The sequence below is a fragment of the Burkholderia sp. Bp9015 genome (assembly GCF_003853505.1).
Lineage (GTDB): Bacteria > Pseudomonadota > Gammaproteobacteria > Burkholderiales > Burkholderiaceae > Burkholderia.
In genome coordinates, this window is record NZ_QTPZ01000016.1 from 112787 (window position 1) to 163829 (window position 51043).

54 protein-coding genes and 1 tRNA gene (1 of these 55 only partly in view) are annotated in these 51043 nt (G+C 68.0%); 30 read left to right on the top strand and 25 right to left on the bottom strand.

The window, feature by feature from the left end:
• Positions 1–442: the 3' portion of an SAM-dependent methyltransferase gene (locus tag DIE12_RS18865; RefSeq protein ID WP_124487460.1), read on the top strand. Its footprint begins 281 nt before the window's first position; 442 of the gene's 723 nt are visible here — the last part of the coding sequence; the start codon falls outside the window, past its left edge; its stop codon occupies positions 440–442.
• Between the two features lie 63 nt (positions 443–505).
• On the opposite strand, the gene DIE12_RS18870 is transcribed toward DIE12_RS18865, so the two are convergent.
• Genes DIE12_RS18870 through DIE12_RS18885 form a run of 4 tightly spaced genes read right to left on the bottom strand, consistent with a single transcriptional unit; the run spans position 506 to position 3587 of the window.
• Positions 506–1498 (bottom strand): S49 family peptidase, encoded by a 993-nt coding sequence (locus DIE12_RS18870; protein WP_124487461.1) that lies wholly within the window; start codon positions 1496–1498, stop codon positions 506–508.
• Between the two features lie 12 nt (positions 1499–1510).
• Positions 1511–1921 carry a Rieske 2Fe-2S domain-containing protein gene (locus DIE12_RS18875; protein WP_124487462.1) on the bottom strand — a complete coding sequence of 137 codons (411 nt, stop codon included), beginning with the start codon at positions 1919–1921 and terminating at the stop codon, positions 1511–1513.
• Complete coding sequence (locus DIE12_RS18880; RefSeq protein WP_044844782.1) at positions 1918–2577, bottom strand: HAD-IA family hydrolase; 660 nt, start codon at positions 2575–2577, stop codon at positions 1918–1920. The genes DIE12_RS18875 and DIE12_RS18880 overlap by 4 nt, the downstream gene beginning before the upstream one ends.
• A 5-nt stretch (positions 2578–2582) precedes the next feature.
• The gene (locus tag DIE12_RS18885; RefSeq protein ID WP_124487463.1) at positions 2583–3587 is read right to left on the bottom strand and encodes an RluA family pseudouridine synthase; all 1005 of its coding nucleotides are present in this window, start codon (positions 3585–3587) and stop codon (positions 2583–2585) included.
• Positions 3588–4311: 724 nt separating this feature from the next.
• Between DIE12_RS18885 and DIE12_RS18895 the strand changes: the two genes are divergently transcribed.
• From DIE12_RS18895 to DIE12_RS18920, 6 genes are all read left to right on the top strand, one after another.
• A complete protein-coding gene (locus tag DIE12_RS18895) occupies positions 4312–7491 on the top strand; it encodes an Rne/Rng family ribonuclease (RefSeq protein ID WP_124521376.1) in 3180 nt (1059 codons plus the stop codon).
• Between the two features lie 131 nt (positions 7492–7622).
• Positions 7623–8735, top strand: coding sequence for a GTP 3',8-cyclase MoaA (gene moaA, locus DIE12_RS18900; protein WP_124521377.1), 1113 nt, complete (start codon positions 7623–7625; stop codon positions 8733–8735).
• A gap of 28 nt (positions 8736–8763) precedes the next feature.
• Positions 8764–9381: a molybdenum cofactor guanylyltransferase MobA gene (gene mobA, locus DIE12_RS18905; RefSeq protein WP_124487466.1), complete on the top strand. Its 618-nt coding sequence runs from the start codon at positions 8764–8766 to the stop codon at positions 9379–9381.
• Positions 9382–9486: 105 nt separating this feature from the next.
• Positions 9487–10776 (top strand): gephyrin-like molybdotransferase Glp, encoded by a 1290-nt coding sequence (glp, locus tag DIE12_RS18910; RefSeq protein ID WP_124521379.1) that lies wholly within the window; start codon positions 9487–9489, stop codon positions 10774–10776.
• Between the two features lie 37 nt (positions 10777–10813).
• Complete coding sequence (locus tag DIE12_RS18915; RefSeq protein ID WP_006476519.1) at positions 10814–11089, top strand: hypothetical protein; 276 nt, start codon at positions 10814–10816, stop codon at positions 11087–11089.
• Positions 11086–11571: a GNAT family N-acetyltransferase gene (locus DIE12_RS18920; RefSeq protein ID WP_124487468.1), complete on the top strand. Its 486-nt coding sequence runs from the start codon at positions 11086–11088 to the stop codon at positions 11569–11571. The genes DIE12_RS18915 and DIE12_RS18920 overlap by 4 nt, the downstream gene beginning before the upstream one ends.
• 102 nt (positions 11572–11673) lie before the next feature.
• Here DIE12_RS18920 and DIE12_RS18925 read toward each other — a convergent pair whose 3' ends face one another.
• From DIE12_RS18925 to pncB, 5 genes are all read right to left on the bottom strand, one after another.
• On the bottom strand, positions 11674–13152 hold the full coding sequence (locus DIE12_RS18925; protein WP_124487469.1) for a DNA recombination protein RmuC: 1479 nt from the start codon (positions 13150–13152) through the stop codon (positions 11674–11676).
• A complete protein-coding gene (locus DIE12_RS18930) occupies positions 13149–14138 on the bottom strand; it encodes a D-glycerate dehydrogenase (RefSeq protein WP_124487470.1) in 990 nt (329 codons plus the stop codon). Before DIE12_RS18930 ends, DIE12_RS18925 begins: the two co-directional genes overlap by 4 nt.
• Positions 14139–14219: 81 nt before the next feature.
• Complete coding sequence (locus DIE12_RS18935; RefSeq protein ID WP_124487471.1) at positions 14220–15650, bottom strand: sodium:proton antiporter; 1431 nt, start codon at positions 15648–15650, stop codon at positions 14220–14222.
• A 52-nt stretch (positions 15651–15702) separates the two neighbouring features.
• On the bottom strand, positions 15703–16365 hold the full coding sequence (locus DIE12_RS18940) for a lactate utilization protein C (RefSeq protein WP_059523763.1): 663 nt from the start codon (positions 16363–16365) through the stop codon (positions 15703–15705).
• An 89-nt stretch (positions 16366–16454) separates the two neighbouring features.
• Complete coding sequence (pncB, locus tag DIE12_RS18945) at positions 16455–17651, bottom strand: nicotinate phosphoribosyltransferase (protein WP_124521381.1); 1197 nt, start codon at positions 17649–17651, stop codon at positions 16455–16457.
• Between the two features lie 283 nt (positions 17652–17934).
• On the opposite strand from pncB, the gene fdxA reads away from it, so the two are divergent.
• The 7 genes from fdxA (at position 17935) to DIE12_RS18985 (ending at position 22161) form a co-directional block, all read left to right on the top strand.
• Complete coding sequence (gene fdxA, locus DIE12_RS18955; RefSeq protein ID WP_011351384.1) at positions 17935–18258, top strand: ferredoxin FdxA; 324 nt, start codon at positions 17935–17937, stop codon at positions 18256–18258.
• 105 nt (positions 18259–18363) lie between these two features.
• Positions 18364–18439, top strand: a tRNA-Asn gene (locus DIE12_RS18960).
• A 107-nt stretch (positions 18440–18546) separates the two neighbouring features.
• A complete protein-coding gene (locus tag DIE12_RS18965; protein WP_044844793.1) occupies positions 18547–19032 on the top strand; it encodes a CreA family protein in 486 nt (161 codons plus the stop codon).
• 61 nt (positions 19033–19093) lie between these two features.
• Positions 19094–19999 carry an AraC family transcriptional regulator gene (locus tag DIE12_RS18970; RefSeq protein ID WP_124521383.1) on the top strand — a complete coding sequence of 302 codons (906 nt, stop codon included), beginning with the start codon at positions 19094–19096 and terminating at the stop codon, positions 19997–19999.
• Between the two features lie 117 nt (positions 20000–20116).
• The gene (locus tag DIE12_RS18975; RefSeq protein ID WP_124521385.1) at positions 20117–20890 is read left to right on the top strand and encodes an AzlC family ABC transporter permease; all 774 of its coding nucleotides are present in this window, start codon (positions 20117–20119) and stop codon (positions 20888–20890) included.
• Positions 20887–21225 (top strand): AzlD domain-containing protein, encoded by a 339-nt coding sequence (locus DIE12_RS18980; RefSeq protein ID WP_044844796.1) that lies wholly within the window; start codon positions 20887–20889, stop codon positions 21223–21225. Before DIE12_RS18975 ends, DIE12_RS18980 begins: the two co-directional genes overlap by 4 nt.
• A 159-nt stretch (positions 21226–21384) precedes the next feature.
• On the top strand, positions 21385–22161 hold the full coding sequence (locus DIE12_RS18985; RefSeq protein ID WP_044844797.1) for a DUF4088 family protein: 777 nt from the start codon (positions 21385–21387) through the stop codon (positions 22159–22161).
• Positions 22162–22278: 117 nt separating this feature from the next.
• Here the strand turns inward: DIE12_RS18985 and DIE12_RS18990 are convergent, their stop codons facing one another.
• Entirely contained in the window at positions 22279–22689 is a 411-nt protein-coding gene (locus tag DIE12_RS18990) for a hypothetical protein (RefSeq protein ID WP_124487477.1), read from the bottom strand.
• A gap of 280 nt (positions 22690–22969) precedes the next feature.
• Between DIE12_RS18990 and DIE12_RS18995 the strand changes: the two genes are divergently transcribed.
• The 3 genes from DIE12_RS18995 (at position 22970) to fumC (ending at position 26245) form a co-directional block, all read left to right on the top strand.
• Positions 22970–23188 carry an RNA-binding S4 domain-containing protein gene (locus tag DIE12_RS18995; protein ID WP_006753074.1) on the top strand — a complete coding sequence of 73 codons (219 nt, stop codon included), beginning with the start codon at positions 22970–22972 and terminating at the stop codon, positions 23186–23188.
• A gap of 129 nt (positions 23189–23317) precedes the next feature.
• Positions 23318–24706: a multidrug efflux MATE transporter NorM gene (gene norM / locus DIE12_RS19000; protein WP_124487478.1), complete on the top strand. Its 1389-nt coding sequence runs from the start codon at positions 23318–23320 to the stop codon at positions 24704–24706.
• 144 nt (positions 24707–24850) lie between these two features.
• Entirely contained in the window at positions 24851–26245 is a 1395-nt protein-coding gene (fumC, locus tag DIE12_RS19005) for a class II fumarate hydratase (protein WP_044844800.1), read from the top strand.
• Positions 26246–26302: 57 nt separating this feature from the next.
• Here fumC and DIE12_RS19010 read toward each other — a convergent pair whose 3' ends face one another.
• Complete coding sequence (locus DIE12_RS19010; RefSeq protein ID WP_014897688.1) at positions 26303–26815, bottom strand: acyl-CoA thioesterase; 513 nt, start codon at positions 26813–26815, stop codon at positions 26303–26305.
• Positions 26816–26951: 136 nt separating this feature from the next.
• Positions 26952–27092: a hypothetical protein gene (locus DIE12_RS38105; protein WP_185500387.1), complete on the bottom strand. Its 141-nt coding sequence runs from the start codon at positions 27090–27092 to the stop codon at positions 26952–26954.
• 178 nt (positions 27093–27270) lie between these two features.
• On the opposite strand from DIE12_RS38105, the gene DIE12_RS19015 reads away from it, so the two are divergent.
• Complete coding sequence (locus DIE12_RS19015; protein WP_124487479.1) at positions 27271–27978, top strand: helix-turn-helix transcriptional regulator; 708 nt, start codon at positions 27271–27273, stop codon at positions 27976–27978.
• A gap of 162 nt (positions 27979–28140) precedes the next feature.
• Complete coding sequence (locus DIE12_RS19020) at positions 28141–30687, top strand: DUF6600 domain-containing protein (RefSeq protein WP_124487480.1); 2547 nt, start codon at positions 28141–28143, stop codon at positions 30685–30687.
• Between the two features lie 103 nt (positions 30688–30790).
• Here the strand turns inward: DIE12_RS19020 and DIE12_RS19025 are convergent, their stop codons facing one another.
• Both DIE12_RS19025 and DIE12_RS19030 read right to left on the bottom strand, forming a co-directional pair.
• Entirely contained in the window at positions 30791–31762 is a 972-nt protein-coding gene (locus DIE12_RS19025; protein ID WP_044844804.1) for a thymidylate synthase, read from the bottom strand.
• 42 nt (positions 31763–31804) lie between these two features.
• Positions 31805–33202, bottom strand: coding sequence for a sigma-54 dependent transcriptional regulator (locus DIE12_RS19030; protein WP_124487481.1), 1398 nt, complete (start codon positions 33200–33202; stop codon positions 31805–31807).
• On the opposite strand from DIE12_RS19030, the gene DIE12_RS38110 reads away from it, so the two are divergent.
• The 3 genes from DIE12_RS38110 (at position 33182) to DIE12_RS19040 (ending at position 34786) form a co-directional block, all read left to right on the top strand.
• A complete protein-coding gene (locus tag DIE12_RS38110; protein ID WP_185500389.1) occupies positions 33182–33580 on the top strand; it encodes a hypothetical protein in 399 nt (132 codons plus the stop codon). The genes DIE12_RS19030 and DIE12_RS38110 overlap by 21 nt on opposite strands.
• A 123-nt stretch (positions 33581–33703) precedes the next feature.
• Positions 33704–34030, top strand: a complete 327-nt coding sequence (locus DIE12_RS19035) for a hypothetical protein (RefSeq protein ID WP_124487482.1) — start codon at positions 33704–33706, stop codon at positions 34028–34030.
• 255 nt (positions 34031–34285) lie between these two features.
• A complete protein-coding gene (locus DIE12_RS19040) occupies positions 34286–34786 on the top strand; it encodes a dihydrofolate reductase (protein ID WP_044844807.1) in 501 nt (166 codons plus the stop codon).
• 90 nt (positions 34787–34876) lie between these two features.
• Here the strand turns inward: DIE12_RS19040 and pmbA are convergent, their stop codons facing one another.
• The gene (gene pmbA, locus DIE12_RS19045) at positions 34877–36247 is read right to left on the bottom strand and encodes a metalloprotease PmbA (protein ID WP_044844808.1); all 1371 of its coding nucleotides are present in this window, start codon (positions 36245–36247) and stop codon (positions 34877–34879) included.
• Between the two features lie 128 nt (positions 36248–36375).
• Between pmbA and yjgA the strand changes: the two genes are divergently transcribed.
• Together yjgA and mog are read left to right on the top strand one after the other, a co-directional pair.
• On the top strand, positions 36376–36981 hold the full coding sequence (gene yjgA / locus DIE12_RS19050; protein ID WP_311768014.1) for a ribosome biogenesis factor YjgA: 606 nt from the start codon (positions 36376–36378) through the stop codon (positions 36979–36981).
• The gene (mog, locus tag DIE12_RS19055; protein WP_124487483.1) at positions 36965–37582 is read left to right on the top strand and encodes a molybdopterin adenylyltransferase; all 618 of its coding nucleotides are present in this window, start codon (positions 36965–36967) and stop codon (positions 37580–37582) included. Before yjgA ends, mog begins: the two co-directional genes overlap by 17 nt.
• Positions 37583–37598: 16 nt before the next feature.
• Here the strand turns inward: mog and orn are convergent, their stop codons facing one another.
• On the bottom strand, positions 37599–38219 hold the full coding sequence (orn, locus tag DIE12_RS19060) for an oligoribonuclease (RefSeq protein WP_124487484.1): 621 nt from the start codon (positions 38217–38219) through the stop codon (positions 37599–37601).
• 117 nt (positions 38220–38336) lie between these two features.
• On the opposite strand from orn, the gene DIE12_RS19065 reads away from it, so the two are divergent.
• From DIE12_RS19065 to DIE12_RS19075, 3 genes are read left to right on the top strand one after another with little or no spacing between them, the layout of a single operon-like run.
• Entirely contained in the window at positions 38337–39596 is a 1260-nt protein-coding gene (locus tag DIE12_RS19065; RefSeq protein WP_124487485.1) for a M48 family metallopeptidase, read from the top strand.
• On the top strand, positions 39593–40534 hold the full coding sequence (gene rsgA / locus DIE12_RS19070; protein WP_040143718.1) for a ribosome small subunit-dependent GTPase A: 942 nt from the start codon (positions 39593–39595) through the stop codon (positions 40532–40534). Before DIE12_RS19065 ends, rsgA begins: the two co-directional genes overlap by 4 nt.
• Before the next feature lie 57 nt (positions 40535–40591).
• Entirely contained in the window at positions 40592–40909 is a 318-nt protein-coding gene (locus DIE12_RS19075) for a putative signal transducing protein (RefSeq protein ID WP_044844812.1), read from the top strand.
• 75 nt (positions 40910–40984) lie between these two features.
• Here DIE12_RS19075 and DIE12_RS19080 read toward each other — a convergent pair whose 3' ends face one another.
• The 6 genes from DIE12_RS19080 to rpsP form a co-directional block, all read right to left on the bottom strand.
• On the bottom strand, positions 40985–41923 hold the full coding sequence (locus DIE12_RS19080) for a CobD/CbiB family protein (protein ID WP_044844813.1): 939 nt from the start codon (positions 41921–41923) through the stop codon (positions 40985–40987).
• 119 nt (positions 41924–42042) lie between these two features.
• Entirely contained in the window at positions 42043–42729 is a 687-nt protein-coding gene (locus tag DIE12_RS19085) for a CoA pyrophosphatase (RefSeq protein ID WP_124487487.1), read from the bottom strand.
• An 87-nt stretch (positions 42730–42816) separates the two neighbouring features.
• On the bottom strand, positions 42817–43209 hold the full coding sequence (gene rplS / locus DIE12_RS19090) for a 50S ribosomal protein L19 (RefSeq protein ID WP_006486838.1): 393 nt from the start codon (positions 43207–43209) through the stop codon (positions 42817–42819).
• A 133-nt stretch (positions 43210–43342) separates the two neighbouring features.
• A complete protein-coding gene (trmD, locus tag DIE12_RS19095) occupies positions 43343–44137 on the bottom strand; it encodes a tRNA (guanosine(37)-N1)-methyltransferase TrmD (protein ID WP_124487488.1) in 795 nt (264 codons plus the stop codon).
• Entirely contained in the window at positions 44137–44814 is a 678-nt protein-coding gene (rimM, locus tag DIE12_RS19100) for a ribosome maturation factor RimM (protein WP_124487489.1), read from the bottom strand. Before rimM ends, trmD begins: the two co-directional genes overlap by 1 nt.
• 42 nt (positions 44815–44856) lie before the next feature.
• Positions 44857–45111 (bottom strand): 30S ribosomal protein S16, encoded by a 255-nt coding sequence (gene rpsP / locus DIE12_RS19105; protein WP_006476550.1) that lies wholly within the window; start codon positions 45109–45111, stop codon positions 44857–44859.
• 153 nt (positions 45112–45264) lie between these two features.
• Here rpsP and DIE12_RS19110 point away from each other — a divergent pair, with 153 nt between their 5' ends.
• Both DIE12_RS19110 and DIE12_RS19115 read left to right on the top strand, forming a co-directional pair.
• A complete protein-coding gene (locus tag DIE12_RS19110) occupies positions 45265–46404 on the top strand; it encodes a sorbosone dehydrogenase family protein (protein ID WP_124487490.1) in 1140 nt (379 codons plus the stop codon).
• Positions 46405–46515: 111 nt separating this feature from the next.
• Positions 46516–46983 (top strand): NINE protein, encoded by a 468-nt coding sequence (locus tag DIE12_RS19115; RefSeq protein ID WP_044844818.1) that lies wholly within the window; start codon positions 46516–46518, stop codon positions 46981–46983.
• A gap of 18 nt (positions 46984–47001) precedes the next feature.
• On the opposite strand, the gene DIE12_RS19120 is transcribed toward DIE12_RS19115, so the two are convergent.
• Together DIE12_RS19120 and DIE12_RS19125 are read right to left on the bottom strand one after the other, a co-directional pair.
• Positions 47002–48180 carry a PA0069 family radical SAM protein gene (locus DIE12_RS19120; RefSeq protein ID WP_124487491.1) on the bottom strand — a complete coding sequence of 393 codons (1179 nt, stop codon included), beginning with the start codon at positions 48178–48180 and terminating at the stop codon, positions 47002–47004.
• 91 nt (positions 48181–48271) lie between these two features.
• Positions 48272–48760, bottom strand: a complete 489-nt coding sequence (locus DIE12_RS19125; RefSeq protein ID WP_044844820.1) for an Lrp/AsnC ligand binding domain-containing protein — start codon at positions 48758–48760, stop codon at positions 48272–48274.
• Between the two features lie 145 nt (positions 48761–48905).
• Here DIE12_RS19125 and DIE12_RS19130 point away from each other — a divergent pair, with 145 nt between their 5' ends.
• Positions 48906–50192, top strand: coding sequence for a D-amino acid dehydrogenase (locus DIE12_RS19130; RefSeq protein ID WP_124487492.1), 1287 nt, complete (start codon positions 48906–48908; stop codon positions 50190–50192).
• Positions 50193–50516: 324 nt separating this feature from the next.
• On the opposite strand, the gene DIE12_RS19135 is transcribed toward DIE12_RS19130, so the two are convergent.
• Positions 50517–51043 (bottom strand): electron transfer flavoprotein subunit alpha/FixB family protein (locus tag DIE12_RS19135; protein WP_221624280.1); only part of this gene is annotated, 527 nt, incomplete at its 5' end.

A 51043-nucleotide genomic window follows, 5' to 3' on the forward strand; every position in this document is an offset into this window, starting at 1 on the left:
GGAGGCCGGCTGCCCGGCCGTCGCCGATCCGGGCGCGCTGCTGGTGCGCCGCGCGCACGAGCGCGGCGTGAAGGTCGTGCCGCTCGTCGGGCCGAGTTCGATCCTGCTCGCGTTGATGGCGTCGGGCCTGAACGGCCAGAGTTTCGCGTTCAACGGCTACCTGCCGGTCGATGCGGCCGCACGTGCGAAGCGCTTGCGCGAACTTGAGCAACTGTCACGCAAGGCGCGCCAGACGCAGATCTTCATCGAGACGCCGTACCGGAACCAGGCGATGCTGGATACGCTGGTCGCGACCTGCGCGCCGTCGACGCAAATCTGCGTCGCGGCCGACCTGACCCTCGAGACCGAGACGATCGCCAGCCGCTCCGTGGCAGACTGGAAAAAGACGCCTGCGCCGAATCTGCAGAAGCGCCCCGCCATCTTCCTGCTGCTCGCGAACTGAAGCCGGCGGCCGCGCGACACGGGGCGCCCTGCCCCGTTCGCCGCGGCGCCGGCCGGCCGCCGCTCAGCGCAGGCTGAACGACGTGCCGCCCGCGGTGAGCGCCTTCATCGCGGCACCGCCGACCGCCGCGCCGAACTTGCGCGCGACGCGGTTCGTCAGGCTTTCCTTCACCGTATAGTCGACGAGATCCGGCGCCTTCAGCACGTCGCGCGCGACCGTGTCGGTCGTGCCGTAGCCGTCGGCGAGCCCGAGCTCGACGCTCTTTTCGCCGGTCCAGAACAGCCCCGAGAACATGTCGGGCGTTTCGTGCAGCCGCTTGCCGCGGCCGTCCTTCACGGCCTTGATGAACTGCGCATGGACCTGGTCGAGCAGCGCCTGCGCGTGGGCATCCATCTTCGGCGTCTCGGGCGAGAACGGGTCGTAGAAGCCCTTGTTTTCGCCCGACGTATGCAGGCGGCGATCGACGCCGAGCTTGCCCATCAGGCCCGTGAAGCCGAACCCGTCCATCAGCACGCCGATCGAGCCGACGATGCTCGCCTTGTCGACGAAGATCTTGTCGGCGGCGGACGCAATGTAATAACCGCCCGATGCGCACATGTCGGTCACGACGACGTACAACGGCTTGTCCGGATACTTCTTGCGCAGGCGGCGGATCTCGTCGTAGACCATCCCGGCCTGCACCGGGCTGCCGCCCGGGCTGTTGATCCGCAGCACGACGCCGGCCGTGCCGCTGTCGTCGAAAGCAGTATCCAGCGCCGTGTTGATGTCGTCGGCGTTCGCGTTGGTGCCCGCCGCGATCTCGCCGTCGATCGTCACGAGCGCCGTGTGGCGCCCGCTCGCCGAGAATTTCGAGTCGCTCGAGAAATCGATCAGCGCGAACGCGAGCAGCACGAACACGCCGAGGAACGCGAAACGGAAGAAGATCTTCCACCGCCGCGCGGCGCGCTGTTCCTTGACGGCCGCGAGCGCGATCCGCTCGAGCGCCGCGCGCTCCCAGTTCGGTTCGCGGCTGTCGGAACGGGACGAGGAATCAGGAAGGTTCGGTTGGTCGGCCATGCAGTGGTGTCGTCAGTCGGTCGTGGCGGGAGGGGGCGAAGCGGCGGGACCCAGGTCGGCATCCGGTAGCCAGAATACCGCACGCCCGTCCGGCGTGTCGCGCTCGTCGACCTCGACCGGCCGCAGGCGGCCGCCGCGGCACGGGCCGCCGACGCACTTGCCGGTATCCGGCGCGTAGATCGCGCCGTGCGTCGCGCACATCAGGTACAGGCCCGACGACTCGAAGAACTGCCCTTCGGCCCAGTCGAGCTCCATCGGCACGTGCGCGCAGCGGTTCAGGTAGCCGTATGCACGGCCTTCGTAGCGCACGAAGAACACGACCGCCTGCTCGCCGCGCAGCGTCGCATCGACGCGCACGCCGGCACCGCCGTCGGCCAGCGCGTCCGATGCGCACACGCGCACGGCATCCGGCGCCGCGCTCACGCGTGCTCCCGCAGCCACGCGGCCAGCGCGCCGACGTCCGGCGCGACGAAGCGCGGTGTCAGCGCGGCCAGCGCATCGGCCGTGTGCGCGCCGTACGCGACGCCGATGCCGGCCGCCCCCGCACTCGCGGCCATCTGCAGGTCGTGCGTGGTGTCGCCGATCATCACGGTACGCGCGAGATCCTGCCCCAATTCACGGGTCAATTCGTGCAGCATTGCCGGATGCGGCTTCGAGAACGTTTCGTCGGCGCAGCGCGTCGCATCGAACAGGCTCGTGAGCTTCGATTGGTCGAGCACGCGGTTCAGCCCGACCCTGCCCTTGCCGGTCGCGACCGCGAGCAGGTAGCCGGTATCGCGCAATTCCGCGAGCAGTTCGCGCACGCCGGCGAACAGCTCGATGCGCTGATCGTCCAGCAGGTAGTGATAGCGGTAGCGTTCGGCCAGCCGCGGATAGTCGGACGGATCGAGGGTCGGAGCAGTAATCTGCAGTGCATCGCGCAGGCCGAGGCCGATGACGTAGCGGGACGCCTCGTCCGACGGCGTGGGCAGGCCGAGATCGCGGCAGGCGGCCTGGATGCTGTGCGCGATGTGCGCAGTCGAATCCATCAGCGTGCCGTCCCAGTCGAAGACGATCAGATCAAATTGCTGTCGGGCCATGCGAGTCAGGCGGTATCGCGCAGAGCGCGGAGTTGATCGAGGAAGCGCCGGCATTCGTCCGGCAGCGGCGCATCGAACTGCAGCGCCTCGCCGGTCAGCGGATGCGCGAGCTTGAGCCGGTGCGCATGCAGGAACATCCGCTTGAGCGACGGTTGCGCGTTCGCGCGCGCCAGCGCCTTGTTCAGTGCGAAATCGCCATACTTGGCGTCGCCGGCGATCGGCAGGCCGAGATGCGCGAGGTGCACCCGGATCTGATGGGTCCGACCCGTCTTGAGTTCCGCCTCGACCAGCGCGTAGTCCGGCCAGCGCTCGATCAGGTTGAACACCGTGTGCGACGGCAGGCCATCGTCCTGTACGCGCACGCGCCGCTCCCCTTCCGGGGTCGAATACTTGAACAGCGGAGCCTTCACCACGCGACGGTGGCCCCAGTCGGGCTGCCATTCGCCGTATCCGCACGCGAAGTAGCGCTTGTCCATCCGGTTCTCGCGGATCTGCTCGTGCAGGCCGACGAGCGCCGTGCGCTTCTTCGCGAGCATCAGGATCCCGGAGGTCTCGCGGTCGAGCCGGTGCACGAGTTCGAGGAATTTCGCGCGCGGGCGGGCCTGGCGCATCTGCTCGATCACGCCGAACGCGACGCCGCTGCCGCCGTGCACGGCGACGCCGGCCGGCTTGTTGATGACGAGCAGCGCGTCGTCTTCGTACAGCACCTCGAACTGCGCGGGCGGCACGATCGGCGTGTCGGCGCGCGCGAGGTCGGCCGCCGCCACCCGCACGGGCGGCACGCGGACGAGGTCGCCGAACGCGAGACGGTACTGGGCGTCGACCCGCCCCTTGTTCACGCGGACTTCGCCGCTGCGCAGGATCCGGTAAATATGGCTTTTGGGCACGCCTTTACAGACGCGCAACAGGAAGTTGTCGATCCGCTGACCGGCCGAGTTTTCGTCGATCTGGATCATCGATACCTGGCCGCTTGCGACTGAATTCTGGGATATTTTGCCTAACTCATTCATACTGAATATAATTTTGCCCAGCCTGACGTTGAGGGTGGCCTGACAGGCCGGTCCCGACGGAATCGGGCAAGGCGCAAGCGCAAACCGTTATTTTACTTGCGCCGGGGGTCTGCTGCTCGCCCCTAATCAAAGAGATGCAGCAAGTTGCACGCACGGCGCCGGCCGTCGGCAAGGATCGCGCCCACAGGCGGATTCGGTCGACCAGGCGCCGCGGTAACGGAAAGTTGGTTGAAAAGAATTTGATCGGCAGCCCGACGGCGCGAGGTGCGTCCGCAGGCTGCCGGTTGCGAAAATTACGGCGTTGCGCCCGATTTGGCCCCGCGAAGCGTGCGGGGCTTGGCGACGTCAAACCAGGGAAGTACACCCCAGGCGGGAAAGTCGGGCTGGATTCGATACTCCCCGCTGCGGCCCAAGCCGCAGCATCTGCCGCCCGTCGGCGCGCGCGACGCATTGCGCGCGCCCCGTGGCAGTGCCCCGGTCTCAGGCTTAGCGCGCTTTCGCAGCGTGCGGTGTGTGGACGCCGTGCTTTGAAGCCGTGTTCGCAGGTGCCCTATGGCCGCCGGCCCCGTCTTTCGGGCCCAAGCGCCTCTTCAGGCAATTCTCCCCGCCATCCTTCCCGCTCCAGCGTGCTTGTGACAACACAACAAGGTGCGGCCTGCCGTCGTTCCCGCCCTCGCGACTGACAACCGCGAGGCGCCGGCAGCAGAGCCGCCTGGAGTCGTTCATGAAACGCATGCTGTTCAATGCGACGCAGCAGGAGGAGCTGCGCGTCGCCATCGTCGATGGGCAAAAGCTCATCGACATCGACATCGAGACAGCCGGGCGCGAACAGCGCAAAGGCAATATCTACAAAGGTGTCATCACGCGCATCGAGCCGTCGCTCGAAGCGTGCTTCGTCAACTACGGCGAAGACCGCCACGGCTTCCTGCCGTTCAAGGAAGTCGCCCGCCAGTACTTCAAGGAAGGCATCGACATGCGCTCCGCGCGCATCCAGGATGCCCTGCGCGAAGGCCAGGAGTTGATCGTCCAGGTCGAGAAGGAAGAGCGCGGCAACAAGGGCGCCGCCCTCACGACCTTCATCTCGCTCGCCGGCCGCTACCTCGTGCTGATGCCGAACAATCCGCGCGGCGGCGGCGTGTCGCGCCGGATCGAAGGCGACGAGCGTCAGGAACTGCGCGAAACCATGGCGCAGCTGCAGATTCCGGACGGCATGAGCATGATCGCCCGCACCGCGGGCATCGGCCGCAGCGCCGAGGAACTGCAGTGGGACCTGAACTACCTGCTGCAGCTGTGGCGCGCGATCGAAGCGGCGTCGCAAAGCGGCAATGCCGGCCAGCCGATGCTGATCTATCTGGAATCGAGCCTCGTGATCCGCGCGATCCGGGACTATTTCCAGCCCGACATCGGCGAAATCCTGATCGACACGACCGAGATCTACGATCAGGCCCGTGCGTTCATGGACATCGTGATGCCGGACAACGTGTCGAAGGTGAAGCGCTACCACGACGACGTGCCGCTCTTCTCCCGCTTCCAGATCGAGCACCAGATCGAGACCGCGTACTCGCGCACGGTGCCGCTGCCGTCGGGCGGCGCGATCGTGATCGACCACACCGAGGCGCTCGTCGCGATCGACGTGAACTCGGCGCGTGCGACCAAGGGCGCGGACATCGAGGAAACGGCGACCCGCACGAACCTCGAGGCGGCCGACGAAGTGGCCCGCCAGCTGCGCCTGCGCGACCTCGGCGGCCTGATCGTCATCGACTTCATCGACATGGAGTCGGCGAAGAGCCAGCGCGAGGTCGAGCAACGCCTGAAGGACGCGCTCAAGCACGACCGTGCGCGCGTGCAGATGGGCAAGATCTCCCGCTTCGGCCTGATGGAACTGTCGCGCCAGCGCCTGCGCCCGGCCCTGTCGGAAGGCAGCCACGTGACGTGCCCGCGCTGTAACGGCACGGGCCACATCCGCGATACCGAATCGTCCGCGCTGCAGGTCCTGCGGATCATTCAGGAAGAAGCGATGAAGGAAAACACCGCGGCGATCCATTGCCAGGTGCCGGTCGAGGTGACCGCCTTCCTGCTCAACGAAAAGCGTCAGGAAATCAACAAGATCGAGTCGCGCTTCAAGGTCGGCATCGTGCTGATCCCGAACAAGCACCTCGATACGCCGCATTACAAGCTCGAGCGCCTGCGCCATGACGACGCGCGCCTCGACGATCCGCGCGCGTCCTGGAAGATGGCCGAGGAAGCCGCCCGCGAACTGGAGTCGGAAACCGGCTACAGCAAGCGCGCGGCCGACGTGAAGCCGAAGCAGGAAGCGGCGGTCAAGGGCATCACGCCCGAGCGTCCGGCGCCGAGCCCGGCACCGCAGCGCCCGGTCGAGCCGGTTGCGGCACCCGCACCGGTCGCCGCGGCGAGCGGCGGCTTCATCGGCTGGCTGAAGGGTCTGTTCGGCATGTCGCCGGCCCCGGCGCCCGCGCCGGTTGCACCGGCACCGGCAAAGGAACAGGCTGCCCGTCCGGCCCGCGAGCGGACCGAGAAGACCGAGCAGCGCGGCGGCGATCGCAACCGCAATCGTCGTGGCGGCGCCCAGCAGGCTCAGGGTGGTCGCGACCAGGCAGCGGCAGGCCGTGGCCAGTCGCAACGCCAGGAACGCGAAGGCAAGGAAGCGCGCGAGTCGCGTGAACCGCGCGAGGGTCGCGAACCGCGTGAAGGCCGCGAGCCGCGCGAAAGCCGTGAAGGTCGTGAGGGCCGCGAAGGTCGCGAGGGCCGTGGCCCGCGCGAAGGCCGCGAACCGCGCGAGCCGCGTGAAAGCCGTGAGCCGCGCGAACCGCGCGAGAACCGCGAACCGCGCGAGCGCACCGAGCAGCCGGAAGCCGTCGAGGCAGCCGGCCGCGGCGAGCGCCAGGAACGCGGCGAACGTCGCGAGCGCGGTGAGCGCCGCAAGCCGACGCAACACGCTGCTACGCTCGAAACCGTCACCCGTGGCGAGAACCATCCGGAAGCGGAAGCCGACCAGGCCGCAGCCGTCGCCCTGCCGGGCGCCGATGTCGCAGCCGACGCGGAAGCCGGCGCACGTGACGGCGAGGAACGTCGTCGCCGCCGCCGCGGTCGCCGCGGCGGTCGTCGCGAGCGCGAGGACGAAGGCGCAGTCGTCGACCACGCCGAGCAAGGCGCGGACGGCGAAGCCGTGCAAGCTGTGACGACGGAAGCCCCGAGCGCGTTCGAGCCGGCCCATACGGCCGCACCGGTCGCCGTGGCAGCGGTCGCCGCAGCGGGCGCCGTGGTAGCCGAGGCCGCAGCCGAGGCCGCAGCCGAACAGCGTGCCGAAGCGGTCGAGCCGGCCGTGGTCGAGCCGCAACCGGCACCGGTTCGCGTCGAAGCGACGCCGGTCGCGCCGATCGAGCCCGCCCCGGTCGCACCGGTCGCCGAATCGGTACCGGTCGCGCCGGCCGCTGCTCCGGAAGCCGGCCCGGCACCGGTCGCGGTGTCGCCGACCGATGCGTTCGAAGTGCCGGCTGCCGTCGAAGCGCCGCAGTTCGCGCCCGTCGAGCAAGCCGCACCGGCACCGGTCGCCGCGGTTGAAGTCGCTCCGGCACCGGTCGCCCCAGCACCGGTCGCGCCGGCAGCCGTCGAACCGGCTCAGGTCCAACCGGCTCCGGTCGAAGCCGTTGCCGCGCCCGCGCCGGCGCCGGTTCAACCGGCCGCTGCGCCCGCTTCGGCGAGCCTCGACGTCGTGCTGGAACAAGCCGGCCTCGTGTGGGTGAACACGGATGCCGACAAGTTCCGCGCTGCCCAGGAAGCCGCGTCGCGCCTGCCGCGTCCGGCCCGCGTGCCGCGCGAGCGCAAGGCGCTGCCGCCGGTCGATACGACCCCGATGCAGCAGGTCGAGACGTCGCACCATTAAGCGGCGCATCGCCCGACCAGGAAAAGCCCGCCTCCGGCGGGCTTTTTCATGTCCGCGCTGCGGGTTTCCGCCCACCGGCCCGGCCGGCCGCTTGCGGCTAAAATAGAAGACTGGCTCGCACTTCTTTCAACATGTCCCGACGCATCATTCCCCTCGCCGACGTCAGCGGGATGCCGGATATCTCCGGCGTCGCGCATACCCCTGACGGCGCCCTGGCCGACACGTTCGCCAGGCCGCTCCGCGACCTGCGCATCTCGGTGACGGATCGCTGCAACTTCCGTTGCGTGTACTGCATGCCGCGGGACGTGTTCGACAAGGACTACCCGTTCCTGCCGCACAGCGCCCTGCTCACGCACGAAGAGATCGAGCGCGTGGCACGGCTGTTCGTCGCACACGGCGTCGAAAAGATCCGGATCACCGGCGGCGAGCCGCTGCTGCGCAAGAACCTCGAGTTCCTGATCGAGCGCCTCGCGCGCCTGACGACCCACGACGGCCGCCCGCTCGACCTGACGCTGACCACCAACGGCTCACTGCTCGCGCGCAAGGCGCGCACGCTGAAGGATGCCGGCCTCACACGCGTGACGGTCAGCCTCGACGCGCTCGACGACACGCTGTTCAAGCGCATGAACGATGCCGACTTCGCGAGCGCCGACGTGCTCGACGGCATCTTCGCCGCGCAGGCCGCGGGCCTCGCGCCGGTCAAGGTCAACATGGTCGTGAAGCGCGGCACCAACGACGGCGAGATCCTGCCGATGGCCGAGCGCTTCCGCGGCACCGGCGTGATCCTGCGCTTCATCGAATACATGGACGTCGGCACGTCGAACGGCTGGAACATGACCGAAGTGCTGCCGTCCGCGGACGTCGTCGCGCGGATCGCCGAGCAGTTCCCGCTCGTTCCGCTCGAGCCGCACACGGCGGCGGAAACCGCGCAGCGCTGGGGCTATGCGGACGGCAGCGGCGAAATCGGCGTGATCTCGAGCGTCACGCAGGCATTCTGCGGCGACTGCACGCGCGCGCGGCTGTCGACCGAAGGCAAGCTGTACCTGTGCCTGTTCGCGTCGACCGGCCATGATCTGCGCGCACTGGTGCGCGGCGGCGCGAGCGACGCCGAGATCGCGACCGCGATCGCCCGGATCTGGCAGGCCCGCACCGACCGCTACTCGCAGCTGCGCGGCAGCGCGGCCGCCGACGCCGCGCCCGACGGCGCCGGCAAGCGCGTCGAAATGTCGTACATCGGCGGCTGACCCGCGCCGCCCGCCCCGCTTTCCCGCGATGTCCGCTTCCGCCTCGCCTTCCATCACCGGCCTGCTGCTCGCGGGCGGGCGCGCGACGCGCATGGACGGCGCAGACAAGGGCCTGCAGCTGCTCGACGGTACGCCGCTCGCGCTGCACGTGCTGCGCCGGCTCGCGCCGCAGGTCGACGAGACGCTGATCAGCGCGAATCGCAACGCCGCGCGCTACGCCGAACTCGGTGCGCCGTTCGATGCGCGCATCGTACCGGACGAAACCCCCGATTTCCCCGGCCCGCTCGCGGGCCTGCTCGCCGGCATGCGCGCGGCGCGCGCACCGCTCGTCGTGTGCTCGCCGTGCGATACGCCCTATTTGCCGGCCGACCTCGTCGCGCGGCTGCACGCGGCGCTCGACGCGCAGCAGGCCGACATCGCGATGGCGGTGACCGTCGACGCGCACCACGCGCGTTCGCCGCAGCCGACCTTCGCGCTGCTGCGCGCGTCGCTCGCCGACGATCTCGCGGCCAGGCTCGCGGCCGGCGAGCGCAAGGTGCGTGCGTGGTACGCACGCCACAAGACGGTCGAAGTCGAGTTTCGCGACGAGCGTGCGTTTTACAATGCCAATTCCTGGCAGGAACTTGCCGCGCTTGCCCGCCGCTGACGGCACCGGCATCCCTTCCCGCCCGCCGCATGCGCCTTCGCGCTTCGGCGCCCTCCGCGCGCCACCGGCCACGAACCCGATACGCCTCGCGGCGCAGTCCGACTGATGATCACGCAATCCTCGCCCGCCTCCCGAACCGCACCCGATTCCGCGGCCCCGCTGTCGCTCGCCGATGCGCAGGCGCTCGCGTGTCGGTTCGCGGTGCCGGTCGACGCGTGCGAAACGGTACCGCTGCATGACGCCCTCGACCGCGTGCTCGCGGCCGACGTGAATGCGCCGTTCGACATTCCCGCATACGACAACTCGGCGATGGACGGCTACGCATTCGACGGCAGCGCAGTCGCGCTGGCAGCGGCCGCCGACATCGCGCTGACGGTCGCCGGCACGGCACTCGCCGGCCATCCGTTCGATGGGGCCGTGGTGCCCGGCACGTGCATCCGCATCATGACCGGCGCGGCGATGCCGGCCGGATGCGACACGGTCATTCTGCAGGAACGCGTGCGCGTCGACGGCGACGTCATCCGCTTCGCCGCACACGAGGTCGCGCGCGGCGCGAACTGCCGCCGGGCCGGGGAGGATCTCGCGCGCGGCGCCTGCGCGCTTGCCGCCGGCCGCATCCTGCGCCCGTCCGATCTCGGCCTGCTCGCATCGTTCGGATTGCGCGAAGTCACGGTGCGCCGCCGCGTGCGCGTCGCCGTGTTCTCGACCGGCGACGAACTGCGCGAACCCGGCGAGCCGCTCGGCCGCGGCACGCTGTACGACAGCAATCGCGGGATGCTGGTCGCGATGCTCGAAAGGCTGCACATCGACGCACTCGATCTCGGGATCGTCCGCGACGATCCGGCCGCGCTCGAACGCGCATTGCACGATGCGATCGCCGCACAGGCCGACGCGGTGATCACGTCCGGCGGCGTATCGGTCGGCGAAGCCGATTTCACGCGCGACGTGATGGCGCGGCTCGGCGACGTGACCTTCGCGAGCCTCGCGCTGAGGCCCGGCCGGCCGCTCGCGTGCGGCACGCTCGCGCGTGCGGGCGACGGCCGCGTGCTGTTCTTCGGGCTGCCCGGCAATCCGGTCGCCTCCGCCGTGACGTTCTACGCGATCGTGCGCCCCGCACTGCTGACGCTGGCCGGCGCGCACACGCCGCCGCCGACGATGTACACGGCACGCAGCACGCAGGCGCTGAAAAAGCGTCCGGGCCGTACCGAATACCTGCGTGCGATCGCGACGCGCGCCGCCGACGGCCAGTGGCACGTCGCGCCGGCCGGTTCGCAGAGTTCCGCATCGCTGAGCGGCCTTGCGGCCGCCAACTGTTTCATCGTCCTGGGCCACGATTCCGCGGCAGTCGACGCGGGCGCCCCGGTCGACATCCTGCCGCTCGACGGCCTGATCTGAATTCCAATCGGTATATTTCTACGGGGGCAATCCGCACATGAAGAAACAAATCTCGTCGATCGCCGCGGGGCAGACCGCGAAGGCACTGATCCTCGTCTACCTGACGTTCAGCGTGCCGATCGTGCTGCTCGGCATCCTGGTCGCGTACATCCGTTACGGGATGGTCGAACTGAGCACGATCCTGAGCGCGCTGCTGCTGAACGCGATCCTCGGTTTCGTGCTGCTGTGGATCGCCTGCCACGCGTACAACTGGGTCGCGTCGCGCTTCGGCGGCATCGAGATCGTGCTGTCCGATCCGCCGGAGGAAGCGTGAGCGGCACACCGCTGATCCGCGCGGCCGAAACGCGCGACGTTGGCGCGATCCTCGCGCTGATGCGCGAGCTGGCCGAGTTCGAAAAGCTCACGCACCTGTTCGTCGCGAGCGACGCCGACCTGGCCGACGCGCTGTTCGGCGAACGCCCCGCCGCCGAAGCGCTGGTGGCCGAGCGCGACGGCGCGATCGTCGCGTATGCGCTGTTCTTCCACAACTATTCGACGTTCCTCGGCCGGCGCGGGCTGTATCTCGAGGATCTGTACGTGCAGCCGTCGCAGCGAGGCACCGGCCTCGGCACCGCGATGCTGCAGCACCTCGCGGCACTCGCCGTCGAGCGCCGCTGCGCTCGCTTCGAATGGTCGGTGCTCGACTGGAACCAGCCGGCGATCGACTTCTACGAGAAGATGGGCGCGACCGTGCTGCCGGAGTGGCGCATCGTGCGCGTCACCGGCGACGCACTGGACGCGCTCGCCGCACGCTGAACGCGCGCCGGCTACGCCGGTCGCCGTGTCAAAGGAAAACGGGCGCCGCGGCGCCCGTCTTCGTTCCAGCCGGTTTCGGCTGCGTGCATCATGCGGGATGCGTCATGCGTCGTCCGCATCGGCGCCGTCGGCGGCTTCCGCGCCGAGCAGCCCGGCCGCCGTCTCGCCCGGCAACGCCTCGACCTGTTTCAGCTTGCGGTTCATCACACGGGTGCGCTGCTCGGCGGCCTCGATCGAACGCGTGACCGTCTCGAGCTGCGCCTTCGTGCGTGCGAGCACGTCGCCAAACTTGCCGAATTCGGTCTTCACCGCACCGAGCACCTGCCATACCTCGCTCGAGCGCTGCTCGATCGCGAGCGTGCGGAAGCCCATCTGCAGGCTGTTCAGCAACGCGGTCAGTGTGGTCGGCCCGGCCACCGTCACGCGATAGTCGCGCTGCAGCAGGTCGGTCAGCCCCGGGCGGCGCAGGATCTCCGCATAAAGCCCCTCGGTCGGCAGGAACAGCAGCGCGAAATCGGTCGTATGCGGGGGCGCGACGTACTTCTCGGCGATCGTGCGCGCCTCCATCCGCACGCGCGCCTCGAGCGCACGGGCCGCCTCCTCGACCGCCACCGAATCGGCACGCTCCTGCGCATCGATCAGGCGCTCGTAGTCCTCACGCGGAAACTTCGCGTCGATCGGCAGCCACACCGGCGGCGCGTCGCGCGTGCCCGCGTCGCGTCCCGGCAGCCGGATCGCGAACTCGACGCGTTCGCTGCTCTTCGGCACCGTCGCGACGTTCTTCGCATACTGGTCGGGCGTGAGCATCTGCTCGAGCAACGCCTCGAGCTGCACCTCGCCCCAGGTGCCGCGCGTCTTCACGTTGGTCAGCACCTTCTTCAGGTCGCCGACGCCGGCCGCGAGCGTCTGCATCTCGCCGAGCCCGCGGTGCACCTGCTCGAGCCGGTCCGAAACGAGCTTGAACGATTCGCCGAGCCGCTGCTCCAGCGTCGCATGCAGCTTCTCGTCGACGGTGCGGCGCATCTCCTCGAGCTTCGCCGCGTTGTTCGTCTCGATTTCCTTCAATCGCTGTTCGAGCGTCGCACGCACTTCGCCGATCCGGCGATCGTTGGCCTCGGTCAGCTGTGTGAGCTGCCGGTTCAGCGTGTCGCCGAACAGACGCAGCGCGACCGTCTGCTCTTCGCGCGCCTGCTGCGCCTGGCGCTGCACGCTCTCGCGCATCGCGTCGAACTGCTGCGCGTTGCCCGCGACCAGCTTGCCGAGCTGTTGCGCGAAACCGTCGATCTGGTTGTTCTGCACGGTCGCGATGCTCGTCAGCTGCGTCGCGAGCGTCTGCTGAAGCTGCGAGAAACTGCCGGCCAATTCGGTGCGCGAACCACGCGCGTTCTCGACGATCTCGCCGCGCAGCTCGCGTTCGAGCCGCTCGACCGCAAGCGCCTGCGCGTGCGCGGCGTCCTCGATCTGGTCGCCGAGCACGGCCGCGTCGTCGTGGCGGCCGCCGCCGCGCACGATCGCGACGATCGCCACCGCCAGCGCGACGGCCAGCACGACGACCGCCGCCAGCAACAACATCGTCGTCATGCGCGCGGCTTCCCGATCACGTCAGGGTTGATCGGATTCGGCGGCTGCCCCGCGCGCGGCCCTTCGCCCAGCGCGGCGATCAGGTTGTCGGCCGCGAGGTTCGCCATCGCGCGGCGCGTCTTTTCGGTCGCGCTCGCGATATGCGGCGTCAGCACGACGTTCGGCACCTCGAGCAGCGCCGGGTGCACGCTCGGCTCGCCTTCAAACACGTCGAGGCCGGCCGCGGCGATCGTCCCGTCGCGCAGCGCGGCGGCCAGCGCCGCGTCATCGACGATGCCGCCGCGCGCGATGTTGGTCAGCGTCGCGGTGGGCTTCATCTTCGCGAGTTCGGCCGCGCCGATCGTATGATGGTTCTCCTTCGTGTACGGCAGCACCAGCACGACGTGATCGGCGCGCGTGAGCAGCGCATCCTTCGACACGTATTCGGCGTTCAGCTCGGCCTCGATCTCGGGCGCGACCCGCGACCGGTTGTGATAGATCACCTGCATCCCGAAGCCGCGCGCGCGGCGTGCGAGCGCCTGGCCGATGCGCCCCATGCCGATGACGCCCAGCGTCGAGCCGTAAATGTCGCCGCCGAGGAAACCGTCGTACGCCCACTTCTGCCAGTGCCCGGCGCGCAGCCAGTGCTCGGATTCGGCGATCCGGCGCGCGGCGGCCATCATCAGCGCCCAGCCGAAATCCGCGGTCGACTCGTTCAGCACGTCGGGCGTGTTGGTGCCGAGCACGTTCGCCGCGTTGAATGCGGTCATGTCGAAGTTGTTGTAGCCGACCGCCATGTTCGACACGACGCGCAGGCGCGGCGCCGCCGCGAGCGCAGCCGCCCCGACCGGGTCGCCCGCCGTCAGCGCACCGTCCTTGTCCGCGAGACGCGCGGCGAGCGCATCGGGGGCGAGCGCGTCGCCGTTGTTCCAGTCGACTTCGAAATACTGCTCGAGCCGTTCGATCACGTCCGGAAAGATCGGACGTGCGACCAGGATCTTCTGCATCGCCATCTCCGCATGCCGCGGCCGGAACGCGGCGCATCGCGCGCCGCCCGAACCGTCCGCGCTTGGTTGAAAATCGTCAGCCTACGCCGTGAAGAAGATCCACGACGTCAGCAGGAATACAGGTACCAGTATGGCGAACGCCCAGCCGAGATACGCGAAGAAGCTCGGCATCTTCACGCCGCGCGATTCCGCGATCGCCTTCACCATGAAGTTCGGCGCGTTGCCGATGTAGCTGTTCGCGCCCATGAACACCGCTCCCGCGGAGATCGCGGCGAGCGTCGTCGCGCCCGCCGTCATCAGCGCTTGCGCGTCGCCGCCCGCGAGGTTGAAGAACACGAGGTAGGTCGGCGCGTTGTCGAGGAACGACGACAACAGGCCGGTGGCCCAGAAGTACATCGCATCGATCGGCTTGCCGTCCGACCCCGTCACGAGATGGACGATCTGCGCGAACGCACCGTCCGCCCCCGCGCGCAGGATCACGATCACCGGCGCGATCGTCACGAAGATTCCCGCGAACAGCTTCGCGACCTCCTCGATCGGCGCCCAGTTGAACGCGTTGCCTTCGCGCGCGGAGCGCGGCGTCAGCGCAAGCGACGCGAGTGCCACGACAACCAGCGCGACGTCGCGCACGAGATTCTGCAGCGCGACGTGCGTGCCCCACACGTCGAACGTGATGCCCGGCTTCCAGATGCCGCTCATCAGCACGAGGCCGATCACGGCCGCGAGCAGCACGAAGTTGACCTTGCCGTCGATCGACAGCGCGCCATCGTCAGGTGTCGGGTCGAGCACGACCGGCCGCTCCTCGCCGCCCTTCCGGTAGAAGTACGTATCGAGCACGAAGAACAGCGTCAGCAGCACCGCGCAGATGAACAGCATCGGCAGCGCGAGATGCGTGGTCGTCCAGAAGAAGCTCACGCCGTTCAGGAAGCCGAGGAACAGCGGCGGATCGCCGAGCGGCGACAGCGAGCCGCCCGCGTTCGCGACGAGGAAGATGAAGAAGATCACGACGTGCACGACGTGCTTGCGATTGTCGTTCGCGCGCAGCAGCGGCCGGATCAGCAGCATCGCGGCGCCCGTCGTGCCCATCACGCTCGCGAGCAGCGTGCCGAGCGCGAGGATCGCGGTGTTCAGCTTCGGCGTGCCGTGCAGATTGCCGTTGACGCAAATGCCGCCGGCGACCGTATACAGTGCGGTCAGCAGCACGATGAACGGGATGTACTCCTCGAGCAGCGCGTGCACCAGCGTTCCGAACGCCGTGCCCGCGCCGAACGCGACCGCGAACGGGACCAGAAACGCGATCGCCCATGCCGCGGCGATCTTGCCGAAGTGGTGATGCCAGAACACCGGCGCGACGAGCGGGAACACCGCGATGGACAGCAGGATCCCGGCGAACGGGATGCCCCAGAGTGCGGACAGCGCGGCACCGTCGAGCGTGGCGGCCGATGCGAGCGCGGGAACGGCGCCAAGCGCGGCTCCCGACGCCATGCCCGCCCAGGCGGCATGTCGTTTCATGCAGAACTTCCTTGTGCGAGTGAGTCGAGTGAGGATCGAGCGGACGCGATCGTCATGCACCGCGCACGACGATCGCGTGAACGCGGTACGGGCCGTGTGCGCCCAGCACGATGGTCTGCTCGATATCGCCGGTGCGCGACGGGCCCGATACGAAATTGACCGCGCGCGGCAATTCGCCGCGCTCCGCGCGAATCAGCGCGAATGCGTCTTCATGGCCCGCGACGATCCGCGACGCCGGCACGATCGCGATGTGGGTTTCCGGCAGCAGCCCGGCCGATGCATAGGTGTCGGGGCCGGACAGCAGCACCAGCGAGCCCGTTTCGGCGGTGGCGCAAAAGCAGCCGGTGAGGCCGACGAGATCGCCGTCGCGCGGCTTGCGGCATTCGACCGACAGGCCGGCGCCGGCCCAGTCGAGCTCGGCCAGCGTGCGCCATGCGACGGCCTGCATCGGCAAGCCGTGAGCGGAAAGATAGCGGGCAGCGGCGGCGGGCGCGTCGGCCAGCGTCGCGACTTCGTCGACCGTCGTCGACAGGCGCGCCGCTTCATCGACGAATGCGGCGACGAGGTCGGCCGGCATCGGCGGCCGCGGCCCCTCGGGATGGCGGGCGAGATAGTCGGCGACGCCGTCGCGCTCCGCTGCATCGGGTTCGGGCGCGCGTCCTTGCGCCGCGCGAATGCGTGCGAGGATCTGGCGACGGGCAGCGGAAGTGTCCATGAACGGTCCTCGTGACGTTGGCGTGCGATACCGTCGGATTATACCGGCCGCCCCCGCCGCGACGCACCTCGCCGGACGGCCGACGCTTGCTACGATGCGGCGTCGTCGGCCGGCTGCGCGATGCCGAACACCTGGCGCAGGTACGCGAGATACGCCTTGTCGTCGCACATGCTCTTGCCCGGCGTATCCGACAGCTTCGCGACCGGCTGCCCATTGCAGCGGACCATCTTGATCACGATCTGCAGCGGCACGTAACCGAGATCGTTCGTGAGGTTGGTGCCGACGCCGAACGCGAGCTTGCAGCGGCCGCGGAACCGTTCGTACAGCTGCATGACCTTCGGAATGTCGAGCGCGTCGGAGAACACGAGCACCTTGGTGCGCGGATCGCAGCGGTTCGCCTCGTAGTGGCGCAGCATGCGCTCGCCCCACTCGAACGGATCGCCTGAATCGTGGCGCGCGCCGTCGAACAGCTTGCAGAAGTACATGTCGAAGTCGTTCAGGAACGCGTCCATCCCGTAGACGTCCGACAGCGCGATCCCGAGGTCGCCGCGATACTCCTTCGCCCACATCTCGAAACCGTAGGTCTGCGAATCGCGCAGCCGCGGGCCGAGCGCCTGGCAGGCCTGCAGGTATTCGTGCGCCATCGTGCCGAGCGGCGTCAGGCCGTGCTTCATCGCGTAGAACACGTTGCTCGTGCCCGCGAACTGCGGTCCGAGCCCGTCGCGCAGCGTCAGCGCGACCTCTTCGTGCCAGACCTTCGAGAAGCGCCGGCGCGTGCCGTAGTCGGCGATCTTGCAGTCGGCGAACTCGGGCTTCGCGCCGAGCAGCTTGATCTTCTCGCCCAGCCGCTCGCGGCCTTCGCGATAGTCGGGCTCGCGCTGCGTGTTGCGGAAATAGACCTCGTTGACGATCGCGAGCACCGGGATCTCGAACAGGATCGTGTGCAGCCACGGCCCTTCGATCACGATGTCGATCTCGCCGTTGCCCTTCGGCGAAGGCGTGATCGAGATGTACTTCTCGTTCAGGTGGAACAGCGCGAGGAAGTCGACGAAGTCGCTCTTGATGAAGCGCATGCGCCGCAGGTAGTCGAGTTCGTCGTCGGTGAAGCGCAGCGCACACAGGCCGCGCACCTCGTCGCGGATCTCGTCGATGTACGGCACGAGATCGACGCCGGGCGTGCGACACCGGAACCGGTACTCGACGTTTGCGGCAGGAAAGTGATGCAGGACGACCTGCATCATCGTGAACTTGTAGAGATCCGTGTCGAGCAGCGAAGTGATGATCATGTTTACGGCACCGCCAATATCGTGACAGGGCCCCGGCGCACCGCGCGCCGCCCGGTCTGTCGGCCATGTTACCCGAATGCGGGCCCGACCATCGTGAAACCGCCCTGCCCGACGCGCCGGGCGCGCGGCCGCACGCGCCGCGCCCGCCGCCAGCCCCATAAACTAATCACGAAACGATATAAGCCGGAAAGCCGACCACGCCATGCGGGTTTTGCGCTTCAGTTACAATGCCGCTTTTGGCGCACACGCCACCCCATATATACCGCCAAGCAGGAGCGTTTTAATGACTCACGTTGTGACCGAAGGCTGCATCAAGTGCAAATACACGGATTGCGTGGATGTGTGCCCGGTGGATTGCTTCCGTGAAGGTCCCAACTTTCTCGCCATCGATCCGGACGAGTGCATCGACTGCGCCGTGTGCGTCGCCGAGTGCCCGACCAATGCGATCTATGCCGAAGAAGACGTTCCGGGCGACCAGCAGCAGTTCACCGCGCTGAACGCCGAGCTGGCGAAGGACTGGCCGTCGATCACGAAGACCAAGCCGGCACCGGCCGACGCGGACGAGTGGAAGGACGTGCAGGACAAGCTGCACCTGCTCGAGCGTTGATCGCGCAGCGGCGCTGCAAAAATTTTTTGGTGCGCCGCCGCTCAAAAGTGTTGACAGGTTAGCGAACACTCCATACAATCTCGTTTCTCTGCTGTTGTTGTTTGTTCCCCGATAGCTCAGTCGGTAGAGCGCCGGACTGTTAATCCGTAGGTCCCTGGTTCGAGCCCAGGTCGGGGAGCCAGACAGCGAAAGGCCCGTCATTCGACGGGCCTTTTGTTTTTCCGGCGCCCGCCGGTCACCGCCGCGCATGCTAGAGTTTCTGTCCCGCATTCGCATCCGGTTCCGTCGATGAAGCACCGCCTCCTTTCCGCCGCGTCGCTCGCCCTTCTGCTCTCCGCCTTTGCCACCGCGCCGCTCGCGCACGCGGAGGAAGTCGGCAGCGTCAACACCCATTTCCGCGTGACGGGCTCCGACCGCGTGGTCGTCGAAGCGTACGACGATCCGCTCGTGACGGGCGTCACCTGCTACGTGTCGCGGGCGCGCACCGGCGGGATCAAGGGCACGCTCGGCGTCGCCGAGGATCCGAGCGAAGCGTCGATCGCGTGCCGGCAAGTCGGCCCGCTCAGCTTCAAGGAGCCGCTCAAGCAGCAGACCGACGTGTTCAGCGAACGGATGTCGTTCATCTTCAAGACGCTGCACGTCGTGCGCGTGGTCGACAAGAAGCGCAACACGCTCGTCTACCTGACCTACAGCGACCGCATCGTCAGCGGCAGCCCGAAGAACGCCGTGACCGCCGTGCCGATGCCGGCCGGCACGACGATTCCGGTCAAGTAAGCCCGCGCCGGCCGGGCGCGCGAGCGCTACACTGTCGATTCGACCGCCCTCGCGCCCGACCATGTCCGCCCCCCGCCTTCTTCCGGACTCCGCACGTTACTGGCGCACGCCGCTGCTGCCGGACGCGGATCTGCTCACCGCCACCTATCGCGACCACACGTTCGCGCCGCACTGGCACGACGCGTACACGATCCCCGTGATCCTCGAGGGGGCGGAGCGCTACACCTGTCGCGGCAGCGGCCATGTCGCCGAAACGGGCACCGTGCCCGTGATCAATCCCGGCGAAGTGCACACCGGCTCGCGCGCGACCGACGAAGGCTGGTGCTATCGCGTGAGCTACGTGCCGGTCGACTACATTCGCTCACTCGCGAGCGCGATCGCGGGGCGGCCGCAGGATGCGCCATGGTTCCCGTCCGACGTGATCCGCGACACCGATCTCGCGGCACGGCTCGCGCTGGCCCACCGGATGATGGAGGCCGGCAGCGAACGCATGCCGCCGTTCCACCCCCACGAGCAGCCGGCCGCCAATGATCCGGCCGCCGCGGCACCGCGCGTCTACGATCCGCTCGCCGCCGAAACGGCGATGCTCGATGCGCTGTCGACACTGATCGCGCGCCATGCCGACGCGCGGCTGCAACCGGCGGCGCTCGCGGCCGACGAACCGCGCGTCGACGCGATGCGCGAACGGCTCGCCGCCGATCTCACGGGCACGGTCACGCTCGACGACGTCGCGCAGGCCGCCGGCCTGTCGCCGTTTCACGCGGCGCGCCTGTTCACGCGCACGACCGGGATGCCGCCACATGCGTGGCGCAACCAGCTGCGGCTGCAGCGCGCGCTTGCGCCGTTGCGCGCGGGCGTGCCGATCGCCGATGTCGCCGCGGCCAGCGGCTTCGTCGACCAGAGTCACTTCACGCGGCATTTCAAACGAATGTTCGGCGTACCGCCCGGACGCTGGCAGGCGCGCTGACGCCCTTCCCTGCATTCGACGACGGACGGCAACCCGCACGCACGCAGCGCCATCGGCACCCGCGCGGGCGCAAGAACATACAAGCCGCCGCTGCATCACCCCGCTATCCTCCATTTCATGGAGACGCGCCCCTTGAACCCCACACCCACACCTACGCCCCCGCCTCGCCCCCCGCTCAACGAGTGGCTCGACGGCGCACGCGACACGATCCCGATGATGATCGGCGCGGCACCGTTCGGCGTGATCTTCGGCACGCTCGTCGGCGGCGGCCCGCTCGCCGCATGGCACGGCGCGCTGATGTCGCTCGCGGTGTTCGCGGGCTCCGCGCAATTCATCGCGCTCGGCCTGATCGCGGGCAGCGCGAGCTTCGTCGTCGTGCTCGCGACGACGCTGATCGTGAACCTGCGTCACCTGCTGTACAGCGCGACGCTCGCGCCGTACGTCGCGCACCTGCCACTGCGCTGGCGCGCGACGCTCGGCGCGCTGATGACCGACGAGGTGTTCGCGGTCGCCTACGCGCACTACCGCCACTTCCCGCCCGGCGCGATCGGCCCGCACTACTTCTTCGGCTCGGGCCTCGCGATGTACCTGAACTGGCAGGTCTGGACGCTCGCGGGCATCGGCTTCGGCGCGGCCTTCCCGGGCCTCCAGTCGCTCGGCCTCGATTTCGCGATGGCGGCCACCTTCATCGCGATCGTCGTCCCGCAGCTCGGCACGCTGCGCTATCTGGCGGCCGCCGCGACGGCCGGCACGCTCGCGTACTTCTGGCAGGGCTGGCCGTACAAGCTCGGGCTGCTGGGCGCGGTCGCCGCCGGCGTCGTGGTCGGCGTCGCGCTCACGCTGCTGCACGAGCGTTCGCGCACCGCTTCACGCACGGAGGCCGCATCGTGAGCTACGCGCTGCTGATCCTCGGGATGGCCGTGATCACCTATGCGATCCGGACGACGCTGTTCCTGTTCGGCGAGCGGCTGACCTTCCCGCCGCTCGTGCGGACCGCGCTCGGCTTCGTGCCCGTCACCGTGCTGACTGCGATCATCGTGCCGATGACCGTCTCGCCGCACGGCGGCACGGCCGAGCTGACCTGGCGCAATCCGCAGCTGGTCGGCGCGCTCGCCGCCGTGCTCGTGTCGGCGACGACACGCCGGCCGCTCGTGACGATCGCGGTCGGGCTCGCGGTGTTCTTCTTCTGGCAAGGGGTCGTGATGCCGCACTGGCTGCCGGCCTGAGCGGACCTCGCCGGCCGCGCTCAAGTTTCCGTCCGGCGCGCCGATATAGGAAGTGAAGACCCGCCATCGGCCTCGGCGCGAACCGGTCCGTCGACGCCGCGCCCGCACCGGTGCGCGATGTCGGCCGCCGGCCCGCGCGGGCCGCCATCGAGACGATTCATGGGCCAGATCACCCTTTCCCTCAAGGACGACACGCTTGCGTCCCTGCGCAAGGACTACGACGCGTTCGTGCGCGTGTCGCTGAAACTCGACCCGCAGTTCGCGACGCCGTCGTTCGAGGATTTCCTGCGCGCCAAGCTGCTCGACAACATGGTGCCGCTGACCGAGCACGCCGTGCAGCGGATGCTCGAGGGCGGCCAGTACGCGTGGGCGAAGCGCACGCTCGACAAGGAATTCCCGGACGTCGTCGCGATCCTGATGCGGCAGGCCGGCGAATTCGGCTTCGGCTTCGCGTCGCGCTCCGAATGGACGCCCGACGAGCTAGCGAAGGCGTGCCGCGACTGGGCCAAGGCGATCGTCGCCGAAGCGCAGGGCGATGCGTCGCTGGTCGATCCGCTCGCGGCGCAGATCAAGAGCGCGGTCCACGACATCCAGGCGCTCGAGGAATCGATGCAGACGCCCGCGTGGCGGCTCGCGGAATCGCTGCGCCAGCGCATCTACGAGGCGAAGCTCGCGTGCGAGATGAGCGTCGGCAGCGCCGCGCGCGACAAGCTCGGCGAACTGCGCGGCCTGCTGCGGCTCGGGCTCGCGCACGGCTCGTTCCAGAAACAGGAAGCGCAGCAGATCATGGAATATCTGCGGCTGCTGAAGCCCGAGATCTTCGTCGACGAGCCATACGACGTATTCACGCGGCTCGCCGCGTGGCTGCGCAGCGTATTTACCCCGTCCGCGGCAAGACCGGCACACGGACCGGGGCCGGAGCAGCGCCGGCCGTGACGGCCCGCGTCCACGCATGAAGAACGGCCCGGTTCGCGCGAAGCGAACCGGGCCGCCGGTCGATCGCCGTCACGACGCGCCGTCCGGGGCGAGCGTCGTGCGACGTCGGGGTGCCGCTTACTGCGCGGCGCCCGAGGCCGATGCACCGCCCTGCACGCCGGCCGACGCACTGCCTTCGACCGCTTCGTCGCCCACCTTCGACTTCGCCGAGCCGGCGTGATGCTTGGCCGACTTCGCCGCATGCTTCGCGTGCTTCTTGGTCGAGTGGACCGACGACGCCGCCGTATCCTTCGCGCCGTCGGCTGCCGCGCCAACCGCATCGGTTGCGCCGCCGACCGCGTTGCCCGACGCATTCGCGCCGGCACCACCCTGCATACCCGCGTCTGCGCCTGCCCCCGCTGCCGGCGCCTGCGTCTGCACGCCGGCGCCTGCGGTGCCCTGCGCCGCGACGCCGGTCTGCGCGAATGCGGCCGAAGTGGCGAACGCCGTCAGCGCGGCACCAATCAGCATCGTACGAATCTTGGACATGACAATCCTCCTCAAGAAGTTGTGGGCGCGGAGCGCATCGATACGCTCCGTCGCGTCCCCTGCCGCGACACGCAGCAGGTACGATGAAAGACCCGCGGGCGGCACGGCCGGTTCTCGAATCTCTCAGACTGTTACCCACCGTTTCATTTGCTGACGAATCGCTCACAGTCCTTAACAGCTACGGGGCGCAAACATGCGCGCGCGGCCGCACTCGCGCGCGGGCCCGCAGTGCCGTATGATGCGGGGCGATTCCTCCCGCGCGTCGCGCGCCTCCTTCGTCATGCCCAACCTGGATTTCACGCTGACCGGCGAGTACGTCGAGCTGCACAACCTTCTCAAGATCACCGGCCTCGCCGACAGCGGCGGCACCGCGAAGATGTTCGTCGCGTCCGGCGCGGTGAAAGTCGACGGCGTGGTCGAACTGCGCAAGACCTGCAAGATCCGCGCGGGCCAGGTCGTGCTGTTCGGCGATACGCGGATCGCGGTTCACGACGCATAGCGGTTCCCCCTCACCGTGACATGGCCATCGGCGCGCGCGTTCGACACCGTTCGAATAAAGCCGTAAGCTAGCCGTCTCTCAAAATAAATACAGACAGCGCGGGCCCGCACCCGCGCGAGCGCCCATTCCATGTCGCATTCCGGTCTTACGCGGACGGCCGCCGCGCCGCCGTCGCTGTCCAGTCATGCCGCCGATACCGCGCGCCTCGCCGCACCGCTCGCGATCGCACAACTCTCGCAAATGGCGATGAGCGTCACCGACACGGTGCTGCTCGGCTCGCTCGGCCCCGATTCGCTCGCGGCGGGCGGCCTCGGCGCGAACTTCTTCTTCGTCATCGTGACCGTGCTGCAGGGTGTGCTGTCGTCGGTCAGCGTGAGCGTCGCGCATGCGCGCGGCGCGCAGGCGGAACACCGCGTGCCGCACATCTACTGGACCGGCTTCGTGCTGTCCGTGCTGCTCGCGATTCCGGCGATCGTCGCGCTGTCGCTGTCCGAGCCGATCCTGCTGATGTTCCACGAGCCGCCCACGCTCGCGCGTCACGTCGGCGAGTACACCGGCATCCTGCGGTTCGCGGCGCTCGGCAGCCTGATCGGCGTCGGGCTGATGCGCGCCTTCCTGCCGGCGATCGGCGCCGCACGGCGGCTGCTGTGGGTGTCGATCGGCGGCGTCGGCGTGAACGGCGTGCTGAACTACGGGCTGATCCACGGCGCCTTCGGCTTGCCGCGGCTCGGCTTCCTCGGCTCGGCGGTCGCGACGACCATCACCATCTGGCTCACCGCGCTCGCGCTGATCTGGCTGCTGCACGGCCGCCAGCGGTTCCGCCATTTCGTGACCGCCGCCCGCCCGAAACTGCCGATGATGGGCGAGCTGATCGGCATCGGCTGGCCGGTGGCGATCACGTACGGGGTCGAATCGACGCTGTTTCTCGCCACGGGCCTGACCATCGGCGTGCTCGGCGCGACGTCGCTTGCCGCGCACCAGATCGCACTGAACGTCGCGTCGGTGGCGTTCATGGTGCCGCTCGCGATCGGCCAGGCCGCCAACGTGCGGGTCGGCTACTGGGTCGGCGCCGGCCAGCCGGTCGCCGCGCGGCATGCGGGCTTCGTCGCGCTCGGCCTCGGCGTCGCGTTCATGTCGCTGTCGGGGCTCGTGCTGATCGTCGTGCCGCATGCGATCGTCGGCCTGTACCTCCAGCTCGACGATCCGGCCAACGCGGCGACCGTGTCGCTGGCCGCGTCGCTCCTCGGCATTGCCGCGGTGTTCCAGATCGTCGACGGCATGCAGACCGTCGGCTCGGGCGCGCTGCGCGGACTGCGCGATACGCGCATCCCGATGCTCGCGGCGACCCTCGGCTACTGGGGCATCGGCTTCCCGACCGGTTACTGGCTGGCGTTCCATGCAGGCCTTGGCGCACGCGGCCTGTGGTGGGGGCTCGCGGCCGGCCTCGCGAGCGTCGCCGCGCTGATGGCCTGGCGCTTCCATTTGAAGAGCGCATCGCTCGTCGCATCGACGCGCTGAGCGCGACGACACGACGCAAAATCGCGGCCGGCGCTATGCTTGTCGGTTGAAGACCCAACGCGTCGCGCCAGCGGCGCGACTGCCTCACGATACGCCAGACGCCGCGCGACGCGCGGCCTTTCCCCTTCCCAAGAGGAGTGCATCATGAACGAAGCAGTTCGGATGGAACGCGACACGTTCGGCGAGATCGCCGTGCCGGCCAACCGGCTCTGGGGCGCGCAGACGGAACGCTCGCTGCAGAATTTCCGGATCTCGACCGAGAAGCAGTCGCCCGAGCTGATCCACGCGCTCGCGATCGTCAAGCGCGCCGCGGCCGCCGTGAACCAGTCGCTCGGCGTGCTGGCCGACGACAAGGCGCGCGCGATCATCGACGCGGCCGACGAGATCATCGCGGGCAAGCATCCGCGCGAATTCCCGCTCGCCGTGTGGCAGACGGGCTCCGGCACGCAGACCAACATGAACCTCAACGAGGTGATCGCGAACCGGGCGAGCGAACTGCTCGGCGGCGAGCGCGGCGAAGCACGCAAGGTCCACCCGAACGACGACGTGAACCGCGGCCAGTCGTCGAACGACGTGTTCCCGACCGCGATGCACGTCGCGGCCGCGTACGCGATCGTCAACCATCTGCTGCCCGCGCTGCGCACGCTGCGCGCGACGCTCGACGCGAAGTCGAAGGCCTTCGCCGATATCGTGAAGATCGGCCGCACGCACCTGCAGGACGCGACGCCGCTCACGCTCGGGCAGGAATTTTCCGGTTACGTCGCGCAGCTCGACCAGGGCATTCGGCACGTCGAATCGGCGCTGCCGCACCTGTACGAACTCGCGCTCGGCGGCACTGCCGTCGGCACCGGGCTGAACGCGCATCCGGAGTTCGCGGTGCGCGTCGCCGACGAGATCGGCCGGCTGACGACGCTGCCGTTCGTGACCGCGCCGAGCAAGTTCGAGGTGATGGCGGCCGCCGACGCGCTGGTGTTCGCGCACGGCGCGCTGAAGACGGTCGCGGCCGGCCTGATGAAGATCGCCAACGACGTCCGCTGGCTCGCGAGCGGGCCGCGCTGCGGGCTCGGCGAACTGTCGATTCCGGAAAACGAGCCGGGCAGCTCGATCATGCCGGGCAAGGTGAACCCGACGCAGTCGGAAGCCGTGACGATGCTGTGCTGCCAGGTGTTCGGCAACGACGTCGCGGTAAACGTCGGCGGCGCGAGCGGCAACTTCGAGCTGAACGTGTTCCGGCCGATGATCGCGCACAACGTGCTGCAGTCGGTGCGGCTGCTCGCCGACGGCGCGCAGAGCTTCAACGACCACTGCGCGGCGGGCATCGAGCCGAACCGCGCGCGCATCGATCTGCTGCTGAACGAATCGCTGATGCTCGTGACGGCGCTCAACCCGCATATCGGCTACGACAAGGCCGCGCAGATCGCGAAGAAGGCGCACAAGGAAGGCACGACGCTGAAGGCCGCCGCGCTTGCGCTCGGCTACCTGACCGAGGCGGAATTCGACGCGTGGGTGCGCCCCGAGGAAATGATCGGATCGCGGTAATCGCGGGGGCGACGCGATGATGCGACGGGCGCGGCGCGAACGCCGCGCCCGTTGTCGTCAGACGGTGCCCTTCGCCACTTCCTCGGGCTTCATCTCGACGATCTTGTCGAGCGCGGCGCGCACGTCGGCCGCATACTTCGCGAGCACCTTCTGCTCGTCGGTCTCGGGCACGAACGGCGGCACCGGCACCGGGTTGCCGTTCTCGTCGACCGCGACGAACACGACGAGGCAGTCGGTCGTCTGGCGCAGCACGCCGCCCTTCGGATCGCCGGCGTGCACGGACACATGGATGTGCATGCTGGTGCGGCCCGTCGCGACGACGCGCGCCTTCAGCTCGACCAGGTTGCCGACGAGGATCGGACGCTGGAAGCGGATATTGCCGACGCTGACCGTCACGCAATAGCGGCTCGACCAGACCGCCGCGCACGCGTACGCGACCTCGTCGATCCACTTCATCAGCGCGCCGCCATGCACCTTGCCGCCGAAGTTCACGGACGACGGCTCGGCGAGGAAGCGGAATACGGTTTCGGTGCGGTCGAGGGCGGCCGGTACGGGGGATGGTTGGGACATCGTGGTAGCTCCAGGCGGCGGGGGTACGGCACTCGGCGCATTATACGTTGCACTGCGGCAACACGTCGCAGCGCCCGCCGCACGGCCGGCCGCGGCCGTGCGCCGAACCGGCATCGGCACTGGCGATCGACGTCCGTCAGCGGCGCACCGTGATGCCCTGATCGATCGTCCCGTACATCTCGAGGCTGCCGCCCCGCTCGCCGGCGGCGCCTGCACCGCCCTGCGCACAGGCCGCGCAAAGGAACGCGGCGGCCAACAGGCAGAAAATCGTCTTCATCGTTGCATCGTGTCGCATCCGGCGGCCCACTGCCGCCGCGTCCGGCCATTCTACGCGTGCGCGGCCGGCGACCGCGGGTCGCGCACCGCCCCGCCGCATCCGACATTTCACCCGAACACGAAACATCGAATGTGCGCAGCACCTACACTGCAGTCATTCCGCCTGACGAGACACGACGATGACCGATCAAGACGACCACCACTTTCCGGGCCTGAGCCGAATCGGAGCCCTGATCGCCGATCCGGGGCGCGCCGCGATGCTGTGGGTGCTGATGGACGGCAGCGCGCGGCCGGCCGGCGAACTGACGATGATCGCGGGGCTGTCGCCGTCCGCGGCGAGCGCGCACCTCGCGCGCCTGACCGAAGGCGGCCTGCTCGCGCTCGACGTGCGCGGCCGGCACCACTACTACCGGCTCGCGTCGGCCGACATCGCGGCGTCGCTCGAGGCGCTCGCGAACGTGGCCCGCGCGGCCGCGCCGAACCGTCCGGTGCCGCCGCCGTCGCGCGCGGTGCCGGCCGAACTGCGCTACGCGCGCACCTGCTACGACCACATGGCCGGCGAACTCGCGGTCCGCATCTTCGACGGGCTCACCGCACGCGGCTGGCTGCAGGCGGACGGCGACGCGATCGAAGCCACCGAGCTCGGCACCCGGGCGCTCGCGCACTGGGGCATCGACGTCGCGCAGCAGCGCATGCGCCGCCGCCGCTTCGCATGCGGCTGCCTCGACTGGAGCGAGCGCCGCCCCCATCTCGGCGGCGCGCTCGGCGCGGCACTGCTCGACAGCTTCTGCGCCCACGGCTGGATCGAGCGCACCGCACGGCCGCGCGTGCTGCGCGTCACCGTGCCCGGACAGCAGGTTTTCGACGACTGGCTTACGTCCGCTTGACGCGTACATTGCGACGGGACGACAACGGCGCGCGATGGACAGGTTTTGTTACATCGCGTGCCATCCGACTTACAAAACACCGAGCACTGAAACAGGCCGAGCGGATATCGTGAATTCAACGGCACGAATCGACGCGCCGCGATAACGACGAAGACGCTCATCATGGCTTCCCTGTTCACGCTCAAGCGAACCGCCCGCTGCACGCTGCTCGCGTTCGCCGCGCTGGCGACCGTGCCCACCGCATTCGCGCAAACGACCGAGGCCGCCGCGTATGCGGCCGCCGCCCGGCAGTCGGGCGGCGATCCGCCGAGCCGCGTCGCGCGGCTCAACTACAAGTCGGGTGCCGTGACGACGGAGCCCGCCGGCACCGATACGTGGTCGTACGCCGCCGTGAACCGGCCGCTGACGACCGGCGACCAGTTGTGGAACGATGCCGGCGCGCGCTCGGAACTGCACATCGGCTCGACCGCGGTGCGACTCGGCGAATCGACGAGCCTGTCGGTGCTCAACCTCGACGACACCACGACGCAGCTGAAGGTCGGGCTCGGCACCGTATCGACGCACGTGCGCGATCTGCCGTCCGGCGGGTCGTACGAAATCGACACGCCCAATCTCGCGCTCGGCATCTCGGGCCCGGGCGACTTTCGCGTCGACGTCGCGCCGAATGGCGCAAGCACGACGGTCACCGTGCGCAGCGGCAGCGCGACCGTCTACGGCAGCAACGGGCAGTATCCGCTGTCGCCCGGACAGCAGGTCGTGTTCACCGGCACCGACCTGCAGGTCGCGCAGCAATCGGCCGCGCCGGCTCTCGATGCGCTCGACCAGTGGGCCGCCGGCCGCGATGCGGCCGAGCAGCGCTCGGTGTCGGCCCGCTACGTATCGCGCGACGTGCCCGGCTATCAGGATCTCGACGCGAACGGCACGTGGCGCGAAACCCCGAATTACGGCGAGGTCTGGGTGCCGAACGACACGCCCGCCGACTGGGCGCCGTATCACGACGGTCACTGGATCTGGCAGGCGCCGTGGGGCTGGACCTGGGTCGACGATGCGCCGTGGGGCTTCGCGCCGTATCACTACGGCCGCTGGGCCTATGTCGACGACAGCTGGGCGTGGGTGCCCGGCCCGATGGTCGTCAGCCAGCCGCCCGTCTACGCGCCGGCGCTCGTCGCCTTCGTGGGCGGCGGCGGCGGTCCAGACTGGAGCGTCGCGCTGACGGTCGGCGGCGTCGCGGCGGCCGGCTGCGCATGGTTCGCACTCGGTCCGGGCGAACCCTGGCATCCCGGCTGGGGCGGCTGGAGCCCGCATTACTACGATCGCGTAAACCGGAACATCGTGGTCAACAACGTGACGGTCAACAAGACCGTGAACGTGACGAACATCACCAACATCACGAACATCACGAACATCAACAAGACGTACGTGAATTTCCGCGCGCCGCATGCGATCACGGCCGTGCCGGCGTCCGCGTTCGTGCACGGCCAGCCGGTCGCGCACTTCGCGCAACGCGTCGATCCGCAGCAGTGGCGCAACGCGCACGTGATGCCGGGCACGCCCGGCATTGCGCCGGTACGCCAGAGCTTGACCGGCGGACTGCGCACGGCCAGCTACCGTCCGCCGGCGGCGCTCGGACAGCACACGTTCGTCGCGACGCGCAATCCGGCCGTGCCGGCCGCCTATCGTGACCAGGCGGCCGCGCATCTCGCCCGGCAGGGCCAGCACGTGCCGGGTGCAGGCGCACCGGTCGCGAGGACGAGCGTGCCGGCCGACTACCAGGCGCGCCCCGTCCGCGTTCCGGGCAACCCGAAAGCCGGTGCGTGGGCGATGCGCAACGTGCAGCTCGTGAATCCGCACGGTCCCGTCGTGCAACCGGCGCACGCACCACGCGACGGCCAGCCGGCACCGGCCCAGGTCGCGCGGCCTGGTGCGCCGATGCCGGTCGTGGCGAACGGCGCACGACCGATGAACGGCGAAGCCCCCAATGCGCCGCGCTTCGCCAACGGTGCGATGCCGCAGGCGCCGGGCCATCCGGCTCCGCATCAGGCGTTGAGTCCCGGAAATGGCGTCCCGCATCCGCCGGCGGCCGCCAACGAGCCGGCCGGGCGCGACAACACGCATGCGGCCGCGGCGCCCGCGCCCGCGTGGATGCAGCCGCACACGCCGATGGAGCGTCAGCGCCCGACGCCGCCGACGGCACTCCACGCAGCCGGACAGAACGCGCTGCCGCCCGTGCGCAGCGCGGCGCCGGTCCCGCATCCGGAAGCCACGCCCGGTACGCAGCCCGGCCGTCGGCAGGAAACGCCGCGCGCGTTGCCGCAACCGCGACTCGACATGACCGCGCAGATTCCGCAGCAGAGTCCGCGCCCCGATTTCGCGGCACCGGCCCAGCATGCGCAGCCGCGGCCCGAGCGGACCGCTCCGGCACCGCAACCGCGCCCCGAATTCGCGCAACCGGCACCGCGCCGCGAAGTCGCGCCGGCGCACGTGAACGAGTACCGTCCGCCCGCGCCCGCCGTGCATGACATGCCGCGACCGCAGCCGCAGGCCCCGCGCATGGAGCCGCGGCCGTCGATGCCCGCGCCGCACATGGAACCGCGGCCGTCCATGCCCGCGCCGCGCATGGAACCGCGGCCGCAACCGGCGCCGCACGTCGAGGCGCCGCACCCGGGCAATCCGCCGCCCGGCGGCCACGACGAGCGGCGCCACCAGTAACCCGACCGCTGAAACGGCAAGGCCCGACCCGGCGAGTGCCGGTCGGGCCTTCTTCATGCTGCCTGGCGCGGGTCGCCTCACCCGCCGCCGTCGCAGGCCGGGCTCAGACCGCCATCGGCGCGGTCAGCGGCTCATGGTGACGGTAGCCGACAAGCGAGAAATCCGACGGCTCGATCTGCTCGAGCCATTCGGGCGCATAAACACCGGTCTTCGCATAGTCCGGCACGCGCTCGGCAATTTCGAGCCGCGGGCTGTCGTACGGCTCGCGCGTGAGCTGCTGCTGCAGCATGTCGAGCTGGTTCTCGTAGATGTGCGCGTCACCGATGAAGTACGTGAACCAGCGCGGCGTGTAGCCCGTCAGCCGGCCGACGAGCGACAGCAGCGCGGCCCCTTCCGTCAGGTTGAACGGCGTGCCGAGCCCGACATCGTTGCTGCGGATGTACAGGCACAGCGAAATCTCGCGCTTCGTGACGTTCGGCAGGAACTGGTACAGCAGATGGCATGCGGGCAGCGCGATCTGGTCGAGTACGGCCGGATTCCATGCGTGAAACAGGATGCGGCGGTCGGCCGGGTTCTCCATGATCGTGTCGAGACACTGGCGCAGCTGGTCGATTGCCTTGTACAGCAGCACCTTCGGCACCCCGTCCTCGTCGAAGCGCGTGACGATCCGGAAACCGCGGCGCGTCGCGTCGGCGATCTGCGCCTCGGCGCCCGCGTCGAGCACCTTGTAGCCGGGCCACTGGCGCCATTGCACGCCGTACACGTCACCCAGATCGTCGACGCCCTGGCGGTACGGGTTCGCGAGCCACTGTGCGTTGTCGTTCGCGTTCGCGTCCCACACCTTGCAGCCGAGCGCGCGGAAATCGGCCGCGCTGCGCGATGCGCGCAGGAAACCGACCAGTTCGCCGATCGCGGACTTGAACGCGAGCTTCTTGGTCGTGACCGCCGGGAAACCTTGCTGCAGGTCGAACCGCAGCATCGCACCGGGCATGCTGATGGTGCGGATGCCCGTGCGGTTCTCCTGCCAGGTGCCGGTGTCGAGGATGGTGCGAACGAGGTCGAGGTACTGTTTCATGCGGGTTCCTTCGGCCGCGAGGGCGACCGTTACCCGCCAATTCTAGCAAGCGTGATGCTGAACCTCCGGCAACGGTGCCGAAAACCCGCCCAGCGGGTCGCCGCGATCGCGCATGCCATGCGCGCACATCAGCCGGTACAGCGTGACGCGCGACACGCCCAGTTCGCGCGCCGCGTCGGCAAACCGGCCGCGGTGACGCAGCAGCGCCTGCTCGATCACCTGCCGTTCGGCCGCTTCGCGCGCCTCGGTGAGCGAGACGGGCGCCAGTACCGCGAATTCGTTGAGTTCGAGATCGGCCGCGGTAATCATCCGGCCCTCCGACATCACGATCGCGCGGCGCACGCGATTGATCAGCTCGCGCACGTTGCCCGGCCACGAATAGCCGTACAGCGCGGCGATCGCGTCCGGCGAGAAGCCGCGCAGGCGGCGATGCGCATCCCCCTTGAAACGCTCGAGCATGTGGCGCGCCAGCAGTTCGATATCCTTGCCGCGTGCGCGCAGCGGCGGCTCCTCGATCTTCAACACGCACAGCCGATGAAACAGGTCCTCGCGGAACCGCCCTTCGCGCAGCGCCGCTTCCATGTCCACGTGCGTCGCACAGATCACGCGCACGTCGACCGGCACCGATACATGCGCGCCGAGCCGTTCGATCTTGCCTTCCTGCAGGAACCGCAGCAGGCTCGCCTGGCTCTCGAGCGGCAGGTCGCCGATCTCGTCGAGAAACAGCGTGCCGCCGTTCGCGGCCTCGACCCTGCCGATCTTGCGCTGGTTCGCGCCCGTAAACGCGCCGCGCTCATAGCCGAACAGTTCGGCCTGGAGCAGCGTCGACGGAATCGCACCGCAATTGATCGCGACGAACGGCGCTTGCGCGCGCGCCGAGCGCTCGTGGATCGCCACGGCCGTCAGTTCCTTGCCGGTACCCGATTCGCCGGAGATGAACACCGGCGCATCGGTCGTCGCCACGCGCCGGATCGTCCTGAACAGCCCGAGTATCGCGTCGCAGGTGCCGACCATCTCGCCTTCGGCGCGTCCGGCACCGACGGGTGCGGCTACCGGCTCGGTCAGCGCGATCATGCCGTGCGCGTGGCCGATGGTCTCGACGATGCGCGCCGCCTCGTACGGCATCGTGACGTAGTCGAAGCAATAGTCACGAATGAGATGCCGCAGCGTCGCGTCCTGCAATTGGCCGCGCCGGGTCGCCGCGATCCAGCCGATGTGCTGGATGCTCAGACACGCTTCGAGTTCGCGCAAATCCGCGGGCCGAAAACCCGGCGAGAAATCGAGCAGGCCGGCCGTTGCCACGCCGTGCTGCACGACACGCCGCACGTCGCGTGCGCTTTCCGCAAGATCGACGCGCCACCCGCATTCGTCGAAATGCCCGCGCAACGCGTCGTTCGGCTCGCGCGAGAAGTAGATCACATGCCGCTGCTCGGCTCCCATATGCTCACCCCGTTCATCAACCGTCTAACGATTGCCGTACACGCCAAGTCGCGTGCAAAAGGATCGAACCGGGTCAGCCGAAGCGGCTCGATTCGCCATGCCGATGCGCGGCGACGACAGGCCTCGCATGATGGCGCTCATCTCGCGTCCAGTTATTTTTTTGATCAAGACAGCTTAGTTATAGGCGCCGAATACGACAAACCGATTGCAGCGCGGATGAGCGAACGGTCGAATCGCTCAGTGGTCGACGTTGATCAATCGTCTGCACATAGAAACGCGCAGCGACGCGTACCTGCATCGACACACGCGCAAATTTTCATCCTTGACGCGTATCGATTGAATCCGCAGTATTCCCGAGCCCCCTCGTTTCACGCCTGAAACATTTCCCGGCGTTTTCGATCGCAAGTCACGACGCTTCCCCGCAAATCGCAGACGCGGCAATGCGCTTCGCCCGATGGCATGCATTTCGCTGAACGCGTAACGGATCGGGAGAAGGCGGCCATGCGAACAGTTTTTTTGCAGTCTTGTGTGCAGATGACGATTGCATTCGCACTCGCCTGCCACTTCATGCCGGCACGCTCGGAAGAAAGCACGAGGCCCGAACGCGCGATGCCGCTTGCCGATAACGCGCCGCGCATGCAACAGGACCACCGCTTCCGCATCATGCCCGTCGCCGCGCCGCGAGCGCGTTCGTCAGACAAGTCGTCGGTGACGCTGTGGGACGAGCTCGTCCCGCCGGCCCGGCTGCCGATACCGATTCCTGTGGCGCTCCCCGGCAACGCGCAGCATGCGATGGAAGGAACCGCAGGGAACCGCATGCATCAATAATCCGCACATGACTCCATCATGCTGCCTAATCGATGAGGATTGCAGAATAAAATGAACGGCGCAGGTCGTTTCCTGCAGCGTCGACTTCGCGACGCGAACCGTTTTTTGTGTCCGTCCCCCGGCGGGCACTCTTTTTATTCAGGACATCACGGAGCAAACGCCGCACCTACGCCCGCGCATCCGCCCCGGCGCGGTCTCGCGCCGCCATTCCGGTAGAATCGGCGCCATTCCGGTTCTCCTCTTCCCCCGATCTTCATGACGACGTTGACCCTGATCGTCGCGCGCGCCCGCAACGGCATCATCGGCCGCGACAACCAGTTGCCCTGGAAACTTCCCGAGGACCTCGCGTTCTTCAAGCGCACGACGATGGGCGCGCCGATCGTGATGGGCCGCAAGACCCACGAGTCGATCGGCCGGCCGTTGCCGGGCCGCCGCAATATCGTCGTCACGCGCGACGCAGCGCGCCGCTTCGACGGCTGCGACACGGTCACGTCGCTCGCCGACGCGCTCGCGCTCGCCGCGCGCGACGGCGCGCCCGAAGCATTCCTGATCGGCGGCGCACAACTCTATGCGGAAGGCCTCGCGCTCGCCGACAAGCTGGTCGTCACCGAGATCGATGCCGACTTCGACGGCGATGCGTCGTTCCCGGCGCCCGATCCCGCGCACTGGCGCGAAGTCTCGCGCGACCCGCACCAGGCCGCCACGCCCAATACGTTCGGCTATGCGTTCGTCGTGTACGAGCGCAAGCGCGGCTGACACTCGGCACGCGGCACGCGACAAAAAAGCCCGACCGGCTCATGAACGCCGGTCGGGCTTTTCGTTTCCTGGCGGCCGATGCCGCGCCGCTTACTGCCCGGCGATCGTCATCTGCTCGATCAGCACCGAGCCCGTTTCCTTCGTACCGCGCACGATCGAATCCGCGCCGATCGCGACGATATGCCGGAACATCTCCTGCAGCGTGCTCGCGACGGTGATTTCCTCGACCGGATACTGGATCACGCCGTTCTCGACCCAGAAGCCGGCCGCGCCGCGTGAATAGTCGCCGGTCACGTAGTTCACGCCCTGTCCCATCAGCTCGGTCAGCAGCAGGCCCGTGCCGAGCTTCTTCAGCATCGCGTCGAAATCGTCGCCCGGCTGCGTGTTCGAGCTGCGCAGCGCGAGGTTGTGCGAGCCGCCCGCGTTGCCGGTGGTCTGCGTGCCGAGCTTGCGCGCCGAATAGGTCGACAGGAAGTAACCTTCGACGACACCGTCGTTGACGACGCTGCGCGCACGCGTGCGCACGCCTTCCTCGTCGAACGGCGCGCTGCCCATCGCGCGCGGCACGTGCGGATCCTCGACGACCTGCACGTGCGGTGCGAACACCGGCTTGCCGAGGCTGTCGACGAGGAACGACGTCTTGCGGTACAGCGCGCCGCCGCTGACGGCCTGCACGAATGCGCCGAGCAGGCCGGCCGCGAGCGGTGCCTCGAACAGCACGGGCACCTTGCGGGTGTCGAGACGGCGCGCGCCCATCCGCGCCAGCGCACGCTCGGCTGCATAGCGCCCGACGGCTTCCGGCGCCGCGAGATCGACCGCGCTGCGCTTCGACGAATACCAGTCGTCGCGCTGCATGTGGCGGCCGGTGCCCGCGATCGGCGCGCACGCGATGTAGTGGCGCGAGTACGGGTAGCCGGCGAGGAAACCGCGCGACGTCGCGAGCACGAACTGCGAATGCTGCGCCGACACGCTCGCGCCTTCCGAGTTGCGGATCTGCGGGCTGACCGCGAACGCGGCGTCCTCCGCGCGGCGGGCGAGCTCGACGGCCTCGTCGGCCGTCAGCGCCCACGGGTGATAGAGGTCGAGGTCGCGCGGGTCGGTTTCGAGCAGTTCGGCCTCGGCGAGGCCGGCCGCGTCGTCCTCGGCCGTGAAGCGCGCGATGTTGTACGCGGCGGCGACGGTATCCTTGATCGCGGCCGGCGAGAAATCCGACGTGCTCGCGTTGCCGCGCTTCTTGCCGATGAACACCGTCACGCCGACCATCTTGTCGCGGTTGTGTTCGATCGTCTCGACCTCGCCGCGGCGTACCGACACCGACAGGCCGTCGCCTTCGGAGATTTCGGTCGCGGCGTCCGTCGCGCCGAGCGCCTTCGCATGGCGAAGGATGTCCGAGGCAATTTCTTTGAGCTGGTCCTGCGTGTGCGGGAAATAGCGCGCTTGTACGTCGAGATTGGCTGCCATCGTCGTGATATCCGGTGGCGGGCGATCCGCCCGCATGGTCAAAATGTTGCGTATCCCGCGATCATAGCAAGGTCCGGGGCCATATACCGACAAGCTTGGGGCGTCCGCGCCGCGATACAATGCCGCCCATGACACGCAAAACCCGAATCCAGCCGATCGAGCACGCCGACGACGACGCCGGCAATGGCTACGATCGCCCCAGCAAATCCCAGTTGAAACGCGAGATGCACGCGCTGCAGGAGCTCGGCCAGGCCCTGGTCGACCTGCCGAAGGACGCGCTCAAGCGCATGCCGATGCCCGAGGACCTCGCGGACGCCGTGCGCGAGGCACGCCGGATCACCGACCACGAAGGCAAGCGCCGCCAGCTCCAGTACGTCGGCCGCGTGATGCGCTCGCTGACCGACGACGAAACGGCTGCGCTGCGCACCGCGCTCGACGCCCAGCGAGGCGTGAACAAGGCCGCGACCGCCCGCCTGCACTGGATCGAGCGCACGCGCGAACGGCTGCTCGCGAACGACGACGCGCTGACCGAGTTCCTCCGCCAGCACCCCGAAGCCGACATCCAGGAAGGCCGCACGCTGATCCGCAACGCGCGCAAGGAAGCGCAGCAAGGCAAGCCGCCGCGCTATTTCCGCGAGCTGTTCCAGTGGATCAAGACCGCGAGCGGCACCGACGAGGCGGAGGCAGACGAAGCGCCGGACGACGCCGGAGACGACCATGACGACGAAGCGTAACCACCCGGACGAACTCGTGGTCGGCCTCGTGTCAATCAGCGACCGCGCCAGCACGGGCATCTACGAGGACAAGGGCATCCCGGCACTCCAGGAATGGCTCGCCGGCGCGCTGCGCTCGCCATGGCGCGCCGAAACCCGGCTGATCCAGGACGACGCGCCGACGATCTCCGCCACGCTGGCCGAACTCGTCGACGTCGCCGGCTGCGATCTGGTGCTGACGACGGGCGGCACCGGCCCGGCGCGGCGCGACGTGACGCCGGAAGCCACGCTGGCCGTGGCGACGAAGGAAATGCCTGGATTCGGCGAACAGATGCGGCAGATCAGCCTGAATTTCGTGCCGACCGCGATCCTGTCGCGGCAGGTCGCGGTGATTCGCGAGACGGCCGACCACGCGGCGCTGATCATCAACCTGCCCGGCCAGCCGAAGTCGATCCGGGAAACGCTCGAAGGGCTGCGCGACGCCGACGGCAAGTCGACCGTGCCCGGCATCTTCGCGGCGGTGCCCTACTGCATCGACCTGATCGGCGGCCCGTACATCGAGACCGACGCCGCGGTGGTCGCGGCGTTCCGGCCGAAGAGCGCGCAGCGCGCGCCACGCTGAGCGCGTGCCGGCCCGCTCAGGCGGCCGGCGCGGACTCGCCTGCCGGCGCCGACGCGGCCGGAATCAGGAAATGCTCGCGGTAGTACTTCAGTTCGTCGATCGACTCGTGGATGTCCGCGAGCGCCGTGTGCATCGCACGCTTCTGGAAGCCCTTGTAGATCGCCGGCTGCCAGCGGCGGCACAGCTCCTTGAGCGTGCTGACGTCCAGGTTGCGGTAGTGGAAGAATCGTTCGAATTCCGGCATCCAGCGCGCCATGAAGCGGCGATCCTGGCAGATCGAGTTGCCGCACATCGGCGACTTGCCGGGCGACACGTACTGCGAGAGGAACGCCTGCAACTGCGCGGCGGCGTCCGCCTCGGTCACGGTCGACGCGCGCACGCGGTCGATCAGCCCCGAACGGCCGTGCGTCGACTTGTTCCAGTCGTCCATCTTCGCGAGCGTTTCGTCGCTCTGGTGGATCGCGAACACGGGGCCTTCCACCGCGATGTCGAGCGTCGAGTTGGTCACGACGACCGCGATTTCGATGATGCGGTCGTTATCCGGGTCGAGGCCGGTCATCTCCATGTCGAGCCAGACGAGGTTCAACTCGTTGCGCACGAGCGCGGACTGGCTGGCGGAAGCGGCGGTATCGGTCATGAGTCATCCTGGAAAATGGCGGACGGCGCATGGCGCCGCCCGGGCGGCCGGCATCGCGTGAGCGGGCCCGGTCCGCAAGAACATATAATTCTCGCATAGAACCCTTTGGCGCCTTCGATGTCACCCTTTTCGTTCACCCTGCTGTTCGCGATCGCCGTGCTCGCGATGGTCGTCACCAAGCTGTGGCTCGCGTCGCGGCAGATCCGCTTCGTCGCCGCACATCGCAACAGCGTGCCCGCGCAGTTCAGCGCCACCATTCCATTGACTGCCCATCAGCGTGCGGCCGACTACACGGTCGAGCGCACCCGGCTGGCGATGTTCGAGATCGTCGTCAGCGCGGCCGTGCTGGTCGGCCTCACGCTGCTGGGTGGCGTCGGCGCCCTCGACACGCTGCTGACGGGCTGGTTCGGCCGCGGCTACGGGCAGCAGGTCGCGCTCGTCGCCGCCGTGCTCGCGATCACGAGCGTGATCGACGTGCCGTTCGAGTATTACCGCCAGTTCGGGATCGAGCAGCGGTTCGGCTTCAACCGGATGACCAAGCGCCTGTTCTTCACCGACATGCTGAAGAACACGCTGCTCGGCGCCGTGCTCGGCCTGCCGCTGCTGTTCGTCGTGCTGTGGCTGATGAACCAGGCCGGCAGCCTGTGGTGGCTGTGGACCTGGATCGTCTGGGTCGCGTTCCAGATGCTCGTGCTGCTGATCTATCCGACCTTCATCGCGCCGATCTTCAACAAGTTCGAACCGCTGAAGGACGAAGCGCTGCGCACGCGCATCGAGTTGCTGATGAAACGGTGCGGCTTCGCGGCGAAGGGCCTGTTCGTGATGGACGGCAGCCGCCGTTCCGCGCACGGCAACGCGTACTTCACGGGCTTCGGCGCATCGAAGCGGATCGTGTTCTTCGACACGCTGCTCGCGCGGCTGACGGGCCAGGAAATCGAGGCCGTGCTCGCGCACGAGCTCGGCCACTTCAAGCGCCGCCACGTGATGAAGCGGATGCTCGTGTCGTTCGTGCTGAGCCTCGTGCTGCTCGCGCTGCTCGGCTGGCTCGCGCAGCGCACCTGGTTCTATACGGGGCTCGGCGTCACGCCGTCGCTCGACACGAGCAACGCGGGCGCCGCGCTCGTGCTGTTCTTCCTCGCGATCCCCGTGTTCCTGTTCTTTGCAACTCCGTTCAGCAGCCTGACGTCGCGCAAGCACGAATTCGAGGCCGACGCGTTCGCGGCCAGCCAGACCGACGCGCACGATCTCGTCAGCGCGCTCGTGAAGCTTTATGAGGACAACGCGTCGACGCTCACGCCGGACCCCGTCTACACGGCCTTCTACTACTCGCATCCGCCCGCGTCGCAGCGGATCGACCGCCTGATGCAGCACGCATGAGCCGGCCGACCTCCCGCAAGCCGGCCCCGCGCGCGTCGGGCGCGCCGCGTGTCGAAGGCCGCGTGATCGCGGCGCACGGCCGCCACTACATCGTCGCGCCCGACGACGGCGGCCCGATGCTGCAGTGCTTCCCGCGCGGCAAGAAAAGCGAGATCGCGGTCGGCGACCGCGTCGTATACGAGCAGGCGTCGGCCGACCAGGGCGTGATCGTCGAGATCGGCGAGCGGCGCAACCTGCTGTACCGCTCCGACCAGTTCAAGTCGAAGCTGTTCGCGGCCAACCTCGACCAGCTGCTGATCGTGCTCGCGACCGAGCCCTATTTCAGCGAGGACCTGCTCGGTCGCGCACTGATCGCAGCCGAAGCGAACGAACTGAAGCCGCTCGTCGTGCTGAACAAGATCGACGTCGAGGCCGCGCTGCCGGTCGCCCGCGAGCGCCTCGCGCCCTACCGCGCGCTCGGCTACGACGTGCTCGAGCTGTCGGTGAAGGGCGCGCCCGACGATGCGCGTGCGCAGCTGATGCCGCATCTGGCCGGCCATTCGACCATCCTGCTCGGCCAGTCCGGAATGGGCAAGTCGACGCTCGTGAACCTGCTCGTGCCCGATGCCGAGGCCGCGACCCGCGAAATCTCGGCCGCGCTCAACAGCGGCCGCCACACGACGACGTTCACGCGCCTCTACCCGCTCGACGGCGGCGGCGCGCTGATCGATTCGCCGGGTTTCCAGGAATTCGGCCTCTACCACCTGACGGAAGGCCGCCTCGAGCGCGCGTTCCCGGAATTCCGCCCGCTGCTCGCGGACTGCCGTTTCTATAATTGCCATCATCTGCACGAGCCGGGCTGCGCGATTCTCGAGGCCGTCGCCGACGGCCGAATTGCACCGTCGCGGCATGCGCTTTACGCACAGCTCGTGCACGAGGCAAGCCAGATCGTCCGCTGACCGCGGCGGGCAGAAGACGGCCGGTGCCCCGCCCGGCCTTCACCGACAGGAGCCGCGATGCGTTTCAAGGCCCCCGATCTCGCCACCGCGCAGCATTGGGCGAACGTGCTGCAGGTGGCCGGCATCGGCTGCGAGTTGCACAACTGCTACGCGACCGGTGCGCTCGGCGGCCTGCCCGCCGACGCGTGCACGCCCGAGCTGTGGCTCGACGACGAGCGCGACGATGCGCTCGCGCGGCGGCTTCTCGATGCCGCGTCGCACGGCCCGTCGGCCGGCGCCGCGCCGTGGCGCTGCCGTCAGTGCGGCGAGGCGCTCGAGGCCCAGTTCACCGCCTGCTGGCAATGTGGCGCCATACGCGATCCGCTCGACGACTGAGCGAATGGGTCACACACAGCAAAAAGGCCGGCATGAAGCCGGCCTTTTCGTTTCGTCGCGCACTGCGCTGCCGCGTCACGATACCCAGACGGCCAGCGTCAGCATCAACAGCAGGATCATCCACAGGATCACGGCGCGCCACACCAGGCCGACTGCGGACTGCAGCGTGCGCGGCGTGCAATCGTCACCGACCGTCAACGGACCGCTGTCGCCAACCGCCAGCGCGTCGAGGCTCGATGGTTCCGCGAGCGGCCCCGCGAGGCGCGCGCCGAGCGCGCCGCTACCGGCCGCGAGCAGCACGCCGTCGTTCGGGTCGGGCCACTGGCGCGTGTGATTGCGCCACGCGTAGATCGCGTCCTCGAAGTTGCCGACGATCGCGAAACCGAGCGCGGTCAGCCGCGACGGAATCCAGTCGATCACGAAGAACGCGCGCTGCGCGAACGTCGAGAACGCGGCCGTGCGATCGTCGCCCGGCGTCGACCAGCTGCGCGCGAGATATTCGGAGATGCGGTACAGCACGGCGCCGGCCGGACCGATCGGCAGCACGTACCAGAAGAACACGCCGAACACGTGACGATGCGACGCAACGACCGCATGAATCAGCGTATGACGGACGATTTCGCCGACCGGCATGTCGACCGTGTCGAGGCCCGTCCACTCGTGCAGGATTTCACGCGCGCGCGGCACGTCGTCGTTGTTGAGCGCGAGATGGATATCGGTGAAGTAGTGGCTGAACTGGCGAAAACCGAGCGTGAAATACACGACGGCGACGTTCCAGATGAACGCCAGCACGAAGCTCACCTTGTACAGCAGGAAGTAGATCAGCGCGACGATCAACACCCACGGCAGCACGACCGCGAGCCATGCGAGCACGCCATGCTTTTGCTTGCCGGCGTCGAGGCCATGCGCGACGGTTTCCGCGTGAAACTGGAACAGCGCGAACACCGGATTGCTCGGCGACAACGCGCGGACCTGTTCGATGATGAGAGCGAGGAGAACCGAAAAGAAAGTCATGCGTGCGCCGTCTTCGGAGTTATGTCATTTTTTGCATAACGATAGCACAGCGTAAGCGACGCATGGCTGACGATGCGATCGCCCGGCGGCCGGCCGCGCGCGCCGCACAGCGCGGGAAGTCAGCCGGCTGCCAAAAAGCGGTAGAGATTGCGCAACATGCCGGCAGTTGCGCCCCAGATGAAGTAATGCCCGGCTGATTCGCCACTGGGATAGGGCATCGCAAAAAAACGACGCTCGCCGCCTTCCCAGCGGAACACGCGCACCTGGTGGTTCGCGGGGCTCATCAGGAACGCGAGCGGCACCTCGAAAATCTCGGCGACTTCGAACGTGTCGGCCTGCACGGTGAACGGCGGATGCACGAGCGCCACGACGGGCGTCACGCAGAAACCGGTCCCCGTCAGGTAGTCGGGCAGCGCACCGAGAATCTCCACCGGCTCGGCGGCCAGTCCGATTTCTTCCTTCGCCTCGCGCAACGCGGTTGCCGTCGCATCGCGATCGAACGGCTCGCGACGGCCGCCGGGGAAGCTGATCTGCCCGGCATGGTCGTTCAGGTGATCGGCGCGCTGGGTCAGCAGCACGGTGAGGCCGCTCTCGCGAACGACGAGCGGGATGAGGACGGCGGCGCTGCGCGGGTCGACGCCCTCCTGCAGCCGCGCCTCGCCGGGCTCGACGCTCCATTCGAGCGTGCGCGCAAAACGCGCGCGCAGCCCGGGCGGCGTCATCAGGCGGGACTCGATGGACGGCAGGCCCGCGCCGGTGCCTTCAACCGGCAGCACTTCGGGATCAATGATGGGGCGGCGATTCAATGGGGCTCTCGTGTTCGTGACATAACGAGCATATTGTCGCGCCAGAATGAAAAAAGCACCCGGGTGGGTGCTTTTTCCTTACAGCTCTTACTCTTGGGAAGCTGCTGCGGCGCGATCCTTCGACACCAGCTTTTCCTTGATACGAGCCGACTTGCCCGAACGCTCGCGCAGGTAGTACAGCTTCGCACGACGCACATCACCGCGACGCTTCACGACGATGCTCGCCAGCAGCGGCGAGTACGTCTGGAACGTACGCTCGACGCCTTCGCCCGACGAGATCTTGCGGACGATGAAGTTCGAGTTCAGGCCGCGGTTGCGAATCGCGATCACGACGCCTTCGTAAGCCTGAACGCGCTTGCGGTTACCTTCAACCACGTTCACGTTCACGATCACCGTGTCGCCCGGGGCGAAATCGGGGATCGTCTTGCCGGCGAGCGCGCGCTCGATCTCTTCCTGCTCAAGTTTTGCGATCAGATTCATTACTGACTCCTTATGCCATCTTGTCGGCGTTTGCACCCGCCCGTTTCCAGGCCTGGCCCCGATAGAGGATGGATTCACATCAGGCACCGCACACACATGCACGGCACCGCCATTTCCCGTCCGCGACGCCGCCTCAAGAGGCGTTCTTCGCTTCGCGTGCGAGGTTCGCAAGCCACGCCTCGTCGGCACGACTCAGCAACTTCTCGCGGCGCGCCCGGACGATCAGGTCCGGCCGCTTCCGCAACGTATTCTTCAATGCTTCCTGCCGCCGCCACTTCTCGATCTCGGCATGATGCCCGCCGAGCAGCACGTCCGGCACGCGCATTCCCTCGTATTCCTCGGGGCGCGTGTAATGCGGGCAATCGAGCAGCCCGTCGGCGAAGCTGTCCTGCACGGCCGACTGCGCATCGTTCAGCACGCCGGGCAACAGGCGCACGACGGCATCCATCATCGCCATCGCCGGCAGTTCGCCGCCGGACAGAACGAAATCGCCGAGGCTGATTTCCTCGTCGACACAACGGTCGAGCAGACGCTGATCGATCGCCTCGTAGCGACCGCACAGCACGATGACACCAGGCTCCTGCGCCATCCGCACCGCACGTTCATGCGTGAACGGCGCACCTTGTGGCGACATCATCACCACCCGCGTGCTCGCGACGCCCTGCTCCGCCTGCGCGGCTTTCGCAGCACCGATCGCGGCCTCGAGCGGCCTGGCCAGCATCACCATGCCCGGACCGCCGCCGTACGGACGATCGTCGACCGTGCGGTAGTTGTCCGTCGTGAAATCACGCGGATTCCAGGTGCGCAGCCCGAAGCGCTCCTGCTTCACGGCCCGGCTGGTGATTCCCCAGTCGGTCAGCGCGCGGAACATTTCGGGAAAGAGCGTGACGACGTCGAACTGCACCGCGCTCTCCGTAACCTGGTTCATTAGTAATCGGCTTCCCAGTCGACGACGATGCGACGTGCCGCCTGATCCACCGTCTTGACGTAGACGCCGACGAACGGAATCAGCCGCTCGTCGGTGGTCGGCCGACCATCCTTGCCGACTGCCGGATACTCGACGCGCATGATCGAATGCACGCCGTTGTCGATCATCCCGCTCACCGTCCCGAGCGCCACCGATTGCTCGTTGACGACCTCGAGGCCGATCAGGTCGACCCAATAGAATTCGTCCGCGGCCAATGCCGGGAAATCTTCCCGGCGCACGAACACGCGAAAGCCGCGCAAAGCCAGTGCGGCATCGCGGTCGCTGACACCCGCGGTATGCGCGACGACCGTGTCGCCGTGCGTCTTCGACTGCAGGATGCGGGCGGACAACCGCTCCCCACCCCGTTCCAGCCACCAGCGGCGCGCCGTGAGCAGCGCATCGCCGCCGCGACCGGCGTCGGCATGCGTCGCCACCTTGACCCAGCCTTTCAGGCCGTAGGCGTCGACCACTGCCCCGACCTCGACAGCATCGTCGGGCCAGGCTTGCACCGCTTCGAGACTGCCCTGCTCGGCAGCCGTACCGGCGCTCGCGACAGTGTCGCGCTCGACCGGCTTGCGGACGAATGCGCCAAACGACGCTCGCCCGCGCCTTGCGTTACCGGAATCGTGACCGGACATCAATGCTCCTTGCAGCCGGCACGACCGGCACACCGCGCCATGTTAGGCAGCCGGTTGCGCCTTTTGCGCTTCCTTCACGAGACGCTGGACGGTCGGCGACAGTTGCGCGCCAACGCCTTGCCAGTACGTCAGGCGGTCCTGAGCGATACGCAGCGATTCGCCCTTCGTGGCGACCGGGTTGTAGAAGCCGACGCGCTCGATGAAGCGGCCGTCACGACGGTTGCGCGAATCGGTAGCAACGATGTTGTAGAACGGGCGCTTCTTCGAGCCGCCGCGAGCCAGACGGATGATAACCATATGAAATCCTTCGGGAAAACCGGGTTCGAAACTACTGAAACGTGCGATTATAGCCGGAAACCAAAGCCACAACAAACACTTACGCGCAAAAATTCCGCAGACGCCCTGTTCGCCGGGCATACAATCGTCGCGTCCACGACGCTTCCCGCCGCCATGCCGCTATTTCGCGTCACCCCGACGCGCCGCGCGCAGCACCGCCTCGCAGGCTTGCTGACCGGCCTCGTCACCTGTTTCGCATCCGCCGCGGCTTGCGCCGCGCCACCGGTGGACGAACTCGTCGTGCCGCCCGGCTTCCATGTCGACGTGCTGACCAATGCCGTGCCGACCGCCCGCGAAATGGCGTGGTCGCCGCGCGGCATCCTGTATGTCGGCTCGCGGGAAGGCCGCGTGCATGCCTTCGTGATGCAAGAGGGCCGGATCACTGCCCGCCATGTGATCGCGTCGGGGCTCGACACGCCCGTCGGCGTCGCGTATCGCGATGGCGCACTCTATATCTCCGCCGTGTCGCGCATCCTGCGCCTCGACCACATCGACGACCGGCTCGCCGGGCCGCCCGCGCCGGCGGTCGTGACGGACGCGCTGCCGACCGATCATCATCACGGCTGGAAATTCATCGCGTTCGGCCCCGACGGCAAGCTCTACGTGCCGGTCGGCGCACCGTGCAACGTCTGCCTCGCCGATCGCAGCCGATACGCGATCATCGCACGCATGCACGCCGACGGCAGCAACCGCGAAGTATTTGCCCGCGGCGTGCGCAATACCGTCGGCTTCGCGTGGCACCCCGATTCGGGCGAGCTATGGTTCACCGACAACGGGCGCGACATGATGGGCGACGACGTGCCCGACGACAAGCTGAACCGTGCGCCGCGCGCGGGCCTCGATTTCGGCTTCCCGTACTGCCATGGCGGCGACACGCCCGACCCCGAATTCGGGAGTCCCGACGTGTGCCGGCGCTACGCGCCGCCCGCGCTGAAACTCGGCGCGCACGTCGCGGCGCTCGGCATGCGCTTCTATACGGGGCCGATGTTTCCGGCGTCGTATCGCAACAACATCTTCATTGCCGAGCACGGTTCGTGGAATCGCAGCACGAAGGTCGGCTACCGCGTGATGCGCGCTGTCGTGTCGGCCGACGGCAGTCATACGCGCCAGACGCCGTTCATCACGGGCTGGCTGCGCGCGGACGGCAGCGTGTGGGGACGCCCGGCCGACGTACTGCCGCTACCGGACGGCTCGCTGCTCGTCAGCGACGACTACGCGGGCGCCATCTACCGTGTCACCTATGCGGCACCTTGACGCAGCCGAGGGGTGACCGGGCCCGACCGGGCATCGTAGAATGCGTGCCGGGCCCGAGCGCCCTGCGCCGGCCTGCCGGCCGCCCATGCCACCGATAATCCGCCGCCACCCATGTCCAGCAGCACCGCATCGCCCCGCCGCTTCCGCTCCAAGACGCTCACCGCCGCCCTCGCGTTCCTGTTCGGTTCGCTCGGCGCGCACCGCTTCTACCTGTACGGCTTGCGCGACGTGTACGGCTGGGCGCACCTGCTCGCGACGATCGTCGGGATCCCGGGTTTCCTGCTGCTCGCCGCGACCCAGCGCAGTGCCGGCCTCGGCTGGTGGCTCGCCGTGCCGGGTGCGATCTCGCTGCTGGCCGCGTTCCTCGCCGCGCTCGTCTACGGCCTGCGCCCCGACGAGAAATGGGACGCGCAATTCAATGCCGACACGGGCAAGCACAGCCGGTCAGGCTGGACGGTGATCTTCATCGTGATCTTCTCGCTGCTGATTGGCGCGTTCCTGCTGATGACCGCGCTCGCGCTGTCGTTCCAGACGTATTTCGAGTCGCAAGTCGAAGCGGCGAAGCAAATCTCGCAGTAAGCTGCCGACGCGGGTCGGTCAGAACAGGCTCAACTGCACGTCGTCGCGCGAGTTCGCGCCAGTTGCGCCCGCCAACGCGCGCTGCGCGGCCGCCCCGGCCGCCGGCGCACCGCGAAACTGCGACAGATCCAGAACGCCGTTCCTGCGCTCGTTCAACCCAAGCCGCTTCACGGCCTGACGGAAACGCTGCCGCAACAGGTCGGCCCAGATCCCCTCGCCCTTCATCCGTTTCGAGAAATCCGAGTCGTAGTCCTTCCCGCCGCGCATGTCGCGCACGCGATTCATCACGCGCTCCGCTCGATCGGGGAAATGCGCGGAGAGCCAGTTCTTGAACAGTGGCGCGACCTCCCACGGCAGCCGCAGGATGATGTAGCTCGCGTGCGTCGCGCCGGCTTCCGCACAGGCTTCCAGCACACGCTCCATGTCCGGCTCGGTGACGAACGGGATCATCGGTGCAATGCTCACACCCACGGGCACGCCCGCGTCGCGCAGTGCGCGGATCGTACGCAGCCGGCGCGCCGGAGTCGCCGCACGCGGCTCGAGCGTGCGCGCGAGATCGGCGTCGAGCGTCGTGATCGTGACTGCGGCCATCACCTGCCCGCGCTCGGCCATCGGGGCCAACAGATCCAGATCGCGCTCGATCAGCGACGATTTCGTGATCGCGGCGAACGGCAGCCCGTAATCGTGCATCACCTGGATCACGCTACGCGTGATGCGCAGATCGCGCTCGACGGGCTGGTATGCATCGGTGTTGACGCCGAGCGCGATCGGCTCCGGCACGTAGCGCTTGCGCGAAATCTCGCGCTCGAGCAGTTCGGCCGCGTTGACCTTCGCGTAGATGCGACTCTCGAAATCGAGCCCCGGCGACAGGCCGAGATAGCTATGGGTCGGCCGTGCGAAGCAGTAGATGCAGCCATGCTCGCAGCCGCGATACGGATTGAGCGACACGCTGAACGGAATGTCCGGCGACTGGTTGTGCGTCAGGATGCTCTTTGCGCGCTCCTCGAACACCTGGGTGCGCAGCGGAGCAGGCAGATCGGCGTCGCCCGATTCGTGCGTCCAGCCGTCGTCGACCGCTTCGCGCAGCGCCGTTTCGTACCGCCCCTGGAGATTGTCGACCGCACCGCGCCCCTTGCGGGGCGCCGGCGGCGCTATCGGAAATTCGTTGTCGGACCGACCGTCCATGTGCTCACCCATTCGCCTGCACCCAATACTGTATATTTATACAGTATTGGGTGCAGCATGCCAAGGGTGAGATAGCGGAGCCGGCAGCGGGCCCCCGCCGCGCTCATTCGCCGACCGAAATCGTCAGCGTCTCCTTGATTTCCTCCATCACGACATAGCTCTTCGACTGCACCGCGCCGGGAAGTTGCAGCAGGATGTCGCCGAGCAGCTTGCGATAGTCGGCCATTTCGCCGATCCGCGCCTTGATCAGGTAGTCGAAGTCGCCGGACACGAGATGACATTCGAGCACCTCGTCGATCTTCATCACTTCGCGGCGGAACTGCTCGAACATGTTGCCGCCCTTGTGGCCGAGTGTGATCTCGACGAACACCAGCAGCGCGGCATCCAGCTGGTGAGGATCGACGCGTGCGTGGTAGCCGGTGATCACGCCGTCGCGCTCCATGCGCCGCACGCGCTCGATGCACGGCGTGACGGTCAGTCCGACCTGTTCCGCGAGGTCCTTCATCGCCATCCGGCCGTCGTCCTGGAGCAGTTTCAGGATGCGCCGGTCGAGCTTGTCGAGCGAGCGTACTGGCTGGCGTTGCGTTCTCATTTGTTTATGCTGAAAACCTGAAAAATACGATAACAAAACCTACACATTCGACAATACCATAGCGCAAAAAACTAGATCAGCTAGAGGTTACACGGAGACGCAGGTGCGCCCGGCCTCGACCTGATCCCTTCCATCTGGAGCAGCTATGCGAGTCGTCATTCTGGGCAGCGGTGTGGTGGGCGTGGCAAGCGCGTATTACCTCGCGCGCGCCGGTCATGAAGTCACGGTGATCGACCGGGAAGCCGGCCCGGCGCTCGAGACGAGCTTCGCAAACGCAGGTCAGATCTCGCCCGGCTATGCGGCGCCGTGGGCCGCGCCCGGCGTGCCGCTGAAGGCCGTCAAGTGGATGTTCGAGAAGCACGCGCCGCTCGCGATCCGCCTCGACGGCACGCGCTTCCAGCTCCAGTGGATGTGGCAGATGCTGCGCAACTGCACGGCCGAGCGCTATGCGGTCAACAAGGGCCGCATGGTCCGCCTCGCCGAATACAGCCGCGATTGCCTGCAGGCGCTGCGCGCCGACACGGGCATCGAGTACGAAGGGCGCACGGGCGGCACGCTGCAACTGTTCCGCACGCAACAGCAACTCGACGGCGCGGCGAAGGACATCGCGGTGCTGCAGGAAGCGAACGTGCCGTTCGAACTGCTGTCGCCGGCCGAACTGAAAAATGCCGAACCGGCGCTCGCCGCCGTGTCGCACAAGCTGACCGGCGGCCTGCGCCTGCCCGGCGACGAAACGGGCGACTGCCAGCTGTTCACGACGCGCCTCGCGGCGCTCGCGGAATCGCTCGGCGTGAAGTTCCGCTACAACACGCCGATCGACGCGCTCGCGATCGCGGGCGGCAAGATCGCCGGCGTGCAGTGCGGCAGCGAGACGGTGCGCGCGGATGCGTACGTCGTCGCGCTCGGCTCGTACTCGACCCGCTTCGTCTCGAACCTGATGAAGATTCCGGTCTATCCGCTGAAGGGCTATTCGATCACCGCGCCGATCGTCGATGAGGCGGCCGCACCCGTGTCGACGGTGCTCGACGAAACCTACAAGATCGCGATCACGCGTTTCGACCAGCGCATCCGTGTCGGCGGCATGGCGGAGATCGTCGGTTTCGACAAGAACCTGCGCGCAGCGCGCCGCGACACGCTGGAAATGTGCGTGAACGACCTGTTCCCGGGCGGCGGCGACACGTCGAAGGCAACCTTCTGGACGGGCCTGCGCCCGATGACGCCGGACGGCACGCCGATCGTCGGCCGCACGCCGGTCTCGAACCTGTTCCTGAACACCGGCCACGGCACGCTCGGCTGGACGATGTCGTGCGGATCGGGCCAGTTGCTCGCCGACCTGATCTCGGGCAAGAAGCCGGCGATCCAGGCCGACGACCTGTCGGTGCATCGCTACCTGAAGGACGTGGCCGGCCAGACGCGCCCGGCATACGCATAAGTCGGGACGGCCCGCGGCGACGCAGGCCGGTCGGTATCAGTGGAGAAGGCGCCCGTCAGGGCGCCTTTTTCGTTTCAGCGCATGCGATACCTGCTCGGAAAGGGGCTTGCGTCAACGCGCACGCGCGTTACCCCTTCGCTCCGGCGATCGATGCTTCGGTCCCATCTGCTCGCACAAAAACTGTTCCGTACGGCATGGTGCGATGGCGATGCGCTGCATCGAAGACAGATGCGTCCCCGCCCCTTCTGCCATTGCACAAAAAAAGGGGCGCTCATCGCGCCCCTTGTCGTACGACTTGCTGCCGAAGCATCAAGTCACGCAGCGTCAGCCCAGCTCGTTCACGAGCTCCGGCACGAGCGCGAACAGATCGCCGACGAGGCCGTAGTCGGCCACGCTGAAGATCGGCGCTTCCGGATCCTTGTTGATCGCGACGATCACCTTCGAATCCTTCATGCCGGCCAGATGCTGGATCGCACCCGAGATGCCGACCGCGATGTACAGCTGCGGCGCGACGATCTTGCCGGTCTGGCCGACTTGATAGTCGTTCGGCACGTAACCGGCGTCGACTGCCGCGCGCGATGCGCCGAGTGCGGCGCTCAGCTTGTCGGCCAGCGGCTCGAGAACCTTCGTGTAGTTCTCGCCGCTGCCCAGGCCGCGGCCGCCCGACACGATGATGCTCGCCGACGTCAGTTCCGGACGGTCCAGCTTCGTCACTTCACGGCTCACGAACTGCGACTTGCCTGCGTCCGCCGCGGCTTCGATCTTCTCGATCGCTGCGCTGCCGCCTTCGGCTGCCACCGGATCGAAACCCGTCGCACGCACCGTGATGACCTTGATCGGGTCGCTCGACT

Excerpts from the sequence above, each read along its gene's own strand:
- DIE12_RS18870 (WP_124487461.1), bottom strand. The coding sequence starts at position 1,498 with ATGGCCGACCAACCGAACCTTCCTGATTCCTCGTCCCGTTCCGACAGC.
- DIE12_RS18880 (WP_044844782.1), bottom strand. The coding sequence starts at position 2,577 with ATGGCCCGACAGCAATTTGATCTGATCGTCTTCGACTGGGACGGCACG.
- DIE12_RS18885 (WP_124487463.1), bottom strand. The coding sequence starts at position 3,587 with ATGAATGAGTTAGGCAAAATATCCCAGAATTCAGTCGCAAGCGGCCAG.
- DIE12_RS18895 (WP_124521376.1), top strand. The coding sequence starts at position 4,312 with ATGAAACGCATGCTGTTCAATGCGACGCAGCAGGAGGAGCTGCGCGTC.
- moaA (WP_124521377.1), top strand. The coding sequence starts at position 7,623 with ATGTCCCGACGCATCATTCCCCTCGCCGACGTCAGCGGGATGCCGGAT.
- mobA (WP_124487466.1), top strand. The coding sequence starts at position 8,764 with ATGTCCGCTTCCGCCTCGCCTTCCATCACCGGCCTGCTGCTCGCGGGC.
- glp (WP_124521379.1), top strand. The coding sequence starts at position 9,487 with ATGATCACGCAATCCTCGCCCGCCTCCCGAACCGCACCCGATTCCGCG.
- DIE12_RS18915 (WP_006476519.1), top strand. The coding sequence starts at position 10,814 with ATGAAGAAACAAATCTCGTCGATCGCCGCGGGGCAGACCGCGAAGGCA.
- DIE12_RS18925 (WP_124487469.1), bottom strand. The coding sequence starts at position 13,152 with ATGACGACGATGTTGTTGCTGGCGGCGGTCGTCGTGCTGGCCGTCGCG.
- DIE12_RS18930 (WP_124487470.1), bottom strand. The coding sequence starts at position 14,138 with ATGCAGAAGATCCTGGTCGCACGTCCGATCTTTCCGGACGTGATCGAA.
- DIE12_RS18935 (WP_124487471.1), bottom strand. The coding sequence starts at position 15,650 with ATGAAACGACATGCCGCCTGGGCGGGCATGGCGTCGGGAGCCGCGCTT.
- DIE12_RS18940 (WP_059523763.1), bottom strand. The coding sequence starts at position 16,365 with ATGGACACTTCCGCTGCCCGTCGCCAGATCCTCGCACGCATTCGCGCG.
- pncB (WP_124521381.1), bottom strand. The coding sequence starts at position 17,651 with ATGATCATCACTTCGCTGCTCGACACGGATCTCTACAAGTTCACGATG.
- fdxA (WP_011351384.1), top strand. The coding sequence starts at position 17,935 with ATGACTCACGTTGTGACCGAAGGCTGCATCAAGTGCAAATACACGGAT.
- DIE12_RS18965 (WP_044844793.1), top strand. The coding sequence starts at position 18,547 with ATGAAGCACCGCCTCCTTTCCGCCGCGTCGCTCGCCCTTCTGCTCTCC.
- DIE12_RS18970 (WP_124521383.1), top strand. The coding sequence starts at position 19,094 with ATGTCCGCCCCCCGCCTTCTTCCGGACTCCGCACGTTACTGGCGCACG.
- DIE12_RS18975 (WP_124521385.1), top strand. The coding sequence starts at position 20,117 with ATGGAGACGCGCCCCTTGAACCCCACACCCACACCTACGCCCCCGCCT.
- DIE12_RS18985 (WP_044844797.1), top strand. The coding sequence starts at position 21,385 with ATGGGCCAGATCACCCTTTCCCTCAAGGACGACACGCTTGCGTCCCTG.
- DIE12_RS18990 (WP_124487477.1), bottom strand. The coding sequence starts at position 22,689 with ATGTCCAAGATTCGTACGATGCTGATTGGTGCCGCGCTGACGGCGTTC.
- DIE12_RS18995 (WP_006753074.1), top strand. The coding sequence starts at position 22,970 with ATGCCCAACCTGGATTTCACGCTGACCGGCGAGTACGTCGAGCTGCAC.
- norM (WP_124487478.1), top strand. The coding sequence starts at position 23,318 with ATGTCGCATTCCGGTCTTACGCGGACGGCCGCCGCGCCGCCGTCGCTG.
- fumC (WP_044844800.1), top strand. The coding sequence starts at position 24,851 with ATGAACGAAGCAGTTCGGATGGAACGCGACACGTTCGGCGAGATCGCC.
- DIE12_RS19010 (WP_014897688.1), bottom strand. The coding sequence starts at position 26,815 with ATGTCCCAACCATCCCCCGTACCGGCCGCCCTCGACCGCACCGAAACC.
- DIE12_RS38105 (WP_185500387.1), bottom strand. The coding sequence starts at position 27,092 with ATGAAGACGATTTTCTGCCTGTTGGCCGCCGCGTTCCTTTGCGCGGCC.
- DIE12_RS19015 (WP_124487479.1), top strand. The coding sequence starts at position 27,271 with ATGACCGATCAAGACGACCACCACTTTCCGGGCCTGAGCCGAATCGGA.
- DIE12_RS19020 (WP_124487480.1), top strand. The coding sequence starts at position 28,141 with ATGGCTTCCCTGTTCACGCTCAAGCGAACCGCCCGCTGCACGCTGCTC.
- DIE12_RS19025 (WP_044844804.1), bottom strand. The coding sequence starts at position 31,762 with ATGAAACAGTACCTCGACCTCGTTCGCACCATCCTCGACACCGGCACC.
- DIE12_RS38110 (WP_185500389.1), top strand. The coding sequence starts at position 33,182 with ATGCCGCTGCTCGGCTCCCATATGCTCACCCCGTTCATCAACCGTCTA.
- DIE12_RS19030 (WP_124487481.1), bottom strand. The coding sequence starts at position 33,202 with ATGGGAGCCGAGCAGCGGCATGTGATCTACTTCTCGCGCGAGCCGAAC.
- DIE12_RS19035 (WP_124487482.1), top strand. The coding sequence starts at position 33,704 with ATGCGAACAGTTTTTTTGCAGTCTTGTGTGCAGATGACGATTGCATTC.
- DIE12_RS19040 (WP_044844807.1), top strand. The coding sequence starts at position 34,286 with ATGACGACGTTGACCCTGATCGTCGCGCGCGCCCGCAACGGCATCATC.
- pmbA (WP_044844808.1), bottom strand. The coding sequence starts at position 36,247 with ATGGCAGCCAATCTCGACGTACAAGCGCGCTATTTCCCGCACACGCAG.
- yjgA (WP_311768014.1), top strand. The coding sequence starts at position 36,376 with ATGACACGCAAAACCCGAATCCAGCCGATCGAGCACGCCGACGACGAC.
- mog (WP_124487483.1), top strand. The coding sequence starts at position 36,965 with ATGACGACGAAGCGTAACCACCCGGACGAACTCGTGGTCGGCCTCGTG.
- orn (WP_124487484.1), bottom strand. The coding sequence starts at position 38,219 with ATGACCGATACCGCCGCTTCCGCCAGCCAGTCCGCGCTCGTGCGCAAC.
- DIE12_RS19065 (WP_124487485.1), top strand. The coding sequence starts at position 38,337 with ATGTCACCCTTTTCGTTCACCCTGCTGTTCGCGATCGCCGTGCTCGCG.
- rsgA (WP_040143718.1), top strand. The coding sequence starts at position 39,593 with ATGAGCCGGCCGACCTCCCGCAAGCCGGCCCCGCGCGCGTCGGGCGCG.
- DIE12_RS19075 (WP_044844812.1), top strand. The coding sequence starts at position 40,592 with ATGCGTTTCAAGGCCCCCGATCTCGCCACCGCGCAGCATTGGGCGAAC.
- DIE12_RS19080 (WP_044844813.1), bottom strand. The coding sequence starts at position 41,923 with ATGACTTTCTTTTCGGTTCTCCTCGCTCTCATCATCGAACAGGTCCGC.
- rplS (WP_006486838.1), bottom strand. The coding sequence starts at position 43,209 with ATGAATCTGATCGCAAAACTTGAGCAGGAAGAGATCGAGCGCGCGCTC.
- trmD (WP_124487488.1), bottom strand. The coding sequence starts at position 44,137 with ATGAACCAGGTTACGGAGAGCGCGGTGCAGTTCGACGTCGTCACGCTC.
- rimM (WP_124487489.1), bottom strand. The coding sequence starts at position 44,814 with ATGTCCGGTCACGATTCCGGTAACGCAAGGCGCGGGCGAGCGTCGTTT.
- rpsP (WP_006476550.1), bottom strand. The coding sequence starts at position 45,111 with ATGGTTATCATCCGTCTGGCTCGCGGCGGCTCGAAGAAGCGCCCGTTC.
- DIE12_RS19110 (WP_124487490.1), top strand. The coding sequence starts at position 45,265 with ATGCCGCTATTTCGCGTCACCCCGACGCGCCGCGCGCAGCACCGCCTC.
- DIE12_RS19115 (WP_044844818.1), top strand. The coding sequence starts at position 46,516 with ATGTCCAGCAGCACCGCATCGCCCCGCCGCTTCCGCTCCAAGACGCTC.
- DIE12_RS19120 (WP_124487491.1), bottom strand. The coding sequence starts at position 48,180 with ATGGGTGAGCACATGGACGGTCGGTCCGACAACGAATTTCCGATAGCG.
- DIE12_RS19125 (WP_044844820.1), bottom strand. The coding sequence starts at position 48,760 with ATGAGAACGCAACGCCAGCCAGTACGCTCGCTCGACAAGCTCGACCGG.
- DIE12_RS19130 (WP_124487492.1), top strand. The coding sequence starts at position 48,906 with ATGCGAGTCGTCATTCTGGGCAGCGGTGTGGTGGGCGTGGCAAGCGCG.